The organism is Rhodovulum tesquicola (assembly GCF_024128855.1).
GTDB lineage: Bacteria > Pseudomonadota > Alphaproteobacteria > Rhodobacterales > Rhodobacteraceae > Rhodovulum > Rhodovulum tesquicola.
The window spans coordinates 111642-166236 of record NZ_JAMYDV010000003.1 but is presented as its reverse complement, the minus strand read 5'-3'; the positions used below and the strand labels follow the sequence as shown (position 1 = coordinate 166236).

Annotated in this window: 54 protein-coding genes, 2 tRNA genes and 1 pseudogene (2 of these 57 only partly in view); 21 read left to right on the top strand and 36 right to left on the bottom strand. The window is 68.5% G+C overall.

Annotated features, from left to right (window positions below; genetic code table 11):
• Together fdxA and NHN26_RS04905 are read left to right on the top strand one after the other, a co-directional pair.
• A protein-coding gene (gene fdxA / locus NHN26_RS04910) for a ferredoxin FdxA (protein ID WP_153749133.1) crosses the window boundary here: on the top strand, window positions 1-24 show its 3' end. 315 nt of this gene lie to the left of the window's left edge; only the last 24 of its 339 coding nucleotides appear in the window; its start codon lies beyond the left edge, outside the window; it ends in the stop codon at window positions 22-24.
• Between the two features lie 273 nt (window positions 25-297).
• Window positions 298-807 carry a CarD family transcriptional regulator gene (locus tag NHN26_RS04905; protein ID WP_132544446.1) on the top strand — a complete coding sequence of 170 codons (510 nt, stop codon included), beginning with the start codon at window positions 298-300 and terminating at the stop codon, window positions 805-807.
• An 84-nt stretch (window positions 808-891) separates the two neighbouring features.
• On the opposite strand, the gene NHN26_RS04900 is transcribed toward NHN26_RS04905, so the two are convergent.
• Window positions 892-3594, bottom strand: a complete 2703-nt coding sequence (locus tag NHN26_RS04900; protein ID WP_253088388.1) for a hypothetical protein — start codon at window positions 3592-3594, stop codon at window positions 892-894.
• A 169-nt stretch (window positions 3595-3763) separates the two neighbouring features.
• Here NHN26_RS04900 and NHN26_RS04895 point away from each other — a divergent pair, with 169 nt between their 5' ends.
• Window positions 3764-4450 (top strand): SIMPL domain-containing protein, encoded by a 687-nt coding sequence (locus NHN26_RS04895; protein ID WP_253088387.1) that lies wholly within the window; start codon window positions 3764-3766, stop codon window positions 4448-4450.
• Between the two features lie 45 nt (window positions 4451-4495).
• Here the strand turns inward: NHN26_RS04895 and NHN26_RS04890 are convergent, their stop codons facing one another.
• From NHN26_RS04890 to NHN26_RS04875, 4 genes are all read right to left on the bottom strand, one after another.
• Window positions 4496-5782 carry an O-acetylhomoserine aminocarboxypropyltransferase/cysteine synthase family protein gene (locus NHN26_RS04890; RefSeq protein ID WP_253088386.1) on the bottom strand — a complete coding sequence of 429 codons (1287 nt, stop codon included), beginning with the start codon at window positions 5780-5782 and terminating at the stop codon, window positions 4496-4498.
• A gap of 162 nt (window positions 5783-5944) precedes the next feature.
• The gene (locus tag NHN26_RS04885) at window positions 5945-6952 is read right to left on the bottom strand and encodes a GT-B fold glycosyltransferase domain-containing protein (RefSeq protein WP_253088385.1); all 1008 of its coding nucleotides are present in this window, start codon (window positions 6950-6952) and stop codon (window positions 5945-5947) included.
• 74 nt (window positions 6953-7026) lie between these two features.
• Entirely contained in the window at window positions 7027-7209 is a 183-nt protein-coding gene (locus NHN26_RS04880; RefSeq protein WP_253088384.1) for a hypothetical protein, read from the bottom strand.
• A 146-nt stretch (window positions 7210-7355) separates the two neighbouring features.
• Window positions 7356-7439: transfer RNA gene (locus NHN26_RS04875), tRNA-Tyr, on the bottom strand.
• A gap of 112 nt (window positions 7440-7551) precedes the next feature.
• Between NHN26_RS04875 and rlmB the strand changes: the two genes are divergently transcribed.
• The 3 genes and pseudogenes from rlmB to NHN26_RS04860 all read left to right on the top strand — a co-directional run bounded on the left by rlmB (window position 7552) and on the right by NHN26_RS04860 (window position 9980).
• Window positions 7552-8334 (top strand): 23S rRNA (guanosine(2251)-2'-O)-methyltransferase RlmB, encoded by a 783-nt coding sequence (rlmB, locus tag NHN26_RS04870; RefSeq protein WP_253088455.1) that lies wholly within the window; start codon window positions 7552-7554, stop codon window positions 8332-8334.
• Window positions 8335-8536: 202 nt separating this feature from the next.
• Window positions 8537-9012: pseudogene (locus NHN26_RS04865) on the top strand (CoA-binding protein).
• Between the two features lie 11 nt (window positions 9013-9023).
• The gene (locus tag NHN26_RS04860; protein ID WP_253088383.1) at window positions 9024-9980 is read left to right on the top strand and encodes a magnesium transporter; all 957 of its coding nucleotides are present in this window, start codon (window positions 9024-9026) and stop codon (window positions 9978-9980) included.
• On the opposite strand, the gene NHN26_RS04855 is transcribed toward NHN26_RS04860, so the two are convergent.
• The 4 genes from NHN26_RS04855 to NHN26_RS04840 form a co-directional block, all read right to left on the bottom strand.
• The gene (locus tag NHN26_RS04855; protein WP_253088382.1) at window positions 9977-10288 is read right to left on the bottom strand and encodes a phosphoribosyl-ATP diphosphatase; all 312 of its coding nucleotides are present in this window, start codon (window positions 10286-10288) and stop codon (window positions 9977-9979) included. The two genes, NHN26_RS04860 and NHN26_RS04855, sit on opposite strands and share 4 nt — an antisense overlap.
• Complete coding sequence (gene hisF, locus NHN26_RS04850; RefSeq protein ID WP_253088381.1) at window positions 10285-11046, bottom strand: imidazole glycerol phosphate synthase subunit HisF; 762 nt, start codon at window positions 11044-11046, stop codon at window positions 10285-10287. The genes NHN26_RS04855 and hisF overlap by 4 nt, the downstream gene beginning before the upstream one ends.
• Window positions 11047-11227: 181 nt before the next feature.
• Window positions 11228-11947: a 1-(5-phosphoribosyl)-5-[(5-phosphoribosylamino)methylideneamino]imidazole-4-carboxamide isomerase gene (gene hisA / locus NHN26_RS04845; protein ID WP_253088380.1), complete on the bottom strand. Its 720-nt coding sequence runs from the start codon at window positions 11945-11947 to the stop codon at window positions 11228-11230.
• An 81-nt stretch (window positions 11948-12028) separates the two neighbouring features.
• Window positions 12029-12331 carry a DUF6476 family protein gene (locus tag NHN26_RS04840; protein WP_253088379.1) on the bottom strand — a complete coding sequence of 101 codons (303 nt, stop codon included), beginning with the start codon at window positions 12329-12331 and terminating at the stop codon, window positions 12029-12031.
• Here NHN26_RS04840 and NHN26_RS04835 point away from each other — a divergent pair.
• From NHN26_RS04835 to NHN26_RS04825, 3 genes are all read left to right on the top strand, one after another.
• A complete protein-coding gene (locus NHN26_RS04835; RefSeq protein ID WP_253088378.1) occupies window positions 12330-13370 on the top strand; it encodes an RluA family pseudouridine synthase in 1041 nt (346 codons plus the stop codon). The two genes, NHN26_RS04840 and NHN26_RS04835, sit on opposite strands and share 2 nt — an antisense overlap.
• Window positions 13371-13547: 177 nt before the next feature.
• Complete coding sequence (gene rpoH / locus NHN26_RS04830) at window positions 13548-14447, top strand: RNA polymerase sigma factor RpoH (protein WP_253088377.1); 900 nt, start codon at window positions 13548-13550, stop codon at window positions 14445-14447.
• Between the two features lie 109 nt (window positions 14448-14556).
• Complete coding sequence (locus NHN26_RS04825; protein ID WP_253088376.1) at window positions 14557-15591, top strand: ankyrin repeat domain-containing protein; 1035 nt, start codon at window positions 14557-14559, stop codon at window positions 15589-15591.
• 6 nt (window positions 15592-15597) lie between these two features.
• Here the strand turns inward: NHN26_RS04825 and NHN26_RS04820 are convergent, their stop codons facing one another.
• The 7 genes from NHN26_RS04820 to NHN26_RS04790 are packed head-to-tail and all read right to left on the bottom strand — an operon-like array spanning window position 15598 to window position 22040.
• Window positions 15598-16527 carry an AEC family transporter gene (locus NHN26_RS04820; protein WP_253088375.1) on the bottom strand — a complete coding sequence of 310 codons (930 nt, stop codon included), beginning with the start codon at window positions 16525-16527 and terminating at the stop codon, window positions 15598-15600.
• Entirely contained in the window at window positions 16527-17327 is an 801-nt protein-coding gene (locus NHN26_RS04815; protein WP_253088374.1) for an MBL fold metallo-hydrolase, read from the bottom strand. The genes NHN26_RS04820 and NHN26_RS04815 overlap by 1 nt, the downstream gene beginning before the upstream one ends.
• Window positions 17324-18133: a TatD family hydrolase gene (locus NHN26_RS04810; protein ID WP_253088373.1), complete on the bottom strand. Its 810-nt coding sequence runs from the start codon at window positions 18131-18133 to the stop codon at window positions 17324-17326. Before NHN26_RS04810 ends, NHN26_RS04815 begins: the two co-directional genes overlap by 4 nt.
• A gap of 6 nt (window positions 18134-18139) precedes the next feature.
• Window positions 18140-19273 carry a DNA polymerase III subunit delta' gene (locus NHN26_RS04805; protein WP_253088372.1) on the bottom strand — a complete coding sequence of 378 codons (1134 nt, stop codon included), beginning with the start codon at window positions 19271-19273 and terminating at the stop codon, window positions 18140-18142.
• Window positions 19270-19896, bottom strand: a complete 627-nt coding sequence (gene tmk / locus NHN26_RS04800; RefSeq protein ID WP_253088371.1) for a dTMP kinase — start codon at window positions 19894-19896, stop codon at window positions 19270-19272. Before tmk ends, NHN26_RS04805 begins: the two co-directional genes overlap by 4 nt.
• Before the next feature lies 1 nt (window position 19897).
• On the bottom strand, window positions 19898-21070 hold the full coding sequence (locus NHN26_RS04795) for a D-alanyl-D-alanine carboxypeptidase family protein (RefSeq protein ID WP_435594174.1): 1173 nt from the start codon (window positions 21068-21070) through the stop codon (window positions 19898-19900).
• Window positions 21071-21083: 13 nt separating this feature from the next.
• The gene (locus NHN26_RS04790; protein ID WP_253088370.1) at window positions 21084-22040 is read right to left on the bottom strand and encodes an SPOR domain-containing protein; all 957 of its coding nucleotides are present in this window, start codon (window positions 22038-22040) and stop codon (window positions 21084-21086) included.
• Between the two features lie 328 nt (window positions 22041-22368).
• Between NHN26_RS04790 and NHN26_RS04785 the strand changes: the two genes are divergently transcribed.
• Window positions 22369-22456, top strand: a tRNA-Ser gene (locus NHN26_RS04785).
• A gap of 322 nt (window positions 22457-22778) precedes the next feature.
• On the opposite strand, the gene NHN26_RS04780 is transcribed toward NHN26_RS04785, so the two are convergent.
• Complete coding sequence (locus tag NHN26_RS04780) at window positions 22779-23471, bottom strand: metal-dependent hydrolase (protein ID WP_253088369.1); 693 nt, start codon at window positions 23469-23471, stop codon at window positions 22779-22781.
• A 74-nt stretch (window positions 23472-23545) separates the two neighbouring features.
• Between NHN26_RS04780 and NHN26_RS04775 the strand changes: the two genes are divergently transcribed.
• Entirely contained in the window at window positions 23546-24190 is a 645-nt protein-coding gene (locus NHN26_RS04775) for a ceramidase domain-containing protein (protein ID WP_253088368.1), read from the top strand.
• Between the two features lie 99 nt (window positions 24191-24289).
• Here the strand turns inward: NHN26_RS04775 and ilvN are convergent, their stop codons facing one another.
• Both ilvN and NHN26_RS04765 read right to left on the bottom strand, forming a co-directional pair.
• Window positions 24290-24853 (bottom strand): acetolactate synthase small subunit, encoded by a 564-nt coding sequence (gene ilvN / locus NHN26_RS04770; RefSeq protein ID WP_253088367.1) that lies wholly within the window; start codon window positions 24851-24853, stop codon window positions 24290-24292.
• Window positions 24854-24935: 82 nt separating this feature from the next.
• The gene (locus tag NHN26_RS04765; protein WP_253088366.1) at window positions 24936-26681 is read right to left on the bottom strand and encodes an acetolactate synthase 3 large subunit; all 1746 of its coding nucleotides are present in this window, start codon (window positions 26679-26681) and stop codon (window positions 24936-24938) included.
• Between the two features lie 487 nt (window positions 26682-27168).
• Here NHN26_RS04765 and NHN26_RS04760 point away from each other — a divergent pair, with 487 nt between their 5' ends.
• The 3 genes from NHN26_RS04760 to NHN26_RS04750 all read left to right on the top strand — a co-directional run bounded on the left by NHN26_RS04760 (window position 27169) and on the right by NHN26_RS04750 (window position 31671).
• The gene (locus NHN26_RS04760) at window positions 27169-28257 is read left to right on the top strand and encodes a TRAP transporter substrate-binding protein (protein ID WP_253088365.1); all 1089 of its coding nucleotides are present in this window, start codon (window positions 27169-27171) and stop codon (window positions 28255-28257) included.
• Between the two features lie 109 nt (window positions 28258-28366).
• Window positions 28367-29296 (top strand): TRAP transporter small permease subunit, encoded by a 930-nt coding sequence (locus tag NHN26_RS04755; protein WP_253088364.1) that lies wholly within the window; start codon window positions 28367-28369, stop codon window positions 29294-29296.
• A gap of 17 nt (window positions 29297-29313) precedes the next feature.
• Window positions 29314-31671: a TRAP transporter large permease gene (locus NHN26_RS04750; protein ID WP_253088363.1), complete on the top strand. Its 2358-nt coding sequence runs from the start codon at window positions 29314-29316 to the stop codon at window positions 31669-31671.
• Window positions 31672-31774: 103 nt separating this feature from the next.
• Here the strand turns inward: NHN26_RS04750 and NHN26_RS04745 are convergent, their stop codons facing one another.
• From NHN26_RS04745 to NHN26_RS04725, 5 genes are all read right to left on the bottom strand, one after another.
• The gene (locus NHN26_RS04745; RefSeq protein ID WP_253088362.1) at window positions 31775-33277 is read right to left on the bottom strand and encodes a peroxidase family protein; all 1503 of its coding nucleotides are present in this window, start codon (window positions 33275-33277) and stop codon (window positions 31775-31777) included.
• A 184-nt stretch (window positions 33278-33461) separates the two neighbouring features.
• On the bottom strand, window positions 33462-34298 hold the full coding sequence (locus NHN26_RS04740; RefSeq protein ID WP_253088361.1) for an arginyltransferase: 837 nt from the start codon (window positions 34296-34298) through the stop codon (window positions 33462-33464).
• A gap of 83 nt (window positions 34299-34381) precedes the next feature.
• Entirely contained in the window at window positions 34382-34840 is a 459-nt protein-coding gene (locus NHN26_RS04735; RefSeq protein WP_253088360.1) for an RDD family protein, read from the bottom strand.
• 73 nt (window positions 34841-34913) lie between these two features.
• Entirely contained in the window at window positions 34914-35324 is a 411-nt protein-coding gene (locus tag NHN26_RS04730) for a DUF2852 domain-containing protein (protein ID WP_132693854.1), read from the bottom strand.
• A 106-nt stretch (window positions 35325-35430) separates the two neighbouring features.
• Window positions 35431-35898 carry a YbaK/EbsC family protein gene (locus NHN26_RS04725; protein ID WP_253088359.1) on the bottom strand — a complete coding sequence of 156 codons (468 nt, stop codon included), beginning with the start codon at window positions 35896-35898 and terminating at the stop codon, window positions 35431-35433.
• A 93-nt stretch (window positions 35899-35991) separates the two neighbouring features.
• On the opposite strand from NHN26_RS04725, the gene glnE reads away from it, so the two are divergent.
• Both glnE and NHN26_RS04715 read left to right on the top strand, forming a co-directional pair.
• Entirely contained in the window at window positions 35992-38802 is a 2811-nt protein-coding gene (gene glnE, locus NHN26_RS04720) for a bifunctional [glutamate--ammonia ligase]-adenylyl-L-tyrosine phosphorylase/[glutamate--ammonia-ligase] adenylyltransferase (RefSeq protein ID WP_253088358.1), read from the top strand.
• The gene (locus NHN26_RS04715; protein WP_253088357.1) at window positions 38792-39058 is read left to right on the top strand and encodes a hypothetical protein; all 267 of its coding nucleotides are present in this window, start codon (window positions 38792-38794) and stop codon (window positions 39056-39058) included. The genes glnE and NHN26_RS04715 overlap by 11 nt, the downstream gene beginning before the upstream one ends.
• A gap of 21 nt (window positions 39059-39079) precedes the next feature.
• On the opposite strand, the gene eda is transcribed toward NHN26_RS04715, so the two are convergent.
• Window positions 39080-39721 carry a bifunctional 4-hydroxy-2-oxoglutarate aldolase/2-dehydro-3-deoxy-phosphogluconate aldolase gene (gene eda, locus NHN26_RS04710; protein WP_253088356.1) on the bottom strand — a complete coding sequence of 214 codons (642 nt, stop codon included), beginning with the start codon at window positions 39719-39721 and terminating at the stop codon, window positions 39080-39082.
• Window positions 39722-39778: 57 nt separating this feature from the next.
• Complete coding sequence (gene edd / locus NHN26_RS04705) at window positions 39779-41584, bottom strand: phosphogluconate dehydratase (RefSeq protein WP_253088355.1); 1806 nt, start codon at window positions 41582-41584, stop codon at window positions 39779-39781.
• 134 nt (window positions 41585-41718) lie between these two features.
• Here edd and NHN26_RS04700 point away from each other — a divergent pair, with 134 nt between their 5' ends.
• Window positions 41719-42915 carry an RSP_2647 family RNA methyltransferase gene (locus NHN26_RS04700; protein WP_253088354.1) on the top strand — a complete coding sequence of 399 codons (1197 nt, stop codon included), beginning with the start codon at window positions 41719-41721 and terminating at the stop codon, window positions 42913-42915.
• Window positions 42912-43451, top strand: a complete 540-nt coding sequence (locus NHN26_RS04695; RefSeq protein ID WP_253088353.1) for an RSP_2648 family PIN domain-containing protein — start codon at window positions 42912-42914, stop codon at window positions 43449-43451. Before NHN26_RS04700 ends, NHN26_RS04695 begins: the two co-directional genes overlap by 4 nt.
• Window positions 43452-43466: 15 nt before the next feature.
• Here NHN26_RS04695 and NHN26_RS04690 read toward each other — a convergent pair whose 3' ends face one another.
• Complete coding sequence (locus NHN26_RS04690) at window positions 43467-44162, bottom strand: M48 family metalloprotease (protein ID WP_253088352.1); 696 nt, start codon at window positions 44160-44162, stop codon at window positions 43467-43469.
• 131 nt (window positions 44163-44293) lie between these two features.
• Between NHN26_RS04690 and NHN26_RS04685 the strand changes: the two genes are divergently transcribed.
• Window positions 44294-45100 (top strand): lysozyme family protein, encoded by an 807-nt coding sequence (locus tag NHN26_RS04685; protein WP_253088351.1) that lies wholly within the window; start codon window positions 44294-44296, stop codon window positions 45098-45100.
• Between the two features lie 8 nt (window positions 45101-45108).
• On the opposite strand, the gene NHN26_RS04680 is transcribed toward NHN26_RS04685, so the two are convergent.
• The 4 genes from NHN26_RS04680 to NHN26_RS04665 form a co-directional block, all read right to left on the bottom strand.
• A complete protein-coding gene (locus NHN26_RS04680; protein ID WP_253088350.1) occupies window positions 45109-46293 on the bottom strand; it encodes a vWA domain-containing protein in 1185 nt (394 codons plus the stop codon).
• Between the two features lie 42 nt (window positions 46294-46335).
• Complete coding sequence (locus NHN26_RS04675) at window positions 46336-47703, bottom strand: DUF2927 domain-containing protein (RefSeq protein WP_253088349.1); 1368 nt, start codon at window positions 47701-47703, stop codon at window positions 46336-46338.
• Window positions 47700-48152, bottom strand: coding sequence for a GNAT family N-acetyltransferase (locus NHN26_RS04670; protein WP_253088348.1), 453 nt, complete (start codon window positions 48150-48152; stop codon window positions 47700-47702). The genes NHN26_RS04675 and NHN26_RS04670 overlap by 4 nt, the downstream gene beginning before the upstream one ends.
• 119 nt (window positions 48153-48271) lie before the next feature.
• Entirely contained in the window at window positions 48272-49108 is an 837-nt protein-coding gene (locus NHN26_RS04665; RefSeq protein WP_253088347.1) for an AAA family ATPase, read from the bottom strand.
• Window positions 49109-49296: 188 nt separating this feature from the next.
• Between NHN26_RS04665 and dksA the strand changes: the two genes are divergently transcribed.
• Complete coding sequence (dksA, locus tag NHN26_RS04660; RefSeq protein ID WP_132693840.1) at window positions 49297-49719, top strand: RNA polymerase-binding protein DksA; 423 nt, start codon at window positions 49297-49299, stop codon at window positions 49717-49719.
• Between the two features lie 21 nt (window positions 49720-49740).
• The gene (locus tag NHN26_RS04655) at window positions 49741-50937 is read left to right on the top strand and encodes an FAD-dependent monooxygenase (RefSeq protein WP_253088346.1); all 1197 of its coding nucleotides are present in this window, start codon (window positions 49741-49743) and stop codon (window positions 50935-50937) included.
• 141 nt (window positions 50938-51078) lie between these two features.
• Here NHN26_RS04655 and xth read toward each other — a convergent pair whose 3' ends face one another.
• The 5 genes from xth to NHN26_RS04630 form a co-directional block, all read right to left on the bottom strand.
• Entirely contained in the window at window positions 51079-51858 is a 780-nt protein-coding gene (xth, locus tag NHN26_RS04650) for an exodeoxyribonuclease III (RefSeq protein WP_253088345.1), read from the bottom strand.
• Entirely contained in the window at window positions 51858-52622 is a 765-nt protein-coding gene (locus NHN26_RS04645; protein ID WP_253088344.1) for a hypothetical protein, read from the bottom strand. Before NHN26_RS04645 ends, xth begins: the two co-directional genes overlap by 1 nt.
• 71 nt (window positions 52623-52693) lie before the next feature.
• A complete protein-coding gene (locus NHN26_RS04640; protein WP_253088343.1) occupies window positions 52694-53338 on the bottom strand; it encodes a cytochrome b/b6 domain-containing protein in 645 nt (214 codons plus the stop codon).
• Between the two features lie 3 nt (window positions 53339-53341).
• Window positions 53342-53800 (bottom strand): c-type cytochrome, encoded by a 459-nt coding sequence (locus NHN26_RS04635; protein WP_253088342.1) that lies wholly within the window; start codon window positions 53798-53800, stop codon window positions 53342-53344.
• 207 nt (window positions 53801-54007) lie between these two features.
• Window positions 54008-54595, bottom strand: partial view of a gamma-glutamyl-gamma-aminobutyrate hydrolase family protein gene (locus NHN26_RS04630; RefSeq protein ID WP_253088341.1) — the 3' portion only. 132 nt of this gene lie beyond the right edge of the window; 588 of the gene's 720 nt are visible here — the last part of the coding sequence; its start codon lies off the right edge, out of view; it ends in the stop codon at window positions 54008-54010.

Genomic DNA, 54595 nt, shown 5'->3' with positions numbered 1-54595 from the left:
GAAGCGCCCGGCGAGGGGGGCTGAGGCCCTGCCGGCCTGCCCTTCGCGCCCGTTTTCGGGCGTTTAATAATATTGCTGCCCAAAGCCTTGGGGGTGCGGCTGCGTCGAGGTGCTTTCCTCGCAGCGTTTTTCGTGTTACCTTCTCTTCATAAATGGCCGACCGAATCCTGATCTCCCCGCGCACACAGAGACGTCTGCGGGGTGGTTTTTAGCGTCAGAGCATCAAAACTGTCGGAAATGACGCGTTTCCGGCTTGGTGGCTGGCGCTGTGCAGGGGTCCATGCGAGGAAGAACTGAATGTCGAAGACCAAGAAAGCCGAGTTCCGCCCCAACGACTACGTCGTCTATCCCGCCCATGGCGTTGGCAAGATCGTGTCGATCGAGGAGCAGGAGATCGCGGGCATTCCGCTCGAGCTGTTTGTAATCTCCTTCGAAAAGGACAAGATGACGCTTCGCGTGCCGACCAACAAGGCCACCGAGATCGGGATGCGCTCGCTCTCGACGCCTGACATCGTGTCCAAGGCGATGGCGACGCTGAAGGGCAAGGCCAAGGTCAAGCGGGCGATGTGGTCGCGCCGCGCCCAGGAATACGAACAGAAGATCAATTCGGGCGACCTGATCTCGATCGCCGAAGTCGTGCGCGATCTGCATCGCACCGACGACCAGCGCGAGCAGTCCTATTCCGAGCGTCAGCTTTACGAGGCGGCGCTGGAACGGCTGACCCGCGAGGTCGCGGCGGTGTCCGGTGTGGACGAAGCCGGTGCGCAGAAGCAGGTGGACGAGGTTCTGGTCTCGCGCGCTGCCTGATCGGCTCGGATACCGACCCCTCGAGGCCGTGGCCCCCGCGCCACGGCCTTTTTCGTGGTCACATCCGAGATGCCGCGAGAGGGATCAGCGGCCCGGCAGATCCAGAACCACGTTCCGGCCGTTCTTGACATAGCGCAGGTCGCTTTCGCCGATGGCCGCGACCTGCCCGCCATCCAGCCGATCGCCGACCTTGACCTTTTCGTAGCGCCCGTTCGCGAGCCGCACCAGCGCGCGGCGTTCACCGGACGATCCGTAGACCCCGATCAGGTTGATCTGACGCAGGTTGATCGCCTTGGGCAGCGTGGCCTGACGCGCCACACTCGCCGTGGTCGGGATACGCGGTGCCGCGACTGCTGCGGCAGCCGGAACGGCGGGCGCCAGGGCAGCCAGACCACTGGCCAGGTCCGAGGGCCGCGAGGCCGGGCGCGGTGATCGGGCAATGGCAAGCGCGGATGCCAAGGCGTCCTGCTCGGCTTCGATCGCGTCGGCAAGGGCGGCTTCGATATCCGCAGAGCGATCGACCGGTGGCGGCGGCGCGGCGGCGGCCAGCGCGGCCGGTCGCGCGACGGGGCGCAATCCGGGAGTGGCCGCGGCTTGCGCGCTTGCGGGCGGCGCAGCGACGGGGTCGGGCACCAGGTTAGCCGGGCGCAGACGCGGGCGGATGGCGGCCAACCGCGCCGCCAGGGCCGGATCGGCGTCCGTGGCGGCGACGTCCGTGGGGTTGGCCGACGCGCCCGATCCCGCATCCGTGGTCGTGTCGCCAGAGGGTTGTTGGGCCGCGCCCGTCTCGTCGCCTTGGGTGGGCTCGGGTTCGGGCGATATCCCGGCTCCAGTGTCGGGTTCGGCCGGTGCGAGCAGATCCGGCTGCGGATCGGCCCCCTCGGTCGGGGCGGCTGTCGGCTGGGACTGCGGCCGTGGCGGCGGCACGAGGCGGGGGCGCCCCTCGGTCACCGTGACCAGGATCTCGGGACGCGCAGGCGGGATCAGGTCCGGTGGCCCTTCCGTCACGATCACGTCCAGTTCGGTGTCCACCGCGGGGGCCGGTCCGGGCGCTGCAGCGGGCGCACCACTGGCGGCTTCCGGCGCCTCGGACGGGTCCGGGACGGGGGCGGCGGGGGCTGTCTCGGCCGCGCTCTCGGCAACCGCGCCGGGGGCCTCGGGATCCGTCACCGGCTCGGCGGTCCGGCCGCGCGGCACCAGAGGCGGCTGGCCTGAAAAGACCAGAACACCGTCCGGGGTCAGCGCACCCTCCGGCGTTGCCGCCACAAGGCCACGCTCATCCAGAACGAAGACCTCGTCCTGTCCCGGCGGGTCGGCCTGCAAGGGCAGTGGCAGATCATTGCCCTGGCTGACGCGCGGATCGGGCAGGACGGACGCGCCGGGCGGACGAATCGCGGGATCGAGCGCCGCGACGAAAAGATCCTCGATCCGGTCGGGCGGCGGCGCCGTCATCGGCTCGGGCGCAAGCTGCCACAGCCCGGTGGTCGCGTAACTTTCCGCCGCTTCGGTTTCGCTGAGCGTGGGCGGCGCGATGTTCTCGGCTTCTGCAGGAGCCCCGGCCGGGTCGTCAGGAAGGGCGGCGAGGTCCGCGTCACTCTGTGTGTCCGGCACGGTTCCGGTGTCGGCAACCGTTATCGGGGCATCGGCGCGGTCGGCGGCTTCGGGCAGCAGCGACCAGAGGGCGATCCCCGCCATGGCGACGACCAGCCCGCCGGTCAGGGCCAGCCCAAGCCGCAATTTGCCGTGGCCCTCGACGGTTCTTGATGCGCCGGATCCCAGCGGCGGGAACGATGCGATCCGGGCGGCGGGCCGGACGACCGGGTCCGGATCGGCCGAGGGCACTCGAACCGGTGGCATCCGTGCCGTCGGGGGCGTCGGATGCGCGACCGTTGTGGACTTGGGTGTGGCCTTGTCCGATGTCGCTGCATCTGCCGCGCGGCCCGGCGCGTCGGTCAGGGACAGGCTCAGCCGCGATGCGCTGCCGGAGGGGGCTTCTTCGGTCGGGGCATCGGTGACAGAGGGTGGGGGTGACTGATCCTCGGCGCGGCGACGGGTGGAGAACGGCACAGCCGGATCCGCCGGTCTGGCAGCGGGGAGCGCATCCTTCGTCGGGGCAGGTCTGGCTTCGGATGCGGGCGGAGCGACGGGAGGCTCGGCTTTCGGCTTGCGTTTCGGCGCCGGGCTGGGCGTCGCTTTCGCCGCGGCGGGGCGTTCGCTGCCCCGTGTGGGGCCGGACCGGCCGCCCTGGCGTTCCGATGCTGGTGCCTCAGGCTCGGGTCTCTCGTTCTTGGACAGAAGCGTCGCGGCCAGCGCGGTCGGGCCGAAGAAGGCCTCGCCCGCGAACCTGTCCTCCGAGGGGCACGCCACAAGGCAGACCGGATTGAACCTGTGCTGCGCCGCGAAGGCTTCGGCCTCGACCAGCGTTTCGCGCGCAACCACGGCCAGCCTTGCGGTGCCCGCCCCGGTTTCCTGCCAGTCGAATACCAGGTCGTCCAGCGCATAGGGCGTCAACCCGTCGAGCCCGCGTCGCAGGCTTGCGCGTTTTTCGGCGGGGCTGTCGCCGGTGACGGGAAGGGTGGTGTAAAGCACCTGACTGTCCGGAATCACCAGCTTGGTCAGCAGCCGTCCGCCTGCCAGCCCCTCGGCGGTGCCGCGCATGAGCTTCAGTGTCTCGCCCAGGCCCGGATCGTCGAGCGACACGTCGCCAAGCTTCTTCCAGCCGCCCTTGCCGCGGTGCTGAAGCCCGATGCCGTCTTCGGAGAGCGTGAGCGCGAAGGCTGGTTCCATCACCGCTTTCTAAACCGGTCGCCCGCCGGTTCCAAACCAGTATCGCGGAACCATAGCAGGAAAATGCCGAGCCATAGAAGAGCCTCGCTACAAATTCAGGGAAGGTGCCTTGCCGCGCGCGCTGCAGCGCGCGATGCTCAGCCCGGAGTAAAGCTAGGGAACCACCGCCATGAGACGACCGTTTGCCCTTCTCGCACTTCTCGGCATGCTGGCTTTTCCCGTCGCCGCCGAGACGCCCGCCCGGTTGACCGTTACCGGTCAGGGTGTGGCGGAGGCCGCGCCCGACATGGCGACGATCACCCTTGGCGTCACCCACGAGGCTGAAACCGCCGAGGCGGCAATGGACCGGGTTTCGGCCGATCTTGCGGGGGTACTCGACAGCCTGCGCGCCGCGGGAATCGAGCCGCGCGACCTGCAGACGGCCGGGCTCTCGCTGTCGCCGGTTTGGACCGGGCACGAGCAGGGCCAGCGGGCGCAGATCACCGGCTATTCCGCCTCGAACACGCTGAGCGTGCGGGTGCGCGAACTGGACGGGCTGGGCGGGACGCTCGACCGGGTGATTTCCGAGGGTGCGAACCGGTTCCAGGGGCTGAGCTTCGGGATGCAGAACCCCGAACCGCTGCGCGACGAGGCCCGCCGCCGCGCCGTGGCCGAGGCGCTGCGCAAGGCCGCGCTGTTGGCCGATGCTGCCGGGCTGACATTGGGTCCGGTGCTGTCTCTTGAAGAAGAAGGCGCCGACATGCCGCATCCGGTCAGGTTCGAGGCCGCCCGGATGGGGGGCGACGCGGTCCCCGTCGCGCCGGGTGAACTGGCCATCGAGGCGCGGGTCCGGATGGTCTTTGCCTTGGGCGAGTAATCCCGAGAAGGGCAGGGCGCGCCACCGCGCCCCGCCCGGACTGCCTCAGACCATGGCCAGCGCCTGTTCCAGGTCGGCGATGATGTCGGCGGCGTCCTCGATCCCGATCGAAACGCGCAGCGTATCGGGTGCGGCACCGGCGGCGACCTGCTGCGCCTCGCTCAACTGCCGGTGCGTGGTCGAGGCCGGGTGGATGATCAGCGAGCGCGTGTCGCCGAGATTCGCCACATGGCTGAACAGGTTGACCGCGCCGACCAGCCGGACACAGGCCTCATAGCCGTCCTTCAGCGCGAAGGTGAACAGCCCCCCGGCACCCTTGGGACAGATCCGCGCAACCCTCTCGTGCCAGGGCGAGGAGGGCAGCCCGGCATAAGTCACACGGGCCACCTTGGGATGGGATTCCAGCCAGCTTGCGACCTTGACCGCGTTCTCGACATGGCGCTGCATGCGCAGCGACAGCGTTTCGATCCCCATCAGCGTGTAATGCGCCGCTTGCGGGTTCATCGTCATGCCGAGATCGCGCAAGCCCACGGCGATGCCGTGGAAGGTGAAGGCCAGCGGTCCGAAAGTCTCGTGGAATTTCAGCCCGTGATAGGCGGGTTCGGGGTGGGCGAGCGAGGGGAACTTGTCCGAGGCCGACCAGTCGAAGCGCCCCGAATCGACGATGGCGCCCCCCGTGACGGTGCCGTTGCCTGTCAGATACTTGGTGGTCGAATGAACGACCAGCGTCGCGCCATGCTCGATCGGGCGGCACAGATAGGGCGTGGCCGAGGTGTTGTCGACGATCAGCGGCAGGCCGGCGGCGTCAGCCACGCCCGCGATGGCGTCCAGATCGGTGATGTAGCCGCCCGGGTTGGCGATCGCCTCGCAGAATATCGCGCGGGTGTCCTCGTCGATGGCGGCCCGCACCGCGTCCAGATCGTCGAAATCGACGAACTTGGCCGACCAGCCGAAGCGTTTGATCGTCTGGCTGAACTGCGTGACCGTGCCGCCGTAAAGCCGGGTCGAGGCGACCAGGTTGCGCTCCGGCCCCATCAGCGGGAACAGCGCCATGATCTGCGCGGCATGCCCCGAGGAACAGCAGATGCCGCCCACCCCGCCCTCAAGCGTGGCGATGCGTTCGGCCAGGACCGATACGGTGGGATTGGTCAGCCGCGAGTAGATATAGCCCACTTCCTGAAGGTTGAACAACGCCGCGGCATGGTCGGCATCGCGGAACACATAGGCCGTGGTCTGGTAGATCGGCGTCTGCCGCGCGCCGGTGGCCGGGTCGGGCCGCGCGCCCGCATGCACCTGCAACGTGTCGAAACCGTATTGCGGAGCCTCGCTCATCGGAACTCTCCCTGTTGTCCGTTTGCCGCCAGCATTAGGCCATCGCCCGCAACCCGGCAACATGGGGGCGGGCAAAAGGACAGCCTCCCGCGGCTGCCGTCGGGGCCGGAACGCTGGCCCTGCGGCGCTGGTCCGGCCGGTCCGATCATCCGCCTGTCCCGCTCAGCGCATCCAGAGATTGTGCCGTTTAAGAATGCTGCGGATCGCCTGTTCGCGCCGGGGCAGGGCCGCGCGGTCGAACAGCGCCCGCGCCCTGGCCCCCTTGCCCTGATAGACGAAACGCTTGATCGGCTCATGCGCCTTGATAACCTTCTTGACTTTGTTCGGGGCGCAGATCCGTTCCAGCAGGGCGATCACGCGGTCGCTTTCGCGGGCGTATAGCAGCGGCAGCGTGCGCCAGTGACAGGTCGTGTCGCCGTCAAGCCCCGCAAGCTCCGGCCCCGGCCGCCCGCCGCCAAGCCCATGGATCACCAGCGGCAGCGCTACCTGGTCGAGCCAGGGATCGAGCGGCTGGCAGACCAGTTCCGGCGGCGGGTCGTCGCGGATCGCGGTCGCGATGTCGAGGAAACGGCGGCCGAATGTGACCGGGCAGCGATGGAAGAACCAGCCCGCGTTGAAATAGAGATAGCGCTGCCAGTAGTCGTCGGGCTGGCTCGGGTCGAGCGAGCTGTCGAAATCCAGCCCGAACCGGTCATAGAGCGATTTCCAGATCGCGGACTGGCCCGGCCCGTAGGGCTCGATCACCGGCCATGTTCCCTCGCGCCGCATCGAGGCCGAGGGTCGGTCGAAATCGAACGGCACCCGCGACAGCGGGCCGGTAATCAGCGTGTCGGTGTCGAAGAAGACGAAGGGTCGTTCCGCCTCCAGCGCCATCAGCGCCTCGATCTTGTTGCCGTAAGGATAGGCGGCCCCGAAGGCGCGGCTTTCGAATCCCAGGATCTCGGCTCCGAACTCTGACAGCAAGTCGCGCGCGCCGGGATCGTCCATGCGCGGATCGGCGGGCCAGAGCGGCCCCGGCTGCGGCTCGGCCACGATCAGGCGGCCCGCAAAATCCGGGTCCGATGCGCGCAGTGAGGCGGCGAACAGCACCGCCTCGTATTGCAGCCGTCCGGCCTGACCGACGATCACGACGTCGAACCTGCCGCCCGTTCTCGTCCCCGTCCCAGCCATCGGCCATGGTCCTGCCCGGTCGTTCAGGCCAGTATATGCAGCCCGTCCGGGCCGGAAAAGCCGGTTCGGCCCGCTCAGCGCCGACACATCTTGCGCGACCTCAAGCGTCCCGAAGGCGCGCGCCAGTCGAGCCGGGCCTTGATCCGCGCGCGGTCACGCTCCTCGATCAGCGCCTGCCCCCGCGCGATCAGCCCCCGCGCCGCCAGCCCGGGCAGGGCCACGCCACGCGACAGGATCATCTGAATCACTCCGGTCATCCGCCTGTCCCCTTCGTACCGATTCCGCGACGAAACTGGGGCAGAAATCTGGCGAAAATGTGGCGACAAGAATGTGGCGGCGTCCGCAAGAACGGCCGCAGTTGTGCCAGCGCGCCGGGCCTTCAGGATGTGTCGGGAGGGGGAAGTGGTGGGCGACCCTGGAATCGAACCAGGCATGGGTCTCCCCGGCGGATTTACAGTCCGCTGCCGCACCTTGCAGCGCGTCGCCCTGAGTGAACGGGTGGATACGCCGGGGCCTGGGGCTCGTCAACAGGAAAATCCCTTGCGGAGGGCGGACCAAGGCCCCAAGGTCCGCGCCAGTTTGCAAAGGGTCTGGACGTGGTGAAGAAACCCACCTGGGTGATCGAGAAAGAACGTGCCCGGCGCGCGGCGGCGGCCTCGACGGTGTGGCTGTTCGGGCTGCATGCGGTGCGCGATGCGCTGGAAAACCCGCGCCGCGACAAGCTGCGGCTGATGGTGACCAGGAACGCTGCCGACCGGCTGGCAGAGGCCATCGCCGCCAGCGGGATCGCCCCCGAGATCTGCGATCCGCGCCGCTTCGAGGCGCCGCTCGATCCCGGTTCGGTGCATCAGGGCGCAGCGCTCGAGGTGCGGCCGCTTGACTGGGGGCGGCTTGTCGATCTGTGCGTCGCTGGGCCGCGGGGGCGGGTCGTGCTGCTCGACCGTGTGACGGATCCGCATAACGTGGGCGCGATCCTGCGCTCGGCCGAAGTGTTCGGCGCGGCCGCCGTGATCGCGCCGCACCGCCATTCCGCGCCCGAGACAGGCGCGCTGGCCAAGACCGCCTCGGGCGCGCTGGAACGCCAGCCCTATCTGCGGGTGCCGAATCTGGCCCGCGCGATGGACGAGCTGAAGGAAATCGGTTACCGGCTGATCGGGCTCGATGGCGCGGCCGAGGCGACGCTGGCGCAGGCGCTGGCGGATCAGGCGGATGGGCCGGTGGGGCTGGTGCTTGGGGCCGAGGGACCGGGGCTTCGGCAACTGACGCGCGAAAGCTGCGATGCGCTGGCCCGGATCCCGGCGGCGGGGGAGTTCGGCTCGCTCAACGTCTCGAACGCGGCGGCCGTGGCGCTTTATGCTGCAACCGCCGATCCCGCCGGATAGGCCATGCCGCGACATCGCGCCCCCTCGACACGGCCCGATCACAGTTCGCTGAGCGCACTGGAAGCCGGGCTTCGCGCTTCCTATTTGTCCAACCAGAGGGCAAGGCCCCGGAACGGTCTTGTTCTGCTTCACTGTCCCTCGTTCCGCGACTCGCGCCCGGGAGCAACTCGCCCGGGCGCCTTTTTGTGTTAGGCTCCGGGCCATGACAGTGTATTCCGACGACTTCCTGAAAGAGACGCTGACCCGCTCGCGGGTGATCGCGGTGGTGGGCGTCTCGCCCGATCCGGTGCGGCCAAGCCATTATGTCGCGCGCTATCTCGGGCTGCGCGGCAAGCGGGTGATCCCGGTCAACCCCGCCCATGCCGGCAAGACGCTGTTCGGCGAGACGGTCCTGCCGACCTGGCCGCGATTCCCGCCGGAATCCCGGTCGACATGGTGGATATCTTCCGCCGCTCCGAACATGTCCCCCCGATCGTCGATGAGGCGCTGGCGCATCTGCCCGCATTGGCGACGGTCTGGATGCAGATCGGCGTCCAGAACCCCGAAGCCGCCGCCCGGGCCGAGGCGGCGGGCAAGCGGGTGATCCAGAACCGCTGCCCGAAGATCGAGTACCAGCGCCTCTTCGGCGAGCTCCGCATGGGCGGGTTCGCGACGGGGATCATCTCGTCCAGGCTCTGACCCGAGGCCCCATGCCCGACATCCGCCGCCACATCACCCGCGACGTTCCCGTGGCACATGTGGCCCAGACCCCCGACCAGGTGATCGCCGGGCTCCGCGGCACCAACCACCACGGGGTGGGCACGGTCTTCGTGATCGACGGCGGGGACAGGCTCCTCGGCCAGGTGCGGCTGGCCGAGATCTTCGCCGCCGCGGGCTCGCCGCTGTCGCTCGATCGGTTCGTGCAGGCCCCGCCGGTGACGATCGGCCCCGACACCGACCAGGAGGACGCCGCCTCCACGGCGATCCGCGAACAGCTGATCTCGCTGCCCGTGGTGGACGGCGAGGGGCGATTCCTGGGCGCGATGCCGCCCCATGCGATCATGCAGGTCCTGCGCGAGGAACATGTGCAGGACCTGCACCACCTTGCGGGCATCTGGCGGCACACCGAGGACGCCCAGCGCGCGCTGACCGAGCCGCCCGTGGTGCGGATGCGCCACCGCCTGCCGTGGCTGATGATCGGGCTGGCGGGCAGCATGGTGGCCACCCAGGTCGTCGCGGGGTTCGAGGCCACGCTGGAACGGCATGTGGCGCTGGCCTTCTTCATCCCGCTGATCGTCTATCTGGCGGACGCGGTCGGCACCCAGACCGAGGCCATCGCGGTCAGGGGGTTGTCGCTGACCACGGGCGGGCTCAGGCGGGTGCTGCTGGGCGAGTTGGGCACGGGGCTCCTGATCGGGCTTTGCCTCGCGGCGGCGGCGGCGGGGTTCGAACTCCTGATGTTCGGCCAGCCGGGGCTTGCCACCGTGCTGGGCGTGTCGATCCTCGCGGCCTGCGCGATCGCGACCACCATCGGGCTGATGCTGCCCTGGGCGTTCGCCCGGATCGGCTGGGATCCGGCCCTGTCCAGCGGGCCGATCGCCACCGTGATCCAGGACGTGCTCAGCCTGCTGATCTATTTCCTGATCGCGTCGGCGGTGCTGGGCTAGCCGCGCGCCGCCTTCTCGTCGAGGCCGCTTGTCCCCTCGCGGCGTTCGAGTTCGGCCAGAACGTCCGACAGCGTCACGTCGCGGGCGGCCAGCATCACCAGCAGATGGTAGAGCACGTCCGCCGCCTCGGCCGTCAGCCTCGCGCGGTCGCCGCGGACCGCCTCGATCACCGCCTCGACCGCCTCTTCGCCGAACTTCTCGGCGCATTTCTCGGGACCCCTGGCCAGCAGTCGCGCCGTCCACGAGGTCTCGGGGTCGGCCCCCTTGCGCGCCGCGATCGTGGCCGCCAGACGGTCGAGCGCGCTCATGCCGGCCTCACGGGGATACCGGCCGCGGCCATGTGCGCCTTGGCCTCGCCGATCGTGTAGGTGCCGAAATGGAAGATCGAGGCGGCCAGAACCGCGCTTGCCCCCCCTTCCGTCACCCCTTCGACCAGATGATCCAGCGTGCCGACGCCCCCCGAGGCGATCACCGGCACGTCCACCGCCGCCACGATGGCGCGGGTCAGGTCCAGATCGAACCCCGCCTTGGTGCCGTCGCGGTCCATGCTGGTCAGCAGGATCTCGCCCGCGCCCTTGGCCACCACGGTCTTCGCGAACTCCACCGCGTCGATCCCCGTCGCCTTGCGCCCGCCATGAGTGAAGATCTCCCACTTTCCGGGCGCCACGCGCTTGGCGTCGATGGCGACCACGATGCACTGGCTGCCGAACTGCTCGGCCGCCTCGCGCACGATGTCGGGGTTGGCGACCGCCGCCGAGTTGAAGCTGACCTTGTCGGCCCCCGCCAGCAGCAGCGCGCGCACATCCTCGACCGTCCGGACGCCCCCGCCCACCGTCAGCGGCATGAAGCATTGTTCCGCCGTGCGCCGGACCACGTCGAACATGGTGCCGCGGTTCTCATGAGTGGCGTGGATGTCGAGGAAGCACAATTCGTCTGCACCGGCCGCGTCATAGGCCTTGGCCGCCTCGACCGGATCGCCGGCATCGACGAGGTTCACGAAATTCACGCCCTTGACCACGCGGCCATCGGCCACGTCGAGGCAGGGGATGATGCGGGTCTTGAGCATGGGCGGCTCCTTTGGTGCCCTCATAGCCCGGGCGCGCACGAGTTGAAAGCGTCGGAGGCGGGGCGCTGCCCCGCACCCCGGGATATTTGAGGCCAGAAGAAGATGCAAAGGGGCTTCTTCTGGCCGGAAATATCCCGGGGGGAGTCCGAAGGACGGGGGGCAGCGCCCCGCCTTCGCGGCTTCAGCTGCGCAGCGCGACCAGCGCCGCGGCGAGGTCGAGCGCCCCGTCATAGAGCGCGCGCCCGGAGATCGCGCCGGAAATCACGCCGGTATCGCGCAAGCCGATCAGGTCGGCCAGCGACGACACGCCGCCCGAGGCGATCACCGGGATCGTCACGGCCCGGGCCAGGTCTTCCGTCGCGGCGATATTGGGTCCCGCCATCGCTCCGTCGCGGTCGATATCGGTGTAGATGATCGCCGCCACGCCGGCGTCCTCGAAGGACCGGGCGAGATCCGTGGCCGTCACGTCGGTGTCTTCGGCCCAGCCCCTGGTTGCCACCTTGCCTTTACGCGCGTCGATGCCCACCGCCACGCGACCCGGAAAGGCACGCGCAGCCTCGTGCACCAGCGCCGGGTTCTCCACCGCCACGGTGCCGAGGATCACCCGGGCGATGCCGCGCGACAGCCAGCCCTCGATCGTGGCCATGTCGCGGATGCCGCCGCCAAGCTGTGCGGGCAGGTTGACCGCCGCAAGGATCGCCTCGACCGCCGCGCCGTTCACGGGCTGTCCCGCGAAGGCACCGTTCAGATCGACAAGATGCAGCCATTCGCAGCCCGCCTTCTGGAAGGCCAGGGCCTGCGCCGCAGGGTCGTCGCCGAAGACCGTGGCCTTGTCCATCTCGCCGCGCAGCAGGCGCACGCATTGGCCGTCCTTCAGGTCGATGGCGGGGTAGAGGATCACGGGCAGGCTCCGGCGGTTGTTTCGGCTGGCGCGCCGGTTATGCCCGAAAGCGGGTGGAATGCAACGCGTCCCGTGCGGTCGCTACTTCTCGATCCGGACGGTCTGGCGCAGCGCACCGGTTTCGGCGTCGAAGATCAGGATGCGGTCGTCCGCGGTGACAACCGCGACCCAGTCGCGCCCGCGGGTGAAGGCCGTGGCAGTCGCGCCATCGGGCAGGCGGACCTCCTCGGGCAACGGCAATGCGCCGCCCCCAGGCATCCGGATGACAAACAGCGCGACGATGACTAGAAAGCCTGCAATCATGGTGACCATCAGCACGGTGACCAGCACGCGCAGAAGTTTCAGGTTCGGGGGCAGGGCCTCCGGGTCCGGGGAATCGTTCATGTCCACGCCCATCTCCACGCCGCGGCGGCTGACGGTCGTCATCGGACCGAACCCGCCTGACCGCCTTGATAAGGCGCTGGCCCGCGATGTGCCAGAGGCCGAGGGGTTGACGCGCTCGCGGCTGGCCAAGCTGATCGCGGCGGGTGGCGTGGCGCGCGGCGGGGCCGTGCTGAGCGAAGCGCGCGCGCGGGTGGCCGAGGGCGACGAGATCGAGATCGCCTTTGCCGAACCGACCGAGGTCGCGACCTCGGCCCAAACGATTCCCCTTAATGTCGTCCATGAGGATGACGACCTGATCGTGATCGACAAGCCCGCGGGCATGGTCGTTCATCCCGCGCCGGGCTCGCCCTCGGGAACGCTGGTCAACGCGTTGCTGGCCCATTGCGGTGAAAGCCTGTCTGGGATCGGTGGCGAAAAGCGACCGGGCATCGTGCATCGCATCGACAAGGAGACGAGCGGGCTGTTGGTGATCGCAAAGACCGACAAGGCTCATGCCACGCTTTCTGCGCAATTCGCCGCCCACAGCGTCGAACGGCATTACCGCGCGCTGGTCTTCGGGGTCCCGGATCAGGGCGATCCGCGCCTGCGGGGCATTGACGGTATCAGCTTCGAGCCGGGCGGGGTCATGCGGATCGCCACCCGGATCGGGCGCCACCCTTCGGACCGTCAGCGCCAGGCCGTTCTGAACTCGGGTGGTCGCCATGCGGTCACGCGGGTCCGTGTGGTCGAGACATTTGGCGCGCCACCGGCGGCGGCCCTGGTCGAATGCTGGCTGGAGACCGGCCGCACCCACCAGATCCGCGTGCATCTGGCCCATGCCGGCCATGGGCTGATCGGCGATCCGGTCTATGGCGGGCGGCGGCGGCTGTCCGAGCGCGCGGTGGGCGCGGCGGCCACGGCTGCGGCGGCCGCCTTCCCGCGCCAGGCGCTGCATGCCGCGACGCTGGGCTTCGTTCACCCGGGAACCGGCGAGATGATGCGTTTCGCCTCGCCCCTGCCGGAGGACATGCAGTTCCTCGCCGCGGCGCTGCGTGTTTGAAACAAACTCGCAAACCTGCGTGATCCGCTGACATCTTTACCCGAAATTTACCGGTTTCCGTCCGATTCCGGTCCATTCTGCGCGAAAGGGATAAGGGCAAGTGAATCGGGTTAACTTGAACCGCCCGGTTCAATTCCTAGATTCAAGGCAAAGCACGAGGGAGCAACAGGGATAGACATGAGCACATATGCCAACCTTCCCGCCCCGTCTCCGGAGCAGGGGCTGAACCGCTATCTTCAGGAAATCCGCAAGTTTCCGCTGCTGGAGCCCGAAGAGGAATACATGCTGGCCAAGCGATGGGTCGACCATCAGGATTCCGAGGCGGCGCATCGGATGGTCACCTCGCATCTTCGGCTGGCAGCCAAGATCGCCATGGGCTATCGCGGCTACGGCCTGCCCCAGGCCGAGGTGATCTCCGAGGCCAATGTGGGCCTGATGCAGGCGGTCAAGCGGTTCGATCCCGAAAAGGGCTTTCGCCTCGCGACCTACGCGATGTGGTGGATCCGTGCCGCGATCCAGGAATATATCCTGCGGTCGTGGTCCCTGGTGAAATTGGGCACGACGAGCGCCCAGAAGAAGCTGTTCTTCAACCTGCGCAAGGCCAAGGCCCGGATTGGCGCGCTGGAAGAGGGTGATCTGCGACCCGAGAACGTCGCGCGCATCGCCCATGACCTGAACGTGACCGAGGACGAGGTCATTGCCATGAACCGGCGCCTCTCCGGGGGCGATGCCTCGCTGAACGCGATGGTGGGCGGCGCGGAAGGCGACAGTTCGACCGAATGGCAGGACTGGCTCGAGGACGAGGATGCAGACCAGGCCGGGGCCTATGCGGAGCGGGACGAAATGGAAAGTCGCCGCGCGCTCCTGGTGGAGGCGATGGCCGTGCTCAACGACCGCGAGAAGGACATCCTGTTGCAGCGTCGGTTGCAGGACCAGCCGGTCACGCTGGAGGAATTGTCCAGCGTCTACGATGTCAGCCGCGAACGTATCCGCCAGATCGAGGTGCGTGCCTTCGAGAAACTGCAGAAGCGCATGCAGGATCTCGCCCGCGAAAAAGGCATGCTGACACCGGCCTGATCGAGCAAGTTGCCTAAAATTCGTCTCAGTTCTACGGAAAAACGGCCAGATTCGACAACTAGAGCGAGTGTCAGCGGGGCGCTTGTGCTTGGGTTGTTTGGTGACTGGTATGAGTATGGAACTGGCCGAGCTTTTGTCGGCACTGGGAGAAACGGCCCGCAAGGGGGCGTTTGACGAATTCGCAACCCATGCCGAGAAGGCCGAGGCGATGGTCGCTGCCCTGCCGCCGGAGATGGCGGGCGATGCCGCCGCATTCCGCCGCCAGATCGCCGCCTTGCGCGGTGAACTGGTCCACAGCGCTGGGTTTCAGGCCGAGAATGACCGCCTGAGCGCGGCGCTCTCCGCAGCCGAGGCGCAGGGCGACACGGTCCTCGCCCGCAGCCTGTCCGAGTCGCTTTACCGGCGCGGCAGGGCCATCATGGCGATGCTGCGATTCCGCGACGAAGCGGTCGAGCCGGAAGGCGAGCCGACGCGCCTCCTCTTCGCGGCGATTGCGGCGGGGGATGTTGATCGCTTGCGGGACTGCCTTGCAGGGGCCGATCTCGACGCACGCCACGGGGCGCTGGAGGAAACCGCGCTCTTTCACGCCTTGTCGGTCGAGGGCCGGTCGGTCGCGGTCGTGGAATTCCTGCTCGACCAGGGGGCCGATCCCGATGCGGGCATGACCGATGGCTACCGGCCGCTGCATGCGGTGGCGGCGTATCCCTGGGGCTGGGAAACCCCCGAAACCAAGGCGGTGCTGGCCGATCTCCTGGTGAAGGCGGGCGGCGATATCGAGGCGCGAACCGAAAGCTGGGGCTGGACACCGCTGCACCGGGCCGTTCTCGAAGGCTCGGCCGACGATCTCGAGGCGCTGCTGCGGGCTGGCGCCGATCCCAACACGCCGTTCGATGAGCGGTCGCAGCCTTGGTTCACCCCCGGTCGGCTGCCCCTGCAGATCGCGGGGCATGACACGGCCAAGGTGCGGGTCTTGCTCGAATATGGCGCCGATCCTTCCAAGACGGATGCGCAGGGCGAGGATACGGCCGCATATCTGCGCGCGCTGATCGCCGAACACCTGGCCCGCCGTGCCGAGGAGGACGCGCATCGCGAGGGGCTGGAGCGCTCGCTGGCGCTGGTCCGGGGCTGGCCTGCCCGGTCCTGAAACCGGTCAGGGCAGAACGGCCAGCCATAACCACGCCGTGAGGATCGAGGCGGCCGTCCCCATCAGCACCGAGGACGCCGCCACCCGCCGGGCCGCGCCATACATGTTGGCGAAGATATAGGCGTTGACGCCCGGGGCCATCGCGGCGGTCACGACGGCCGAGCGGAACTGCCCGGTCTCCAGCTCAAGCTGCGTGCCCAGAGCCCAGACCACGGCGGGGTGGATCACCAGCGAGATCGCGCAAGCATACGCGATCACGCGCAGATCGCCCTCGGGCCGGTAGCGGTAAAGAACGCCCCCAAGCCCGAACAGCGCCGCCGGAAGCGCGGCGCGGATCATCAGATCCAGCGCGTCTGTCAGCACGCCGGGCAGCGCCATCCCGGTCAGGTTCACCGCCAGCCCCAGCGCGATCCCGATCACCAGCGCGTTGCGGAACATCGCCTTGAGTATCGCGCCCGAGGTGCCCAGTACACCCGTCCCGCGATTGCGCACGATCTCCATCGCGGTCAGCCCCAGCCCGTAGCAAAAGGGCGAATGCATCGCGATGATCGCATAGTTCGGTGCCAGCGCCTCCGCGCCATAGGCCCGTTCGGTGATCGGCAGGCCCAGCAGAAGCGAGTTGGAAAACAGCCCGACAAAGCCGATGGCGACGCTGTCTTCCCAACTGCGGCGAAACAGGAACCGCGCGCCGAAGAGCCCCAGGAAGAACCCGGTGGTGGCCCCGGCATAGAAGCTGGTCAAAAGCCGCCAGTCGAATTCCTGCCCCAGATCCAGCGTCGAGACCGCGCGGAACAGAAGGCAGGGAATGGCGAAGTTCTGGGTGAACTTCATCAGCCCGTCGACGCCCGCATCGGAAAACAGCCCGCGCCAGACCGCGACATAGCCGAAGCCCAGCACCAGAAAGACCGGCAGGATGACGTCCAGAAGCGCCTGCATCAGGCCGGCAGGCTCAGCACCATCCCGTCATGGGCGGGGGTGACATGGGCGGGCGTCTCGGCCGCCACCGTCTCGTAATCGAGGTCAATATGCATGTTGGTCAGCACCGCGCGCGCGGGCGCCAGGCGCTCGATCCAGCCCAGCGTGCGCTCGAGATGGAAATGCGTGGGATGCGGCGTGCGCCGCAGCGCGTCGATCACGAGGATGTCCAGCCCCTGAAGCAGCGGCAGGCTTTCGGCATAGATCTCGGCCACATCGGGAAGATAGGCCAGCCCCCCGATGCGGAACCCCAGCGCGTCGATGGCACCATGGTTCACCCGGAACGGCACCAGCGTCACCCGCCCGCCCGCGCCGTCCACATGCACCGGACCGTCGATCGTGTGCATGGTCAGGATCGGCGGATAGGGCGAGCCCTCGGGCTGGCTGAAGGCATAGCCGAAGCGGGAATAGAGCGCGTCCTGCGTCGCGCCATCGGCCCAGACCGCCAGCCGCTGGCGGGTGTTGAACACGATCTGGCGCAAATCGTCGATGCCATGGACATGATCGGCATGGGAGTGGGTGTAAACCACCGCGTCCAGCGTGCCGATCCCGGCGTGGAGCAATTGCTCGCGCAGGTCGGGCGAGGTGTCGATCAGCACGCGGGTCGTGCCCTCGGCCCCTTCGCGCTCGACCAGCATCGAGCAGCGCAGGCGGCGGTTGCGCGGGTTGTCAGGGTCGCAGGCGCCCCATTGCCCGCCCAGCCGCGGCACGCCGCCCGACGAGCCGCAGCCCAGGATGGTGAACCTGAGCGCGCCGCTCACGCGGCCTCCTGCCAGCGTGCGGCCTTCCAGAACAGCCGGTCGAAATTCGCCTGCGTCCGGGTGGCGAAATCGGCATAGTCGAGGCCGAAAAGCTCGGCGCCGACCCGGGCGGTATGGACGGTATAGGCCGGTTCGTTGCGCTTGCCGCGATGGGGCGGGGGGGCCAGATAGGGCGCGTCGGTTTCCAGAAGGATCCGGTCCAGCGGCGCGGCGGCAAAGATCTCGCGCAACTCCTGCGATCTGGGGAAGGCCGCGATGCCCGACATCGACAGGTAGAACCCCAGATCGAGCGCGGCACGCGCCAGCCCCGCGCCAGAGCTGAAGCAATGCATCACGCAGCCATAGGGGCGCGCGCGGTATTCCTCGGTCAGGATGCGCGCCATGTCCGCGTCGGCGTCTCGCGCGTGAACGATCAGCGGCAACCCGGTTTCCTGCGCCGCTGCAATATGGATGCGCAGGCTTTCCTGCTGCACCGCCGCGCTGTCGGCGGTGTAGTGATAATCGAGCCCCGTCTCGCCGATGCCGACGAATTTCGGATGCCGGGCCAGTGCGATCAAGTCGTCCAGCGTGGCCATCGGTTCCTCGGCCGCGCTCATCGGATGGGTGCCCGCGGCATAGAAGACGGGGGCATAGGCGTCGGCGATGCCGCGCACCTGCGGCTCGTTTCGCAGCCGGGTGCAGATCGTGACCATCCGCGTCACCCCGGCGGCTACCGCGCGGTTGACCACAAGATCAAGCTCGTGCCCAAAATCGGGAAAGTCCAGGTGACAATGGCTGTCGGTGATCCGGGGGGTGGGTTGGGTCATCTCGCCTCAGGCGGCCAGCCGGCCGGCGGTCTCGTCCATTCTGAGAACCGTATCGAGGATGAGCGAGGCAGGGTCAAGGTTGACGGCCCGCCCCTGTCGCGCGCGGGCGGTCAGGATCTGCGCGGCCTCGGACCAGCTGCGGGCGGCATCGGGGCCGGGGGCAAGGCGTGCCAGCATCGCCGCCTCGCCCGGCGCGGCCTCGGGGGGCGGGGTGCCGGTGGCGCCGGTGCGGGCCAGCCGGGCCAGCATCAGCTCGATCAGCCGCAGCGTCAGGTCGAACCGCGCCTCGGCCGCGCGGCCCGCGGCAGATTCGGCCAGACGGATCGCGCGGGGCCGGTCCAGCCGCGGATGGTCGGAAAAGATCGTCACAAGCTCGGCATAAAGTGCGAGCCCCTCAAGCTGGGCCAGCCGGATCGCCTCGCCGACCGATCCGCCCGACAACTCGGCCAAGGCCGCGGGATCGCCCGGCACCTCCTGTCCGGCGGCGGCCAGCGCCTCGGCCATCGCGGCGGGGGAAAGGGGCGAAAGCCGCAGTTCGCGGCAGCGCGAGCGGATCGTGGGCAAGAGCCGGGCGGGCTGGTGGCTGACCAGAAGCAGCGTCGCGTTGGCGGGCGGTTCTTCGAGCAGCTTCAACAGCGCATTGGCGGCGCTGGCGTTCATCTCGTCGGCCGCATCCACGATCACCACGCGCCGCCCGCCCTCGGCCGCCGACATCCCGAAGAAGCCGCGCAACCGGCGCACCTCGTCCACGGTGATGACGGTTTTTAGCCGTTTCTTGTCGTCGTCCCATCCGCGGCGGATCAGCATCAGCCCGGGGTCTGACAGCGCCGAAATCCGGCGGGCGACCGGGTGATCGGGCGCGATGTCCAGCCGGTCGGGGGCAGGGGGCGCATCGCCGAACAGCCCGCCCCCCGTATCGACCATGGGCTGGGCCAGCAGAAACCGCGCGATCGTCCAGGCCAGCGTCGCCTTGCCCACCCCGCGCGGCCCGGTCAGCAGCCAGCCATGATGCATCCGCCCGCCCGCGAAGGCATCAAGGAACGCCGCCTCGGCCGCGCCTTGCCCGATCACGCGGGCGGTTTCGCGCGGATGGGGGGCGCCTTCGACGCGGTCGGGTTCGGGGATGGCCTCGTCGCTCATGCCAGCGCCGCCTGCGTCAGCGCCGCGATCTCGGCGGCGATGGCATCGGCCTCGCGCGTTGCGTTCACGACCCGGCAGCGGCCGGCGAATTCCTGCGCGAGGTCCAGAAAACCCGCCCGCATCCGCGCCTGCATCGCCTCGCCGAAATCCTCGAACCGCTCCTCGGTTCCGTTACGCCCCCGGGCGCGCGCCAGCCCCGTCCCCGGGTCCATGTCCAGAACGAAGGTCAGGTCCGGTTCGCGCCCGATCATCAGCGCGTGCAGCTTGTCCACGACGCGGCGCAGATCGCCCCGCGTGATGCCCTGATAGACACGGGTGGAATCGGCGTAGCGGTCGCAGATCACCACCTTGCCCGCCGCCAGCGCCGGTTGAATCGTCTTCTCCAGATGGTCGCGCCGCGCGGCGGTGAACAGCAGGATCTCGGTCTCGGCCGACCAGCGGTCGGGATCGCCTTCCAGCACCAGCCGCCGGATCTCCTCGGCGCCGGGGCTGCCACCCGGCTCGCGGGTCAGCACGACCTCGCGGCCGCGCGCGCGCAAATCCTCGGCAAGGCGCCGCGCCTGGGTGGACTTGCCCGAACCGTCGATGCCCTCGAAGGTGATGAACCGCGCGGCCCCGCCCATGTCAGAGGCCCGTGGCCTCCCGTCCCAGCCCGATCAGAACCTCGCTGGCGCTGCGCAGCCGCGGCACGAAACCGCCGCGCCCGACCGCGCGCTCTGCCACCAGCGGCACCCGCAGGGGATCCATCTCGGGCCGCGTTATGACCAGTTCGCCCAGTTCTTGCCCCGCCTCGATCGGGGCGAGGATTGGCGTGCGGTAGTGCACCTCGGCCTCGAGCGCGCCCTGCGCCAGCGCGGGCAGGAGGATCGCGATATCGTCGGGGGCGACCAGTCCGACCTGCTCGATCTCGCCCATCCAGACCTTGGTTGCAGCCACGCGCTCGCCCTTGCGCAGAACTTCGCGCTGGACGAACTGGCGGAACGCCCAGTTCACGATCCGCTCGCCTTCCTCGGCCCGCTGTGCCTCGGTTTCGAGCCCGGTGATCACGAAGACCACCCGCCGACCGTCCTGAACCGCCGAGCCGACAAGACCATAGCCGGCCTCGCGCGTATGGCCGGTCTTCAGCCCATCGGCCCCGATCCCGAGTTTCAGAAGCGGATTGCGGTTGAACCGGTTCTGCGGCGCGCGACCGTCAAAGGGGTACTCCGCCTCGGCGAAATAGCCGTAGTATTCGGGGAATTCCTCGATCAGCCGCTCGGCTATGATGCCCAGATCGCGCATGCTCATCCGCTGGTTCGGATGCGGCCAGCCGGTGGAGTTGGCGAAGGTCGAACCGGTCATGCCCAGCGCGCGGGCCCGTTCGGTCATCAGTCGGGCAAACGCCTCCTCGGTGCCCGCCAGCCCTTCGGCCACCACGACGCAGGCATCATTGCCCGACTGCACGATGATGCCGCGGATCAGTTCCTCGACCGTAGGCCTGTCGCGGTCGTTCAGGAACATGGTCGAGCCACCGATCGCCATGGCGCGGGACGACACCGAAAACTGCGTCTCGAGCGTCACGCGCCCGTCGCGCAATGCCTCGAACAGCATGTTCAGCGTCATCAGTTTCGCCATCGAGGCGGGCGGCATCGACTCGTCGGCATTCTTGGACAGAAGCACGGTATCGGTGGCCGGATCGAAGACATAGGCCGCGGTCGCGCGGGTCTCGAAGGCCGCGCGGGCTGGCCCGGCCAGGGCAAGCGCGGCAATCGCCGCAAGCATGGTCAGGGTCTTGGCTCGCAGGAAGGTCTGTTCCATGGTCCGCAGCGCCTCACTTTGACACGTAATAGGCATCGGTGTAGCCGAGCCCCTTGACCTTCTCAAGCAGCGCGGCCTGATCCTCGCGGCTGACCGAAGGTCCGATGACGATGCGCCAGAGGGTCTTGTCCCCCCGCCGCTGTTCCCGGATCGAGGGCACGATCCCGGCCTTGCCCAGCGTCTGGGCGGCGTCGCGCGCATTCTGCTCGACAGTGAAGATGCCGACCTGGATGAAGGGCCGATCCAGCGTCGAGGCGCGCGGGGCGGCGGGCGCCGCCGCGGTCTGGGCTGCCTGGGCCTCGCCCGGAAGGGCGACCGTGCCGGGCGGCGGGGCGGCGATGTCGGCTTGTGTCATCGCAGGCATGCGGGGGGACGCCGCGGGGGCGGCGACCGGGACGCCGGTTGCGGGCGGCGGCTCGGCCCGTGCCGGACGACGTGCGGGCGGGGTCGAACCGGCGGCGGCCGGGCCAGCGCTCGCGGCGGCGCCCGGTGCCGGGGTCGCGTCGCTTGCCGCCGGTTCCGCCGCCTTCTCGCGGCGCAACGCAACCACGCGCAGCTCGGTCGGCTTGCCGGCCAGAAGCGCCAGGGCGGAGGCCGCGTCCGCCGAGACCTGCAACTTGGGCCCCGGCATCTCGCGCTCGCGACGGAACAGCGCGCCCTGTACGGATTTTCCGTTCTCGGTGTTCCGGATGAGAACCCGCTGCGGACTGGGTACATCGGGATGGGCGACCCAGACACCGCCCAGCGAGGGACGACCGTCCCAAAGTCCACTCTCGGTGGTCGAGAAGATGTCCGGCGCCTCGACATCGCCCTGGGCGATCGCGACATCGCCTCCGGTGCCGTTGGCGGTCACTTCGTCCGGAGCAGGTTCCTGAAGCGTCGCGAATGGCCCGCTGCCGTCCTGGCAGCCCGCCAAGAGGGCCGCCATGCCCAGCGCAACGGCCAGCCGTCCGATCCGGTTTCCCGCCATCCCTTGCCCCCTCTTCGCGCGGGTGTCCCGCGTCGCATGTTTCTATGCCGGATCCAGCAACTCTGGTGACGCGTCGGCACTCCTCGCGGTCCGGCCTGCCTGCCTGGTCCATGATAGCCGCAGCCCGGCACCAAGGAAAGGCTCGGACCCGGCCCCGGGCGAGATTCAGCCCTTCAACTCTGCCGGAGCGGGATAGGGCCGGTCATGCGGCACTGGACCCTGTCCATGGACTGTGCTTAGAACGGCAACCGGTCGTCCGGATGTCCGGCCCGGACGGCCCGGAATCGCCGTGCCCGGGTTGAAGGCTCCTGTCTTCTGAACCTGAGACGGAAGGGTGGCAGAGTGGTCGATTGCAGCGGTCTTGAAAACCGCCGATGTGCAAGCATCCGTGGGTTCGAATCCCACCCCTTCCGCCAATTATTGCAATAGGTGGGCGCCGATCCCTTCCGCCCCGGACACCCTCCTGAAGACGGGCGGTGCGGGCGTGTTGCGATCCGGTCGCGCCGCGCAACCTGCAGCATCTGCGCAGACCGCCGACGCAAGCGCGCCGCACCCCCCGGGACGGGCCGCACCATGCCACGCGGAGCGTCGACGCTGCCTTCTGGCCGCGGCGGACGGTTCGCCTGAATCGCTGTAAGGGCGCTCCTCGCAGCTCCGGGCAGCCCCATGCCGACGTCGATCCGGGCTCACGCGGTCGCGGATCGGGTGGATCCTTGCAGGAAATGCAGGGCGGTCCCCTCAGACCTCGATCGGCACCAGCACGTCGGGCTCCACCACCTTGACGTCGGGCAGGCCCTGGCGCAGCGCCTCGGCATCCTGTTCGAGGATCGGGAAGGTGCGGTAGTGGCAGGGGATCACCAGCCGGAAGTCGAAATAGGTGCGGGCGGCATAGGCGGCGCGTTTCATGTCCATGGTGAAATGCCCGCCCGCGCAGAGGATGCCGATATCGGGGGCGTGCAGGTCGTTGAACACCTCCATGTCGGCCATCACGTCGGTATCGCCCGAGACATAGATCGTGTGCCCCTCGCCCGCGATCATGAAGCCCGACTCCGTGCCGGTATAGACCGGCCCCTGCGGCCCCGAGACCGACGAGGAATGGGTGGCGTTGACCATGGTCACGCGGACCTCGCCCAGCGCCACGGTGCCGCCCTTGTTGAAGCCGATTGTGGCGATGCCCTCCTTTTCCTCCCACCAGCTCATCAGGTCGTAGATGCCGACGCAGGGGATCGACATCTCGCGCGCGATGGCGACGGCATCGGCGATGTGGTCGAAATGACCATGGGTGACAAGGATACGGGTGGCGCCCGCGATGGCCTCGGCGCGGCGGTCCTCGGGGAACACGGGGTTGCCGACCAGCCAGGGATCGACCAGCAGGACCTGGTCTGCGATCTCGATGCGGAAGCCGGAATGGCCGAGCCAGGTGATTTTCATGTCTGCCTCCCTGTGATCTGGCGGCCCTGCGGCCTAGGTCTGGGGCAAGACTAGCAGAGCGGGAGGCGATTTCCATGGACTGGATGGCCCAGGTGGACGCCTATTGCGAGCGCACGGACTTGGGCTACTGGTCCGAGCCGGTGAACGCGGTGACGAACGCGGCCTTCCTGGTCGCGGCGGCGGTGATGTGGCGCCGGACCGGTGGGCTGGCGCTGGGCCGGGCGCTCTGCGTGGTGCTGGCGGTGATCGGGGTGGGAAGCTTCCTGTTCCACACCCATGCGACACTCTGGGCGGCGATGGCGGATGTGCTGCCGATCCTGGGCTTCATCCTGCTTTACCTTTTTGCCGCGCATCGGGATTTCTGGGGGCTGGGGCCCTGGCCCGCGCTGGGGCTGACGGCGCTTTTCCTGCCCTATGCGGCGGGGACGGGCTGGCTGTTCGGGCAGCTTGGCTTTCTGGGCTCGTCGGCGGGCTATGCGCCGGTCGCGCTGCTGATCCTGAGCCATGCCGGGCTTCTGGCGCGGCGGGCGCCTGCGACGGCGCGGGGGCTGGCGCTTGGCGGCGGGCTGCTGGTCGTCTCGCTGACCTTCCGCACGCTGGACGAACCGCTTTGTGCGGTGCTTCCGCTCGGGACGCATTTCCTGTGGCACGTCCTGAATGCCGTCATGCTGGGCTGGATGATCGAGGTCTATCGCCGCCATATGGGCGCAACGCACTGAACCGCAGCGGATTTGCGCACGCGGCCTCGCTTCGAAGTGGCAGATCATGGTCCCGGCCAAGACCGCAGCATGCGCGCCGCGGCCGGGAACCGTCCGATGTCAGGCCCCGCGCGAGAGCGCCGCGATACCGGTGCGCGCCATCTCCACCAGCCCCAGCGGGCGCATCAGTTCGGCGAAGGCGTCCACCTTCTGCGGCGTGCCGGTGATCTCGAAGACAAAGCTTTCCAGCGTCGAATCCACCACATTCGCCCGGAAGATGTCCGCCAGCCGCAGCGCCTCGACCCGCTTCTCGCCCGCGCCCGCCACCTTGAACAGCGCCAGTTCCCGCTCGACCGAGGGGCCCTCGACGGTCAGGTCATGCACCTCGTGCACCGGCACGATCCGGCCAAGCTGCGCCTTGATCTGCTCGATCACGGCGGGCGTGCCGACGGTGACGATGGTGATGCGGCTGGTATGGCCGGTATGGTCGACCTCGGCCACGGTCAGGCTGTCGATATTGTAGCCCCGCCCCGAGAACAGCCCGATGACGCGCGCCAGCACGCCGGGCTCGTTGTCGACGATCACCGCCAGCGTGTGCCGCTCGATCACGTCCGAATTGGGGTCGCGCAGGTCGTAGGCGGAATGCTTCGACGTGCCCTTCTGGATGTTGAGTGCTGCTGCCATGTCTCTTCTTCTGGCTCCAAATATCCTCGGGGGGAGTCCCCGCAGCGCGGGGACGGGGGGCGGAAAGCCCCCCATGCCGCCGTCACACCAGCGCGGCGCCTTCCCTGAACGCCTCGGCATCGGCGGCAAGCAGCATGTCGTTATGCGCCCGCCCCGAGGGGATCATCGGGAAGCAGTCCTCGTGCTTTTCCACCAGGCAATCGAAGATCGCCGGCCCGTCATAGGTCAGCATTTCGGCGATGGCGTCGTCCAGATCGGCCGGGTCGGAACAGCGGATGCCCTTGCAGCCGAACGCCTCGGCCAGCTTGACGAAATCGGGCAGCGCCTCGGACCAGCTGTGCGAATAGCGGTTGCCATGCAGCAGCGACTGCCATTGCCGCACCATGCCGAGACGTTCGTTGTTCAGGATGAACTGCTTGACCGGCGTGCGATACTGGATCGCGGTGCCCATCTCCTGCATGTTCATCAGCCACGAGCCTTCGCCCGCCACGTTGATCACCAGCGCCTCGGGATGCGCGATCTGCACGCCGATGGAGGCGGGCAGCCCATAGCCCATGGTGCCCAGGCCCCCCGAGGTCATCCAGCGGTTCGGCGCCTCGAAGCCCAGGAATTGCGCGGCCCACATCTGATGCTGGCCGACCTCGGTGCAGATATAGCGGTCGGCGCGGTGCTTGGTCAGCGCCTCCAGCCGTTCGAGGGCGTATTGCGGCTTGATGACCGTGTCCGAGTTCCGGTAGCGCAGGCACTCGACCTTCTTCCACTCGGCGATCTGCGCCCACCAGCGCGCCAGGCCCTCCCTGTTGACTTTGCGGCCGCGCGATTTCCAGATCCGCAGCATGTCCTCCAGCACATGGGCGACATCGCCGATGATCGGCATGTCCACGCGGATCGTCTTGTTGATCGAGGAGGGGTCGATGTCGATATGCGCCTTGCGCGAGCCGGGGCTGAAATCGGCCACCCGCCCGGTGATCCGGTCATCGAACCGCGCGCCGATATTGATCATCAGGTCGCAATCATGCATCGCGAGATTGGCCTCGTAGAGCCCGTGCATCCCCAGCATGCCCAGCCAGTTCTTGCCGGATGCGGGATAGGCGCCCAGACCCATCAGCGTCGAGGTGATCGGAAAGCCCGTGGCCTCGACCAGTTCGCGCAGCAATTGCGTCGCCGCATCGCCCGAATTGATCACGCCGCCGCCGGTGTAGAACAGCGGCCGTTCCGCCGTTTCCATCGCCTCGACAAGCCGCGTGATCATCTCGCGGTCGCCCTTGACCTGCGGATTGTAATGCGCATTGCCCGCCTCGCGCGGGGCGACATAGGTGCCGGTGGCGAATTGCACGTCCTTGGGGATGTCGACCAGAACCGGGCCGGGCCGGCCGCTGGTGGCGACGTGAAACGCCTGGTGGATCGTCTGGGCCAGGCGGTCGGTCTCCTTCACCAGCCAGTTATGCTTGGTGCAGGGCCGCGTGATGCCCACCGTGTCGGCCTCCTGGAAGGCATCGTTGCCGACCATGAAGGTGGGCACCTGACCGGTCAGAACGACCAGCGGGATCGAATCCATCAGCGCGTCGGTGATGCCGGTGACCGCGTTGGTCGCGCCCGGCCCCGAGGTGACCAGCACGACGCCGGGCTTGCCGGTCGAACGGGCATAGCCCTCGGCCATGTGGACCGCGCCCTGTTCGTGGCGGACCAGGATGTGCTGGATGTCGTTCTGCATGAACAACTCGTCATAGATCGGAAGCACGGCGCCGCCCGGGTAGCCGAAGATCACCTCGACGCCCTGATCCTTGAGCGCCTGCACCACCATCTTCGCGCCGGTCATCTGTGTCATCTGTCTCTCCGTACCTTCCGCCGTCCGTCCGTGCATCCGCAGCGCATAAAAAAACCCCCGGTCAAGGCGGGGGCGCATGTGGTTACCCTGGGTCGGTCCCTACCGGCCCATGCGCCTGTCCTTCACCGCCACATCTACGACCGCCATCGGGGTTCCCCTGCTTGCGTGCGCGGGACATTAGGTGCGCGCCGGATGGGGGTCAACCCGCAAAGGCCAGAATTTTCGTGCCCTGTGGCAAGAAATCCTTTCCGTTTGTTGCTTGCGGCAGGGCGTTTGCGCATGGATCGGAAAACGGGGGGCGGTTGCAGCCGAAATTGTTTGCAGGCGCTGGCGGGGCGAGCGTGGACCGGGCCGCGTCCATTCGACCCCGTGAAAAAGTCCGCCCGGGCGTTCGCGGCTATTTATCTGGGGCAAGGCTGTCGATAGATTTCGTCCACGCAAACGATCCGCCCGCTCAAGCGGCGGGCGCCAACCGGGAGGATTATTGATGGATCGCCGTTCTTTTCTGAGGACCTCCGCGCTGGGCGGCACGGCCGCGGCCGCCGCCGGGACGCTGGCCGCGCCCGCCTATGCGCAGGGCCGGCGGACGCTGACGCTGGTCACCACCTGGGGCCGCGGCCTTGCGGGGGTGCATGACGCCGCGCAATACTGTGCCGATGCGATCACCGCGATCACCGATGGCCAGCTGAGCGTGGACCTCAAGGCCGCGGGCGAACTGGTCGGTGCCTTCGAGGTGTTCGACGCCGTCTCGGCCGGTCAGGCCGACATGTATCACGGTGTCGATTACTACTTCCTCGGCCAGCACCCGGCGCTGTCCTTCTTCAGCCAGGTGCCGTTCGGGATGACCTTCCAGGAATACAACAACTGGCTCCACCATGGCGGCGGCCGCGAACTGGCGGACGAACTGTACAGCATCTTCGGGCTCAAGGCGTTCTCGGCGGGCAATACCGGCCCGCAGGCCGGTGGCTGGTTCCGCAAGGAGATCAACGGTCCCGAGGATTTCCAGGGCCTGAAATTCCGCATGCCTGGCCAGGGCGGCCAGGTGCTGGGCAAGCTGGGCGCGAGCGTGCAGAACCTGCCGGGTTCCGAAGTGTATCAGGCGCTGGCCTCGGGGGCGATCGACGGGACCGAATGGATCGGGCCCTGGGCCGACGAGAAGGCCGGTTTCCAGGAGATCACCAAGACCTATTACACCGCCGGCTTCCACGAGCCCGGCCCGAACCTGAACCTGACAGTCAATCTCGAAATGTTCGAGGATCTGGCCCCGGCGCACCGGGCCGCGATCGAACAGGCGGCGGGCGCGTGCAACATCTGGTCGATGTCCCAGTTCATGGCGAACAACGCCGCCGCGCTGACCCGGTTGCAGGCCGCGGGCGTGCAGATCCTCGAATTCCCCGACAGCGTCTGGGATGCCTTCGGCGCCGCCTCGCTCGAGGTGATCGCCGAGCCGATGGGCGATCCGCTCTACAAGAAATGCCATGACAGCTACATGGCCTCGCTGACCAGTTCGGCAGCCTGGAATGGCCGGTCCGAGGCCGAGTTCGCGGCCCAGCGCAACCGCGTGATGGGGCTCTGATCCGAAATCCGGCTGGCGCCCCCGTTCGCAGCGGGGGCGCCGCGCCAGCCCTTTCGCATCCGCCCCGACCGGGGGCCGATCCGCGACGGCTGGACAACAGGGGGCGCAGATGGACGGGTCCGGATCGGCCGGCGTGCTGGGCGCGCTTGGGGGCGGGGTGCTGTGGTTCGTCAAGAACCTCGCCCTTGCCTTCTACAATCTCGGCCATGCGATCGCCCATCCGGGGCTGTGGCTCGACTGGTCGAACCCGCAGGCGATCATGCGCGTGGTCTATTACGGCGCCTCGACCGAGCTTTTCTTCGTCGTGCTTGCCGCGTTCCTCGTATTGACCGGTCTGGGGCTGTGGCGGCGGGCGATCATGTGGGGGTCGGTGCGCGCGCTGGAGGGTTTCGCCAACACCATCGGCCGGTTCTTTGCCTGGGCGGGGCTTCTGATGGTGCTGCAACAGATCATGATCGTGTTCCTGCAACGCATCTTTCGCGTCTCCGAGATCAGCCTTGGCCCGCTGGGCTATGCGTTCTCCAAGGATCTCAGCTGGTGGTCCGAGGAGCTGAAGCTTTACAACGCGATGATCGTCTGCCTGTGCATCAGCTATACCTTCGTGCAGTCCGGCCATGTCCGGGTCGATCTGGTCTATGCCCATGTCAGCCACCGCACCAAGCGGCTGATCGACATGGCGGGCGCGCTGGTCTTCATGATGCCGATGGCGGTGCTGGTCTGGCTTTACTCGTGGTATTTCCTCTGGCGCCATCTCATCACGCCCAAGCCCTCGGCTTCGGAATCGCTCGACCGGCTGTTGATGAAGGCGCAGGCGCTGCGCTGGAATGTCGAGACCATCGGCTTCTCGCCCAACGGCTTCAACGGCTATTTCCTGTTCAAGGTGCTCCTGGTGGCCTTTGCGGGGCTGGTGTTCCTTCAGGCCATCGCGGTCTTCTACCGGGCGCTGCTCGAATATCTCGAAGGCGAGGAGAGCGCGGGCAAATACCTTGACAGGGACAGTCTGGGCCCGGGCGAAGACGCCCGTGAAGCCACGCATTAAGGGGGCAGGGCGGGCGCATGTTGTTCGGACTTGACGGTATCGAGATCGGCCTGATCATCGTCTTTCTCTGCCTGTTCGCGGGGATCCTGTCGGGCTTTCCGGTGGCCTTTGCCATCGGCGGCGCGGCGGTCATCTCGTTCGGGATCGTGGCCGCGCTGGACAGCGCGGGGCTGTTGATCCACCAGGCGGTCGATACCGGCAGCGCGGCCTATGCGGCGCTGACCGCGCAGGGGATCCATCCCAACGACATCTCGGTCTTCCGATATCCCGATCTGCCACGCTACGAGACGGCGCTGTTCCCGCAGGGCTGGGAAGTGGCGATGGATCGCAATGTCAGCTTCATCGTCAACCGCATCAACGAGCGCGTTCTGGCCGGCCAGTCGATCGAGACGCTGCTGGCGGTGCTGATGTTCGTGATGATGGGCATCACGCTGGAACGCTCGAAGATCGCCAATGACCTGCTGACCACGATGGCGCTGGTCTTCGGGCCGCTGCCGGGCGGGCTGGCGGTCGCGGTGGTGGTGGTGGGTGCCTTCCTGGCCGCCTCCACGGGCATCGTGGGGGCGACGGTGGTGACGATGGGGCTGCTGTCGCTGCCGACGATGCTGCGCAACCGCTATTCGCCGGAACTTGCCACCGGGGTCATCGCGGCCAGCGGGACGCTGGGCCAGATCATCCCGCCCTCGATCGTGATCGTGCTGCTGGGCACGCTGGCGGGCGATCTTTATGCGACCTCGCAGGAAAGCCGGGCGCAGGTGGCGGGTTGCACCGATGCGCTGACCTATCTGGGCAAGGCGGCGGTGGTTTCGGTCGGCACGCTGTTCCAGGCGGCGATCCTGCCGGGCATCCTGCTGGCGGTGCTGTATGCCGCCTATGCCTTCGGTTTCGCGCTGCTCTACCCCTCCAAGGCGCCGCCGGTGTCCTTCGCAGCGGCCTCGGGCCCGGCCAAGTCGCGCGGCGATAAATTTCGGTGGTTCCTGGCCGCGCCGCTTGCGCTGATCGGCGGCGCCTTCCTGATGGGCGCGGTGGGGATCGTTGGCAGCCAGGATGTCACGGTCAGCGGCTTTTCCGAACAGACCGAGGGCGCGGTGCTGCGCACCAATGTCTCGGACCAGTGCAAGGCGTCGATGATCGCGCTGCATGGGCAGGAAAAATGGGATCGCGCGGTCGAACAGCAACGCGCCATCGAGGCGGCGGGCGGCGAGGTGCAGGCCCATCAGCTGAGCCCCGAGGAACGCGCCGCCGCGCGCGAGGCGCGGATCGCCGCCGCCGCACCTCTGTCCTCGTCGCTGATGGTGGTCGTGGTGCTTCTGGGGCTGCTGCTGACCACGGCGCGCGGGGTGGTGCCCGGGGCCGATCCCCGCCCGCTGCTGATCGGGGCGGGGGGGCTGGTGCTGGCGCTGGCGGTCGATGCGGTGCTGATCTCGCCCGTCACCTCGCCGGGGGCGATGTTCCTGTTGCTGGCGCTGCCCTTCGGCATCGCGCTTTACGGGCTGCGCCACGCGGTCGGCCTGCTGGCGCGGTCGGACCTGTTGCGCGTGGTCTTCCCGCCGCTGGTGCTGATCGTGGCGGTGCTAGGCTCGATCCTGGGCGGCATCACCAATCCGACACCTGCCGCCGCGCTGGGGGCGGGCGGGGCGCTGATGCTGGCCGCCTATCGCAAGCTGCGCGAGGAGAACCTTTCGGGCCGCCTGATCCTCTGGGCGTCCTTCGCCATCGTCATCATGATCCTTGTGGGCGTGAATTTCGACCTGCGGATGGGGCGCGCAGCCGTGCCCTTCGAGGATTGGGTGGCCTTCCTCGTCGCGCAGGGCGCCTATCACTTCGCGATGTTCGGCATCCTTTACGCCTGCTGGGTGCTGTTCCGCTCGGGCGTGCTGCCGCCTGTCGTGCGCGAGACGGCCAAGGTCACATCGATGGTCTTCGCCATCCTGATCGGCTCGCAGCTCTTGAACCTGGTGGTCATCTCGTTCGGGGGCGAGCACTATATCCAGCAATTCCTGCGCAGCTTCGATGACGAGTTCAAGGTCTTCCTGATCGTCATGCTGGTGCTGTTCGTGCTGGGCTTCGTGCTGGATTTCCTTGAGATCATCTACATCGTGGTGCCCATCGTCGGCCCGGTGATCTATGGCGGCAGCTTCGATCCGGCCTGGGTCACCATTATGATCGCCGTGAACCTTCAGACCTCGTTCCTGACGCCGCCCTTCGGCTTCGCGCTGTTCTACCTGCGCGGGGTGGCGCCCAGGGAGGTCACGACGATGCATATCTATCGCGGCGTCATTCCCTTCGTCATCATCCAGGTGGTGGGGCTGGGGATCCTCTGGGCCTTCCCCGGGATCGTGACCCTCGTGCCCAACCTGCTGCCCGCAGGCTGATCCGCGCCGTCGGGCAGCACCCGCCCACCCCCGAAGGCGGGCGCTGCCCTCCGACCGGGAACGGCATGCCCTTGCGCCCGAGGCCGATCCGGGCGCGGGCCGCTCAGCCGTCCCCGATGGGGTTGATGTCGTCCACCAGCCGCAGCAGGTCGGCCATGGTGAAATCGCCCGGTTGCGCCGAGGGCAGGGTGGGTTTCCAGCCCGGTCCGCGCTGCCACAGGTAGGATTGGTGGTCGCCATGCACGAGGCCCACCAGCACTTCGGCGACGATCGTGGCGCCCACCGGACCCAGCCGCGTGCCGCCGCTCTTCACCTGGGCCTCCTTGAGGATGTAGTACCAAAGCGGCGTCTGCGTGTGCAGCCCGTGCTGGGCCGCCAGCGCGCCATCGGGACCGGTCGCGATCTCGTCGGCGGTGATCCGGTTCGCGATCCCCATGGCCTCGGCCGCCATCTGCCCCGAAGGCAGCCCCATCTGCACCCCGCGCCGGAGATTGCGGAAGGCCAGGTTGCCGCCACCGCCGGGCAACCGGTGCAATTCCTCGGCCAGCATCGGATCGAGCTTGCGCGAGGCCTGCGGGATGCGGCCTGCCTCGATCTCGTAGAACCGGCGCCAGTCGATGATCCAGTTCGACGGCAGATGCGAGACCGGCAGCGGCGCGGCGGGCGGGGGTTCGGGGGCCAGTTCGCCGAGGATCCGGCCCGACAGCCCGGTAAAGCCGAACAGCAGGTCGAATGTCGCGTTCGGGAAGACGCGGTTGTAGTCGTAATCCTGCCGCACCATCGAATGACCCAGCCGATAGGCCGCGCCCGAGAACTCGACCGGCATGTAGGGCATCTTCTTGAACCGGTAGAACTTGCGCCCGTCATGCAGGATGCGCTCGGCCGCGCCGGGTCCGGCCAGCCGGTCCAGGTAATCATGCAGCACGATCCACTGGTAATGCCAGGTCACGATCTGCCGGGCCTCCTGGAACAGGGCGCGACCCTCGACACCCTGCGCCGCCAGCAGGTCCACGACCTTGTTGTGGAACTTGAGGAAGGCCAGATGCGTCTGGGCGACGATCAGGTTCTCGTCATTGCGGTGATCGCCGATCAGTGCCTGCCCCTCGGGGCTGCGCGGCAGGTCGTTGCGGAACTCGCCCGTGACATTGCCGAAGCCGACGGTGATGTTGCGCCCGATCAGCAGCTTCGGCGTCGGCTGCCCGGTGGCAGGGTCGCGGGCATAAAGATGCGGGTTGCCGTCCGGCCCCCGCCCGTAGACGCTGTCGAGATCCAGCGCGGGGCTGCGGAAATTGCGCACCGCGGTCGGGTCGCGCATCTTGTCGCCCAGCGAGGTCAGGTCCAGTGTGATGTCATGGTCGACGAACTGGCCCAGATAGGTGAACCCGGTCGGGATCGCCTTGTTGTCGTCGGTCTGGCCGCCATCATCCATCATCGCCTCGGCCAGCGCCATCAGCTTGTCGTCATCGACATGCAGCCCGGGCAGGCCGGGGAACATGCGCCCGAAACTGCCCGGATCGTCATGCCCCGACAGGTGGTCAAGCTGGGCGCGGGTCGGATGGCGGCCGGCCCGGCCGTGGTGCGGATTCAGGTTAACAGCTACGGTCACAGCAATATCCTCCCCTGAAATCAGGTGCTTGCGGTCGAACGAACCGATCTGAAACTCGTTTGGAACAATTCCACTTGTAGCACGGAATTGCGCGGCGCGGGGGTCCGTCTTTCCTTACCTTGGGCAGGTTTGCAGGTCGGGTATTCCGGAGGTCGCACCGCGTCCGGGACGCCGTTGGCCGGACTCAGCCCCCGATCGGCTGGGTATCGGGCAGGGTGATGCGCGCGACCTGCTCGGCGATGGGCGCCACCGAAAGCGGGTGGGTCTCGCCCGTGTGCGAGTCCGGGTCGCCGATATCCTGCCAATGGCCGTTCTTGAAGATCTCGAGCGCGTCGAAATTCGACTTGTAGCCCATCTTGGGACTGCCCGGCACCCAGTAGCCGAGATACACATAGGGCAGCCCGGCCTCGCGGGCGATCTCGATATGGTCGAGGATGATATAGGAGCCCAGCGAACTGCGCGCGCGGTCGGGGTCGTAGAAGGAATAGACCATCGACAACCCGTCATCCAGGATGTCGGTCAGGCTGACCGCGATCAGCGGACGGCGCCTCTCGCCATGGGTGGGTTCGGCACTGTATTCCACCACGCGCGAGCGGATCGGCGTCTCCTCGATCATCGCGGCGAACTCGAAAATGTCCATGTCGGCCATGCCGCCATTGGCGTGGCGGCTGTCCAGGTAGCGGCGGAACAGGGCGTATTGCTCTTCGGTGGCCCAGGGCGCGCTGGACTGACGGCGAAGGTCGGAATTGCGCGCCCTTGCCTTGCGCTGGCTGCGATTGGGCTGGAAATCGGCAACCCGGATGCGCGCCGACAGACAGGCCGAGCAATCGGCGCAGGCCGGGCGATAGAGCACGTTCTGCGACCGCCGGAAGCCCTGTTTCGACAGCGCGTCGTTCAGAAGTTCGGCATTGTCGCCCTGCAACGCCGTGAACAGCTTCCGCTCCATCCGGCGCGCCAGATAGGGGCAGGGCTGGGGGGCCGTCACATAGAATTGCGGCGCAAGCGGAAGGGTGTGGCGCATGAAGCTCGGGGTCGGACAAAATTCGGTCGTGGTTTCGTCACAAAGCTAACACCCGATTATGTGTGCTGCCAAGAGGAAGGGGCTCAGAACCTTGCAGGACGGTTAATGGCGGCCGTTCCCAGCAGCATGTCATGCAGCCCCTGCGCCCGCGCGCCGGTCAGCATCAGCACGACCGACACCACCTGCGGCAGCACGAAGGCCATGCCGAGCGAGTAGACCAGCGTGTGCAGCGCCGCGGTCTGGCTGTCCAGCCGCTCGCCCCGGCCATTGCGGATCTCGATCGCCATCAGGCGCATCCCCCAGGTTGCCGATCCGCGCGCCAGCGTCACCACGCGGTAGACAAAACCCACCAACGCCACGAACAGCGGCAGCACGAAGACCGCCGCGAAGGCGGTGAAGGGCAGGGCCAGAAGCGCGATCAGCAGGATCAGAACCGTGTCCACCACCCAGGCGACAAGGCGCTTGGCGGGCACGTTCCTGTAGAACTCGGCATGCAGCACGGGGTCGGGCAGGCCCCAGAGGGGATCGGGCTGGTCGGTCATGTCGAACATTTGGGCGGACTTTTCCGGCGGGGCAAGGGGCGCGCGCCCTTGGCTGGGCGCGCGGGTCGTGCAATCAGGCACCCACGGGCATTTCGGGCGCCGGGGGCGTCTCGCGGGCGCGGCGGGCCCGGTCTTCCATGAACTGGTCGAACTCGGCCTTGTCCTTGGCCTCGCGCAGCCGGTGCAGGAACTCCTCGAAGGCGCGCTGTTCCTCTTCCAGGCGGTGCAGCGTATCGGCCTTGTAGGCGTCGAAGGCGGCATTGCCCGACGACCGGAACGCATCGCGCGCCTGCCGGAACTGGCGGTGACGGGAATGGCACTTTCCGTTGAACATGCGTTTGCTCCAGATCATGTAGGCAAGAAGGGCAAGGCCCGCAGGCCAGAACAGGATGAACCCGATCACCATGGCGGCGATCCAGGCCCCCTTTCCGCGCTCGTCGAGCCAGCTTTCGGCCCGTCCGGGCCAGGTGGCGAATGTGGTCATGGGCGGTCTCCTCGGTCGCGATGTGAATAACCTTCACATGACCGCAGATCGGTATCCGACCGGGCCCGGTCAAGGGGGCATGTGAATCTTTTTCACATGACCGCGGTCAGAGCGTGAAATCGGCCAGCCTTGCCCCGGTCAGCCCGGGCAGCACATGCGGGTCAAGCGCAAAGACATGGCGCGGCGTGCCGGCGGCGGCCCAGACCGTGCCGAACTCCAGCAGCCGGGGGTCCAGGAAGGCGCGGATCGGGGTCAGATGGCCCACCGGCGCGACGCCGCCGATGGCAAAGCCGGTCTGGGCGCGGATCAGTTCGGCATCGGCCTTGCCCAGCGGCTCGCCCGCCAGCGCGGATGCCTTGGCATCGCAGACCCGGTTGCCGCCCGCGGTCAGGAACAGGATCGCCTCGCCCAACCGCTCGCCGCGAAAGATGATCGACTTGGCGATCTGGTCCAGCGCGCAGCCCACCGCGTCGGCGGCCTCCTGCGCGGTGCGGGTCTGGCCCAACTCGCGGATATCGGCGGTCAGCCCCGCCGCCTCCAGCGCCGCGCGCACCCGTTTCAGGCTCTTGCTCATCCGCTGCCCTCCGTCCACGCGGACGGACTAGCGCCGCGCAGGGCAGGGCGCAACCCCGTTGACCCCCGCGCCCGCGCCCGGCATCAAGACGCCATGAGCCTCGCCGCCCGCCTGACCCGTTCGCCCGTCCCGCACGAGCCCGACCGCGCCGCCGAGGCGGCCGACCGCTTTGCGTCGCAGCCCCCCGAGACCCGCGAATTGCTGGCCGGAACCGCCGGGTGCAGCCCCTATCTGTGGGGGCTGATGGTGCAGGAAACCGGCTGGCTCGAGGCGGCGCTGGCCGCCGACCCGGATGCCGTCCTTGCCGGGCTTCTGGACGAAATCCGCGCGCTGCCGCTCGACGGGCTGAAATCGGGGCTCAGGCAGGCCAAGCGGCGCGCGGCGCTGTGGATCGCGCTGGCCGATCTGGGGGGCGCCTGGCCACTGGAGCGCGTGACCGGGGCGCTGACCGATTTCGCCGATACCTGCGTGGACGTGGCGCTGAGGCGGCTGGTCGCGGCCGAGATCGCGCGCGGCAAGCTGCCCGGCCTGAGCGAGGCGGATGCGGATACCGCAGGCGGAATGGTGGCGCTGGCCATGGGCAAGCAGGGCGCGCACGAGCTGAACTATTCCTCGGATATCGACCTGATCATGCTGTTCGACCAGGACCGCTTTGACGAGGCCGATTTCCACGAGGTGCGCAGCGGTTTCGTCAAGATCACCCGCCGGATGACCGCGCTGCTGTCCGAACTGACCGGCGAGGGCTATGTCTTCCGCACCGACCTGCGCCTGCGCCCCGATGCCAGCGTGACGCCGGTCTGCATCTCGATGGAGGCGGCCGAACGCTATTACGAAAGCCTCGGCCGGACATGGGAGCGCGCCGCCCATATCAAGGCCCGGCCCTGCGCGGGCGATATCGCGGCGGGCTGGGCCTATCTCGACCGGCTGCGTCCCTTCGTCTGGCGCAGGCATCTGGATTTCGCGGCGATCCAGGATGCGCATGACATGCGGCTGAAGATCCGCAACCACAAGGGGCTGCATGGCGCGCTGGCCCTTGAAGGCCATGACATGAAGCTGGGCCAGGGCGGCATCCGCGAGATCGAGTTCTTCACCCAGACACGGCAACTGATCGCGGGCGGGCGCGATGCCGACCTGCGCGTGCGCGGCACCATCGAGGGGCTGGCGCGGCTCGCCGAAAAGGGCTGGATCCCGCAGGACGTGGCCGAGACGCTGACCGAGGATTACCGCGCGCATCGCGAGGTCGAACACCGGCTGCAGATGGTCAACGACGCCCAGACCCACAAGCTGCCGGGAAACGCCGACCAGATCGCCCGGATCGCGCATTTCTGCGGCTGGGCCGATGTCGATGCGTGGCGCGCCGCATTGAAGGAACGGCTCGAACGGGTGGATGGGCTGACCGAGGATTTCTTCCAGCCCGGCAAGGGCGGACGGGCCGACGGGGTGCCCGACCTTCCCGACAGCGCGGGCGAGATCGTCGAGCGCTGGCCGCAATATCCCTGCCTGCGCTCGGCCCGGGCGCGCGAGATCTTCAACCGGCTGAAACCCGACCTTCTGGGCCGTCTGACCAGGGCCGCCCGGCCGGGCGAGGCGTTCTCGGCCTTCGACGGCTTCCTTGCAGGGCTGCCAGCCGGGGTGCAGCTTTTCTCGCTGTTCGAGGCGAACCCGCAACTGATCGACCTGATCATCGACATCACCTCCGTCTCGCCCGAACTGGCGCAATACCTGTCCCGCAACGCGGGCGTTCTGGATGCGGTGATCGGCGGCGATTTCTTCCAGCCCTGGCCCGGGCGCGCGGCGCTGACAACGGCGCTGGTGCGCAGGCTTGCCGCGCTGGACGATTACGAACGTCAGCTCGATGCGGCGCGGGCCTGGGTCAAGGAATGGCATTTCCGCGTGGGCGTGCATTTCCTGCGCGGGCTGATCGACGCGGCCGAGGCGGGACGCGAATATGCCGATCTGGCCCAGGCGGTTCTGGCAGCCCTCTGGCCGCATGTGGTGGCGGGGTTCGCGGCCAAGCACGGGGCGCCGCCCGGCAAGGGCGCGGTGGTGCTGGGCATGGGCTCGCTCGGGGCGGGCGCGCTGACCGCGAAATCCGATCTGGACCTCATCGTGATCTACGATGCCGACGGGGTCGAGGCGTCCCAGGGCCGCCGCCCGCTTGCCGCGCGCGCCTATTACGCGCGGCTGACCCAGGCGCTCGTCACCGCGCTGACCGCGCCGATGGCCGAGGGCAAGCTTTACGAGGTCGACATGCGCCTGCGCCCCTCGGGCAATCAGGGGCCGGTGGCGACCTCGCTCCAGAGCTTCCGCAACTACCAGCGCGAGGAGGCCTGGACCTGGGAACATCTGGCGCTGACGCGGGCGCGGCCCGTGGCAGGCGATCCGGCATTGGCCGACGAGGTCGAGGCGTTCCGGCGCGAGCTGCTGGCCGACAAGGCGGATCCGGGCCGGGTGCTCGCCGGTGTGGTCGACATGCGCCGCAGGCTGGCCGAGGCCAGACCCGCAACATCTGCCTGGGACGGCAAGCAGGGGCCGGGGCGGGGGCAGGATATCGAACTGATCGCCTCGGCCGCGGCATTGATCGCGGCCAGCCCGGCGACCTCGGTGGCCGAGCAACTGGAGGCCGGCGTCGCGTCCGGATGGCTGGGGGCGGACGAGGCGCAGGCGCTCTGCGATACCTACACGCTGTCGCGAAAGGTGCAGGGCGCGGCCCGGCTCATCTCCGAGGCGCCGCTCGATCCGGCTCGGCTGGGCGAAGGCGGGCTGACCTTCCTTTTGCGCGGCACCGGGGCAGAGGATGCGGCCGCGCTCGAGGCGCTGCTTGACCGGGGGCGTGCCAAGGCGGCGGAGGTGATCGAGGCGGTGATCGCACGCGGCCCGGTGGAAGCGCGCGATGCGGATTGAAGCGGCCGACCCCAAGGGGCTGATCCGCGAGGCCTACCGGATCGAGGGAATCGGGCCCGAGGAATGCCGCTCGATCTTCCTCGACTGGGCGCTGTCGTTGCCCGCGGAGGTCGTCGCAGGGCAGGCATTGAAGCGGCTCATCGCGGAATATGGCGCGGCGGCGCCCGATCATCCGATGACGGCTGTGCTGCGCGCCGGGCTCGACGACGGCCCTGTTGCGCGGCGGCGGGGCGGGGCCCGGGGTCGGCGCAGCTGATCGAAAGCCCGACCGCTGCGGCTAGCGCCCCAGCCCGGTGGCCGCGCGGGCCAGCGCCGTGATCCCCGCCCAGTCGCCCGCCGCCACCAATGCCCCGGGCGCCACCCAGGACCCGCCCACGCAAAGCGTGTTCGGCAAGGCGAGGTAGTCGGCCGCGTTTGCCGGACCGATCCCGCCCGTGGGGCAGAAGCGGATGCGGGGCAGGGGACCGCCCAGCGCCCTCAGCGCCGCGACGCCGCCCGCGGCCTCGGCGGGAAAGAATTTCTGCACGCTGAAGCCCCGTTCCAGCAGCGCCATCGCCTCGGTCGCCGTGGCCGCCCCCGGCAACAGCGGCAGCGCGCCCGCCCGCGCCGCGTCCAGCAGCATCGGCGTTGCCCCGGGCGACACGCCGAACCGCGCGCCGGCGCCTTGCGCGGCCTCGACATCTTCGGGCGTGATCAGTGTGCCCGCGCCGACGATCGCGCCCTCGACGCGGGTCATCGCGCGGATCGCCTCCAGCGCGGCGGGCGTGCGCAGGGTGACCTCCAGGACCGGCAGCCCGCCCGCGACCAGCGCCTCGGCCAGCGGGCGGGCATGGGCGGCATCCTCGATCACGAGGACGGGGATCACCGGGGCCTGGCGGCAGAGCGTTTCAAGGATCTCGCTGGCGGCGTGGGGCGTCATGGCGGGCCTTTTCGCGGGATTGCAGGGCGGGTCATGGGTATTTGTGCCAAGAAGAAGTCACAGGATCGGGCTTGCCCCCTCGGTCGCGGGGCCCGCATGGGCGCGGAAGGCCGCGAAAAGCTCGCGCCCCATCCCCGTCGCATTGGCCGAAAGATCCGGGGTTGCGGGCGGGCGATCAAGCGCGCCTTGTGTCGTGACATCGAGCGTGCCCGCCACGGCATCCAGCCGGATCACGTCGCCATCCCGAAGCCGCGCAAGCGGGCCGCCCCCGGCCGCCTCGGGCGTGAGGTGGATCGCGGCGGGCACCTTGCCGCTGGCCCCCGACATCCGCCCGTCGGTGACCAGCGCCACCTTTAGCCCGCGATCCTGAAGCACGGCGAGTGTCGGGGTCAGGGAATGGAGTTCCGGCATGCCATTGGCGCGCGGCCCCTGGAAGCGGACGACGACCACGGTATCCTGCGTGAACTCGCCGCGCTTGAAGGCGGCCTTGACGTCCTCCTGGCTTTCGAAGATCCGCGCGGGGGCCTCGACGATGTGGCGCTCGGGCGCGACGGCCGAGGTCTTGACGATGCCGCGGCCAAGGTTGCCCGACAGCGCCTTGAGCCCGCCGCTGGGCTGGAAGGGATCGGCGGCGGGGCGCAGGATCGCGTCGTTCAGGCTGGCGCCCGCGCCCGCAACCCAATGAAGCGCGCCGTCGATCAGCCGCGGTTCCTGCGTATAGCGGTCAAGCCCCGGTCCCGCGACGGTCAGGGTATCGGGGTGCAGAAGCCCGGCGCCCAGCAATTCGCCGATCAGGTAGCCAAGCCCGCCGGCCGCGTGGAAATGGTTCACATCCGCCAGCCCGTTGGGATAGACCCGCGCCATCAGCGGCGTCACCTCGGACAGCCGGGCGAAATCGTCAAGATCCAGCACGATCCCCGCCGCCCGCGCCATCGCGGGCAGGTGCAGCACCAGGTTGGTCGAGCCGCCCGTTGCCATCAGCCCCACGATCCCGTTGGCAAAGGCACGTTCGTCCAGCACATGGCCCGCAGGCGTATAGGCGTTGCCCAGCGCGGTGATCTCCAGCGCACGTTTCGCCCCCGCCACCGTCAGTGCATCGCGCAAGGGCGTGTTGGGGTTGACGAAACTGGCGCCGGGCAGGTGCAGGCCCATCACCTCCATCAGCATCTGGTTGGAATTCGCGGTGCCGTAGAAGGTGCAGGTGCCCGGCCCGTGATAGGACGCCATCTCGGCCGCCATCAATTCCTCGCGCCCGATCTCTCCCGTGGCAAAGCGCTGGCGTACGCGGGCCTTTTCGTCGTTGGGCAGGCCGGAGGTCATCGGCCCCGCGGGCAGGAACACCGCCGGGATATGGCCGAAACTGGCGGCGGCGATCACCAGCCCCGGCACGATCTTGTCGCAGACGCCAAGGAACACCGCCGCGTCATAGCAGTCATGCGACAGCGCCACCGCCGCGGCCATAGCGATCACGTCGCGCGAGAACAGCGACAGTTCCATTCCCGCCTGGCCCTGCGTGATCCCGTCGCACATGGCAGGCACGCCGCCCGCGACCTGTGCCGTCGCGCCCGCCTCGGCTGCGGCGGCGCGGATCAGGTCGGGGAAGCGTTCAAGCGGCTGATGCGCGGACAGCATGTCGTTATAGGCCGTGACGATGCCCAGATTTGGCGCGCGTCCCTCGGCCAGCCGGTCCTTGGCCGCGCCCATCGCGGCATAGGCATGGGCCTGGTTGCCGCAGGTCAGATGCGCGCGCGCCGGGCCCTGCTCGGCGGCGCGGGCAATCCGCTCCAGATAGGCGGCGCGGGTCGGGCGCGACCGCGCGGCGATCGCCTCGGTCACCGCGGCAAGCACGGGGTTCAGCGCCATGGGCCGTCTCCTCGTCCGGGTCGGGGGCTGAGACCGGGTATAGGCGGTTAGCGCTAACAAGGAAAGCCCGCCAGAGGCCAAGCGGGCGACAATCCCCTCTTTTCGCGGCCTCATGGCAGGCGTAAGGAAAGCGCATGACCGATCCCCGCCCCACCGTCCGCTTGCGCCCCAAGGTCGAGGCCCGCGCGCTTCGCCATGGATTCCCCTGGGTCTATGCCGATGAACTGGTCACCGACCGGCGCACCAAGGCGCTGGCGCCCGGAGCGCTCGCCCTGCTGGAGGATGCCGAACGCCAGCCGCTGGGCCTGGTCACGGTGAACCCTGTCTCGAAGATCATCGCGCGCATGATGGACCCCGACCCCGAGGCGGTGATCGGGCCGGACTGGCTGGCGGCGCGGTTGTCGCGCGCGCTGGCGCTGCGCGAACGGCTGTATGACGCGCCCTTCTACCGGCTGGTCCATGCCGAGGCCGACGGGCTGCCCGGCGTGGTGATCGACCGCTTCGGCGCGACGGCGGTGATCCAGCCCAACGCCGCCTGGGCCGAAACCCATCTGGACGCGCTGGCCGAGGCGCTGGTTTCGGTCACGGGTGTCGCGACCGTGGTCAAGAACGGCACCGGCCGCGCCCGCGGGCTGGAAGGGCTGGCCGAGGAAAACTTGGTGCTGCGCGGCGCGCTGGAGGGGCCGGTTCCGGTGCCGATGAACGGGGCGGTCTACATGGCCGATCTGCTGGGCGGGCAGAAGACGGGGCTGTTCTACGACCAGCGGCCCAACCATGCCTTCGTGCAGGGGCTGGCGCGGGGCGCGCGCGTGCTGGACGTGTTTTCCCATGTCGGCGGCTTTGCGCTGGCGGCGCTGGCCGGTGGCGCGGCGCATGCGCTGGCGGTGGATGGCTCTGCCCCGGCGCTGGCCCTGGCCGAACAGGGCGCGGCGGCGATGGGTGCGGCCGAGCGGTTCCAGACCCGCCGGGGCGATGCCTTTGACGCGATGGCCGCGCTGGCGGCCGAAGGTGCCCGGTTCGATATGGTGATCTGCGACCCGCCCGCATTCGCGCCCTCGAAACAGGCGCTCGAGGCCGGGTTGCGCGCCTATGAACGGGTGGCGCGTCTGGCGGCGGGGCTGGTGGCGCCGGGCGGGTTCCTTTGCCTGTGTTCCTGTTCCCATGCGGCGGACCTGACGCGGTTCCGCACGGCGTCTGCCCGCGGCATCGGCAAGGCGGGGCGGCACTCGCAGATCGTCTTCACGGGCTTTGCCGGGCCGGACCATCCGGTGCTGCCGCAACTGGCCGAGTCGGGCTATCTCAAGGCGCTGGTGTTCCGGCTGGCCCCATGAAGGCGCTGCTGGACGCCTGCGTGCTCTATCCCACGGTGCTGCGGGAAATCCTGCTGGGTGTCGCGGCCGAGGGGCTGTTCACCCCGCTCTGGTCGGCGCGCATCCTGGAGGAATGGGCACGCGCCGCGCGCAAGCTGGGACCGGCGGGCGAGATTCAGGCCCGCGCCGAGATCGCGCTGGTGCGCGCCGCCTGGCCGGGGGCAGAGGTGGCGCCGAAACCGGGGCTCGAAGCTCGGCTCTGGCTACCCGATCCGGATGATATTCACGTTCTGGCCGCCGCCATTGCCGGCGGGGCCGACCTGATCGTGACCTTCAACGCGCAGGACTTCCCGCGCCAGACCCTCGCCGACGAAGGGTTGCGGCGCGTGGACCCCGACCAGATGCTGCGCGAGCTGTGGCAGGCGCAGCCCGCCGCGGTCGAAGCGGTCGTGGCGCGGGTGCATGCAGAGGCCGAACGGCTGTCGGGCGAGGTGCTGCCCCTGCGCGCCCTGATGAAGCGCGCGCGCCTGCCGCGGCTGGGCAAGGCGCTGGCCTAGGGCGGGCGCCGGGCGTCACTGGCCGGTGACGGCTGTCCAGCGCGCCTCAAGGGCCTCGATGGCCTTGACGCGCTCCTCGGTCTTCGGATGGCTCATCAGCCAGGCGGGCATGACCCCGCCGCGTCCCGCGGTCAGTTCGTCGAGCTTGTGAAACAGCGATTTCTGCGGCCCGGTCCCGATCCCCGCCTTGGTCAGCAGCGCCGCGGCATAGGCATCGGCCTCGTATTCGTCCTGACGGCTCAGCCGTGCCGCCAGCAGCGAGGCCAGCGCGTTCGCGATCATCACCCCGATGCCGGGCAGGAACCGGCCCAGCACCATCGCCAGCGCCGTGCGCAGCGCGTTCTGCCCCGAGAAGTCGATCATCCGACGCCGCGTATGCCCCAGCGCCACATGGCCCAGTTCGTGCGCGATGACGCTGGCCAGTTCCTCGGCACTGACCTCGCCTGCGCGGTAGCGGTCGTAGAATCCCCGCGTCAGGAAGATCCGCCCGTCGGGGGCGGCCAGCCCGTTCACCGGCGCGATCTCGTAGATATGCACCCGGACCCGCGGCAGATCGAGCGCCTCGGCCATCCGGTCGGTCAGCCGCTTGAGCCGCGCATCGGCCAGTTCGGACGACCGCGCATCCAGCTCGCGCGCGGTGCGCCAGGCCGAAAAATGATACATCGCGAGCGCGTAGAGAACCGCCAGAAGGATCGGTGTGAACTTCAGCATGGGCCAGATATGGGGCAGTCGGGGGGCGCTGGCAATCCGGGGCGCCAACGACTTTCGCGCGACCGGCAACGAAATGTGAACCTCTTGCCCCGATCCTTGCCGCGATGTCACCCGCTCAGAACGAGAGGCGCATGCCCTTGCGCAGACAGATACTCGCACTCGCCCTGCTGGCGGTCTGCACCGGCTTGCCCGGGGCGGCGCGCGCGCAGGCCGTGTCGCTTCTGGGCGAGGGGGGGATCTTCGGCGCGGGCAGCGCACTCGTGCCGGTGCGACATGCCCCTCCCGTGATGCAGGACGCGCCCGATACGGACGAGGGGGCTGGTCCCAGCCTGTTCGCCGGGCGCGAGGGTGCAAGCCTGTTCGCCCCCGGCACCCCGCGGGCCGAGCGGGTGCGCCTGCGCGAGGGGCGGAACGGGCTTGGCCAAGGACCGGCCGGGCTGCGGCTATCGGGGACCAGCGCCTTCTTCGCCGCCAGCGTGCGCGACCTGATCGCCCGGGCCGAGGCCGGGTCCAAGGGCTATGATGCCGTCCAGCACGGCGCGCGCATCCCGCCGCCCCGTCGCCCGACCGAGATGTCCATCGCCGAGATCAATGCCTGGATCAAGGCAACCCCGCGCCAGCCCCATGCCATCGGCCGCTATCAGTTCATCCCCTCGACCCTGCGCCGCCTGGTCAATGAACTCGGCATCGACGAACGCACGCGGTTTTCGCCCGAGGTGCAGGACCGCCTGGCCGACCTGCTGCTCGAAGAGGCGGGGATGGGCGCGTTCCTGGCGGGCAGCATCGACCGACGCAGCTTCATGAACAACCTCGCCAGGATCTGGGCGGGCTTTCCCAATTCCAGCGGCAAGTCGCATTACCACGGCTATGCCGGCAACCGGGCCACCATGACCTGGGCGCAGTTCTCGGCCAAGATCGACAGCATCTTCCCGGGCTGAGGACGCGCCTAGCGGCCCAGCGCCTTCATCCCGCGTTCGATCCCGTCCAGCGTCATCGGCACCATCGCCCCTTCGAAGATCCCGCGGATCATCTCGATCGACTGGGTATAGGGCCAGTGGCGTTCCGGCACCGGGTTGATCCACAGGTTGCCCGGCCATTGCGCACGGGCCCGTTCCAGCCAGACGCGGCCGGGTTCTGCGTTCCAGTGCTCGTTCGCGCCGCCCGCAAAGGCGATCTCGTAGGGGCTCATGCTGGCATCGCCGACAAAGATGCACTTGTAGTCCGGCCCGTAGGTGCGCAGCAGCTCGGCGGTGGGGATCACCTCGGACCAGCGGCGGCGGTTGTCGCGCCAGACGCCTTCGTAAAGGCAGTTGTGGAAATAGTAATGCTCCAGGTGCTTGAACTCGGAGCGCGCGGCCGAGAACAGTTCCGCGACAACGCCCACATGGTCGTCCATCGACCCGCCGACATCGAGAAACAGGATCACCTTGACCGCATTGTGCCGCTCGGGCCGGGTGCGCACGTCGAGATAGCCGTGATCGGCGGTGGCGCGGATCGTCTCGTCAAGGTCCAGCTCGTGATGGGCGCCCGCCCGCGCCCAGCGGCGCAGCCGTTTCAGCGCGACCTTGATGTTGCGCGTGCCCAGTTCCACCGAATCGTCCAGATTGCGGAACTCGCGCCGGTCCCAGACCTTGACCGCGCGGCGGTGTCGCGAGACGTCCTGGCCGATCCGCACGCCCTCGGGATTGTAGCCCCAGGCGCCGAAGGGCGAGGTGCCCGCGGTGCCGATCCACTTGTTGCCGCCCTGGTGGCGGCCCTGCTGTTCCTTCAGCCGCTCCTTGAGCGCCTCCATCAGCTTGTCGAACCCGCCCAGCGCCTCGATCTCGGCGCGTTCCTCCTCGGACAGGTGCCTTTCGGCGAGCTTGCGCAGCCAGTCCTCGGGCAGGTCCAGCGCCTCCAGCACATCGTCGGGGCCGATCTCTTCCAGCCCAGCAAAGCTCTCGGCGAATGCGCGGTCGAAGCGGTCTAGAAGGCGCTCGTCCTTCACCATCACGGTGCGGGCGAGGTAATAGAACCCCTCGACGTCATAGGTCACCAGTCCCGCCTTCACCCCTTCGAGAAAGCCCAGATATTCCCTCAGCGAAACGGGGATCCCGGCGGCGCGCAGCGACTGGAAGAACGGCAGGAACATGGGCCACAGGATAGGGCGGCGGCGGCGCGCAGGGAAGGGGGCTCAGCTTCGCCTTGCACGGTTCAGCGCGGCGATCTCCTCGGTCCGGCTGCGCACCTCGCTGTCGCTGCCGAACCCGTAGCGGCCCCAGCCCAGCGCCTCCTGGCGCACCGTGCGCGCCTCGCCCGACCGGCCCAGCGCCTCCAGCGCCTCGGCCTTGATCAGCAGAAGCGTTGCCAGAAGGGCCGCGTTCTGCCCGCGCGTCGCCGCGGCGAGATTGGCGTTCACCATGTCCAGTGCGGCGCGCGGCTGGCCCGCCGACAGCGCGAAGGCGGCCAGATGCATGCCGACATGGGCCAGGTGAATCCGCGTCTCGGGGCGCGCGACATAGATCTCGCCCGCCTGCAGGAAGGCCGCCAGCGCCAGTTCGGGCCGCTCGCCGATCGACAGCCGCCCCAGCGCGAACAGGCTGAACGCAAGCCGCCCGTCCTGCCATCCGCGCGCGCGGGCGATGGCCACGGCGCGTTCGGCGGCCGCGCGTCGGCGCGGGGCCGAGGTGCCCGCCCCCAGCGCGGTCTCGATCGCCTCGATCCAGTCGCGCGAGGTCTGCGCGACGGGCGCGCCCGCCCGCCCCTCGCCGCGCGGGTTCATCCGCGCCAGCAGCCCCGGCAGGATCTGCGCCACCTGCGCCTGGGTCATGCCCGCGCGCAACTCCGGCGCGTAGTAAAGCCGCAGGATCAGCATGTCGAAGCCGGTCAGGGCCGTGTGGAAATTGTCGTCGTTGAAGACCGAATCGGGCAGCCGGTAAAGGTCGTTCAGCGGCCCCAGCGCCTGGGCCAGTTCCTCGTGCAGGCAGTCGCGCACCTCCTGCGGGCTGACATCGCCGGGCAGGAAGATCGCCACCCGCTCACGCGTGACCAGCGTGGTCCAGTCCACGGTCGCGCTGCGGCGGGCGCGGCGGTATTCCTCCCAATCCGACACCCTTGGCGCGACGAAACAGGCCGCTTGCGGCACGGCGCGCTGCAACCGGGCGCGCGGCAGCACCTCGATGGTGATCTCGGCAGGCTGGTCCGCAGCAACGCGCGCGATGTCGATCCCCGCCTCGCGCCTGAGCCGCCCGATCAGCGCCGCCAGATCGGGGCCCAGGCTGGGCGGCGGCGCCCCCGTCACCCGCACCCGCACCGGCCCCTCGAAACGCGACATCACCGCCAGCGGCCGGCCGCTTTCCATGCGGAAGGACAGGTCCAGGAAATCCTGCGCGATCTGGGCGTTCGAGCGCGTCGGCGGCTCGGCCGGTCGGACCGGAAAGCTCTTCATCGGCGGCAGCGCGGCCGATAGCGGCGGCACCCGGTCGGGCAGTTCCGCAACCGGCGTTGCACAGGCCGCCAGCGCAAGGCAGGCGGCCAGCAGAAGCGCCGCGCGACGCGTCACCGCGGGCCTCGCTCGTATTTGATGAAGGGGGTCAGGCGTCCGATCCGGTCATACAGCGCGCGCGCGGCCGCGTTGTCGGCCGCCGTCGTCCAGTAGACGGTCGGCACGTCGCGCGCATCCGCCACCGCATAGACCGCCCGGATCAGCGCCTGCCCGATGCCCCGGCCGCGCAATTGCGGCTCGACGAACAGATCCTGCAGATAGCAGACCCCCTCGGGCTTCCAGCAATGGCGGTGAAAGATGAAATGCGCCAGCCCTGCAGGCCGCCCGCCGATCAGCGCCAGGCGGCAGCCCATGTCGGGATCGCCCCCATGCAGGAGCCGCGCAAAGGTCGTCTCGAAGACCTCGGGCGCCACCGCCGACTCGTAGAAGTCGAGATAGCCGGACCACAGGCGCCGCCATTCGGGCATGTCCTCGGGGCGCAGCGGGCGGATGGTGACGTCGGACAAGGGGGGGCCTTTCGCAAGCGGGGCGGACAGCCGCCCGCTCCCATCTTGGGCGAGCGCGCGGCCCGGCACAAGGGCGCGCAGCCGGCGGGTTGCCGGTGCCTGCGCCGTGGCGGTCCGCCTCAGCCCCGCCGTGCCATGAAGGCCAGCCGTTCGAACAGTTGCACGTCCTGTTCGTTCTTCAGAAGCGCCCCGTGCAGCCGGGGCAAGGCGTTGCGCCCGTCGCGGCGCAGGTCCTCGGGGGTCAGATCCTCGGCCAGCAACAGCTTCAGCCAGTCCAGCACCTCCGAGGTCGAGGGCCGTTTCTTCAGCCCGTCCATCTCGCGGATCTCGTAGAACTGGGTCAGCGCGGCATGCAGCAGGTCCTGCCTGATGCCGGGGTGATGCACCTCGACGATTCTCTTCATCGTCTCGGGATCCGGAAAGCGGATGTAATGGAAGAAACAGCGCCGCAGAAAGGCGTCCGGCAGTTCCTTCTCGTTGTTCGAGGTGATGATCACCACCGGGCGATGGCGCGCGCTTACCGTCTCGCCGGTCTCGTAGACGTGGAATTCCATCCGGTCGAGTTCCTGCAACAGGTCATTGGGAAACTCTATATCCGCCTTGTCGACCTCGTCGATCAGCAGAACAACCTTTTCCGGCGCCTCGAAGGCCTGCCACAGCTTGCCGCGCTTGATGTAATTGGCGATGTCGTGAACCCGTTCGTCACCAAGCTGGCTGTCGCGCAACCGGCTGACCGCGTCGTATTCGTACAGCCCCTGCTGGGCGCGGGTCGTCGATTTTATGTGCCATTCGATGAGAGACATGCCCAGGGATTGGGCAACCTGCCGGGCCAGTTCGGTCTTCCCGGTGCCGGGCTCGCCCTTGACCAGCAGCGGCCGTTCCAGCGCGACCGCGGCATTGACCGCGACACGCAGATCCTCCGAGGCGACGTAGCTCTCCGTCGAGTTGAACGCCATGATACTCCCCCGCCAGATCCGACCGCGCTGCGCGGACCTTAGCGCCCCTTCCAAAACAGGCAAGCACCATGTATGAGGCCACAACGCTAGTGACACGGTGCGGCGATCGGGCTATAGCCAGCCCCGTGACGCGCCGGGGAGAGATCGTGATGAATGAGTTTTCGCCCGGTCCAGACAAGGGAGCAGGGATGAAAGCCGAAGTGTTCTTGCCCGACGATTACCGCCCTGCGGAAGACGAACCCTTCATGAACGAGCGCCAGCTCGAATATTTCCGCCGCAAATTGATTGCCTGGAAGAACGATCTTCTGAACGAAAGCCGCGAAACCCTTGAGGGGCTTCAGGATTCCAGCCGCAACATTCCCGATGTCGCCGATCGCGCCAGCGAGGAAACCGACCGCGCGCTGGAACTGCGGACGCGGGATCGCCAGCGCAAGTTGGTCGCCAAGATCGACGCGGCGCTGCGCCGGATCGAGAATGGCGAATACGGCTATTGCGAGGAAACGGGCGAGCCGATCTCGCTGAAACGGCTGGATGCCCGCCCCATCGCCACCCTGAGCCTCGAGGCGCAGGAACGGCATGAACGCCGCGAACGGGTGCATCGCGACGACTGAGGCGACGACGGGGGAGGGCGCATGCCCCTGACTGGGCGGAAGGTGACGATCCTCGGGGCCGGCATCGCGGGCCTCGCGGTTGCGACCGCCTTGGCCCGCCGCGGTGCCGAGGCCGTGGTCCTGGAACGCTCCGATGCGATCCGGGAGGTCGGCGCGGGCCTTCAGATCAGCCCCAATGGCGTCGCCGTGCTCGAGGCGCTGGGCCTCGGCCCGGCGCTTGCCGCCCATGGCGTGCGGGCGCGCGCGGTCCATCTGCGCGATTTCCGCGCGGGGCGCGAGGTTCTGCGGCTCGACCTGTCGACCGGCAGGGGAGCCTATCATTTCATCCACCGCGCGGACCTGATCGAGATGCTGGCCGGCGCGGCCCGCGCGGCCGGGGTGCAGATCCGGCTGCTGCACGACATCACCGGCGTCACGATCGCGGATGGCCGCGCCCAGCTGACCACCGCCCAGGGGGCGCAGGCCATGGCCGATCTGCTGATCGGCGCGGACGGTCTGCACTCGGTCGTGCGCGGCGCCCTGAACGGCATGGCCGCGCCCGACTTCACCGGACAGGTGGCCTGGCGCGCGCTGGTGCCCGCCACCGGGCCGGTCGCGCCGGTCGCCCAGGTCTTCATGGGACCGGGGCGGCATCTGGTGCATTACCCGCTGCGCGGCGGCGAACTGATCAACATCGTCGCCGTCGAGGAACGCGAAATCTGGGCCGACGAGGGCTGGAATCACGATGACGCCCCCGAGAACCTGCGCCGCGCCTTCGCCGATTTCGGCGCCGGGGTGCCCGAGCTTCTCGCCCGGGTCGATCATGTGAACCTCTGGGGACTGTTCCGCCACCCCGTGGCGGCGCGCTGGCATTCGGGCCCCGCGGCGATCCTCGGCGATGCGGCGCATCCGACGCTGCCCTTCCTCGCCCAGGGCGCGAACATGGCGCTCGAGGATGCCTGGGTGCTGGCGGCCTGCCTCGAACGCCATTCCGACACCGAAACCGCCTTCGCCGCCTACCAGGCCGAACGACGCCCGCGCACGATCAGGATCGTCGACATGGCCTCGAAGAACGCGCGCAACTACCATCTCAGCTCGCCACCCCTGCGCGCACTTGCCCATACCGCGCTGCGGCTCGGCGGAGCACTCGCCCCGGGCGGCGCGCTCAAGCGCTTCGACTGGGTCTATGCCCATGACGTCGCCGCCCGCTACCCCCTGACAGCCGCCCCGATGCCCTGAAATCCTGCCCCTGCGGCTTCTTCTTGGCCGAAATACCCCCGCCGGAGGCACGCGGCCACAAGGCCGCGCCACGCCCAACCCCGGACAAGCGGGGCGCAAGCCCCGCGCGGGCCGGGGGCGGGAGCACCCCGCCGCTTCGGCTCAGGCGTCCAGCGTCACCCAGACCGGCACATGGTCCGACGGCTTCTCGCGGCCGCGCTGCTCGGCCTCGATCCGGCATTCCGTCATCAGGTCGGCCGCCTGCGGGCTCAGCAGCAGGTGATCGATGCGGATGCCGTCATTGCGGCTCCACGCGCCCGCCTGATAGTCCCAGAAAGAATAATGCCCGGGCCCCTGCACCCGCGCCCGGAACGCCTCGGTATAGCCCAGGTTGACGATCCGCCGGAACGCCGCCCGCGTCCGGGGCAGGGCCAGCGCATCGCTTGCCCAGGCCTCGGGCCGCGCCGCGTCCTCGTCCTGCGGGATCACGTTGTAATCGCCCGCCATCACCACCGGCTCCTCGCTTTCCAGCAGGGCCTTGGCGCGGGCCTCCAGCCGCGCCATCCAGGCCAGCTTGTAATCATATTTCGGCCCCGGCGCCGGGTTGCCATTCGGCAGGTAGAGGCCGCAGATCCGAACCGCCCGCGCCCCCATCACGGTGGCCTCGATCCAGCGCGCCTGTTCATCCCCCGCATCGCCCGGCAGGCCCCGCGTCACGTCCTCCAGCGGCCGTTTCGACAGGATCGCGACGCCATTGAACCCCTTCTGGCCATGGGTTTCCACATTGTAGCCGCGCTCCTCGAAGGGCGCGCGCGGAAACGCCTCGTCAACCGACTTGATCTCCTGCAACAGCGCCACATCGGGCGCGGAGTCGTCGAGCCAGGCCAGCACCGTCTCGATCCGCGCCTTGACCCCGTTGATGTTGTAGGTCGCAATCCGCATCAGCCCTCCGCCCGCCGTCCGGTCCCGGCCGGACTATCGGCGGCTGCGGGGGGAATGTCCATGCAATCGGCGTCCTGCCCGGCCGCGGCCAGCCACAGCGCGTCAAGCGCGCGAAGCTCGGCCGGATCGAAGCGCGCGGGATCGTTCCAGCCGAGCCCCTCCGGCGCCCGGTAGCCAAGCGCCGCCTCGCGGTCCAGCGCGGCGCGGGCGTCGAACCGGACGGGCGCGCGGGGCAGGCTGGCCGGGATCGCACGCGGAAAGACCAGTCGGCTCTTGCCGGTCGAGAGGTTGACCATGGCACAGCCCGCCGCTGCGGCCAGCACCATCAGCCGCGCGGATTTCGCCTCCAGAGATTGCAGGGTGATGTCGTCGCGCAAGGGATCGGCCCGGCCGGTGCCGTAGAAATGGGTGGGGCCGTTCTGCGGGTAGACCATGTCGCAACCAAGCATCGCGATCACCCGCGGCCGATAGGTCCAGAGCGCCCAGTAGGCCGCGGTGAAGGCCATCGTGGCGCCGCAATAGACCACCCCGCCATGGGCATTCATCGCCGGCACGAATGCGGTCTCGTCGACCAGTATCTGGCACGGGCCGGGCGTGGGGGGCTGGCGGTCGGGTGGCAGGTCGTGGGGAAAGACCACCGCGTCCCAATCAGGCCGCACACGCCAGGCATTGTTGATCGCCACGATCCGCGTGAACGGTGCCCGAGGCCATGACCGGCACCGCAGGACGCCGGGGCCGGAGCCCAGCAAGAGCAGGTTCGTCATCGGCCCCCACCGTCCCTTTTGCCGTTTTTCGACAAGCTAGGGCCGGTGCGGGCCGCGACCATGGCGGATGTTCAGCGATCCTTGCGGACGGTCTTCCGGCCGGTGATCATCGGGCGGATCAGATCCTCGCCCTTCCATTTGCGATAGAACCCGATGGCGGCGACATGCAGCACAACCAGCCCCAGAACCACCCAGCCCAGCGTGGCATGCCAGGCCAGCGCCGTGCGCGAGGTCGCGGTGCTGACCTCGCGGGCAAGGGGGCCCGCATTGACGTAGTCCTCGGGATCCGCGATCAGCCCCAGCCCCGCATGGACCGCCAGAACGCCCAGCAGGACGAACACGAAGAACCCGCCCAGCGGGTTGTGCCCGCGCCAATAGCTGGGTTCGCGCCGGACCATGTGGATGACATAGTTCCCGATCGAGACGGGACCGTAGAGAAAATTGCCGAAGCGCGCATGTTCCGGGCCGACAAAACCCCAGATCAGGCGGAACGCCAGCAGGCCCAGCACGGCATAGCCGAACCAGAAATGCAGCGTCATCACGTTGGGTCCGAACTTGCCCAACCCCCAGGCGCCGACCACCGCGATCGCCAGCAGCCAGTGGAACAGCCGCAAGAGCGGATCCCAGACCCGGATGGTCTCGATCTCGACGGTTGCGTTGTCGGCCCGGGCGGTCTCGCCGCCCGGACCGGCACCATGGGTGCCCGTATCCTTCATCGCTCAGAAATCCCGGGCGCGGTAATTGTCGTGGCAATCCTTGCAGGCGCCGCCCAGCCGCTGAACGGCACCGCCCAGCTCGGCGCGGTCAAGCCCGGCGACCTCGGTCAGCGCCTCGACTGCCTGGACATAGGCCATGCCCTTTTCCTGCACCCCGGCGAAATCCTCCCAGATCTTGGGCAGGGCGCGGGTCTTGCCGGGCATGTCGGCATTCGAGGTGCCGGCCGCATAGAGATGGCCCATATTGTAGGCGGTCAGCAGCTTCAGGTTGTCGGCATGGGTCTGGGCGACCGCGCCGTCATACTCGATATCGCCCTTGGCCATCGAGGCCAGGACGCTCATGTTGGCCCCCAGCATCGAATAGAAGCCACGGCGGGCATCCACGACCTCCTGCAGGTCGGCGGCGATGCCTGCGGCCGGGACGGTCGCCAGGGCGGCGGTGATCAAAAGAACCTTGCGCATGAAACTCTCCTTCTGGTGATCGGGACTATTCCGTCTGCTGGGCTAGCATGTGACCGTCCTTGCGTCACGTCACAGTTGTATGTTGTGTGGTTCACAACACGGTGCCATGGGGCGATCTGCCGCGTTTGCGTTCATTCGGCCCGGTTTCCGTGCGGATCCGGCCCCTGCGCAGGCGCCCTGCGCATATGCACAGACAGTGCAGCCCGGTCACGGTCCGGCCATGACGTCGACCGCAGACAGCTGCGCGGCATCGGCGCGGCGCGCGCGGGCGGCCGCGACCAGCGCGGCAAAGAGCGCGCGCTGGCGGCGGGCGTAAGGCAGGTGTTCGGGATGCCACTGCACCCCAAGCGCAAAGGGATCGCGGATTCGCTCCACCGCCTGGATCATGCCGCCGCGGTCGCGCGCGGCGACCACCAGATCCGCGCCCAGCCGGTCCACGGCCTGGGAATGCAGCGCGTTGACCTTCATCGGCGCGGTCCCAGCGATCTCGGCCAGCCTTGTGCCGGGTTCGACCGCGATCCGCTTCTTCGGCAGGATCGTCCAGCGCCGGTCGGAGGCGGTATAAGTGCCATAGGCATCCTGGTGAAGGTTGCCGCCCAGTGCCACGTTGATCATCTGCGCCCCCCGGCAGATGCCCAGCACCGGGATCCCGCGGGCGATGGCGGCCTCGACCAGCGCCCGTTCCAGCGCGTCGCGCGCCGGGTCCAGCCGGGCCGAGGTCACGATCTGCCCATCGTAGAGATCGGGCGAGATGTCGTCGCCGCCGCCGATGATCAGCCCGTCCACCTCCTCCAG

Coding starts and splice junctions, on each gene's coding strand:
- NHN26_RS04905 (WP_132544446.1), top strand. CDS start 298: ATGTCGAAGACCAAGAAAGCCGAGTTCCGCCCCAACGACTACGTCGTC.
- NHN26_RS04900 (WP_253088388.1), bottom strand. CDS start 3,594: ATGGAACCAGCCTTCGCGCTCACGCTCTCCGAAGACGGCATCGGGCTT.
- NHN26_RS04895 (WP_253088387.1), top strand. CDS start 3,764: ATGAGACGACCGTTTGCCCTTCTCGCACTTCTCGGCATGCTGGCTTTT.
- NHN26_RS04890 (WP_253088386.1), bottom strand. CDS start 5,782: ATGAGCGAGGCTCCGCAATACGGTTTCGACACGTTGCAGGTGCATGCG.
- NHN26_RS04885 (WP_253088385.1), bottom strand. CDS start 6,952: ATGGCTGGGACGGGGACGAGAACGGGCGGCAGGTTCGACGTCGTGATC.
- NHN26_RS04880 (WP_253088384.1), bottom strand. CDS start 7,209: ATGACCGGAGTGATTCAGATGATCCTGTCGCGTGGCGTGGCCCTGCCC.
- NHN26_RS04860 (WP_253088383.1), top strand. CDS start 9,024: ATGCCCGACATCCGCCGCCACATCACCCGCGACGTTCCCGTGGCACAT.
- NHN26_RS04855 (WP_253088382.1), bottom strand. CDS start 10,288: ATGAGCGCGCTCGACCGTCTGGCGGCCACGATCGCGGCGCGCAAGGGG.
- hisF (WP_253088381.1), bottom strand. CDS start 11,046: ATGCTCAAGACCCGCATCATCCCCTGCCTCGACGTGGCCGATGGCCGC.
- NHN26_RS04835 (WP_253088378.1), top strand. CDS start 12,330: ATGTCCACGCCCATCTCCACGCCGCGGCGGCTGACGGTCGTCATCGGA.
- NHN26_RS04840 (WP_253088379.1), bottom strand. CDS start 12,331: ATGAACGATTCCCCGGACCCGGAGGCCCTGCCCCCGAACCTGAAACTT.
- rpoH (WP_253088377.1), top strand. CDS start 13,548: ATGAGCACATATGCCAACCTTCCCGCCCCGTCTCCGGAGCAGGGGCTG.
- NHN26_RS04825 (WP_253088376.1), top strand. CDS start 14,557: ATGAGTATGGAACTGGCCGAGCTTTTGTCGGCACTGGGAGAAACGGCC.
- NHN26_RS04820 (WP_253088375.1), bottom strand. CDS start 16,527: ATGCAGGCGCTTCTGGACGTCATCCTGCCGGTCTTTCTGGTGCTGGGC.
- NHN26_RS04810 (WP_253088373.1), bottom strand. CDS start 18,133: ATGACCCAACCCACCCCCCGGATCACCGACAGCCATTGTCACCTGGAC.
- NHN26_RS04805 (WP_253088372.1), bottom strand. CDS start 19,273: ATGAGCGACGAGGCCATCCCCGAACCCGACCGCGTCGAAGGCGCCCCC.
- tmk (WP_253088371.1), bottom strand. CDS start 19,896: ATGGGCGGGGCCGCGCGGTTCATCACCTTCGAGGGCATCGACGGTTCG.
- NHN26_RS04795 (WP_435594174.1), bottom strand. CDS start 21,070: ATGGAACAGACCTTCCTGCGAGCCAAGACCCTGACCATGCTTGCGGCG.
- NHN26_RS04790 (WP_253088370.1), bottom strand. CDS start 22,040: ATGGCGGGAAACCGGATCGGACGGCTGGCCGTTGCGCTGGGCATGGCG.
- NHN26_RS04780 (WP_253088369.1), bottom strand. CDS start 23,471: ATGAAAATCACCTGGCTCGGCCATTCCGGCTTCCGCATCGAGATCGCA.
- NHN26_RS04775 (WP_253088368.1), top strand. CDS start 23,546: ATGGACTGGATGGCCCAGGTGGACGCCTATTGCGAGCGCACGGACTTG.
- ilvN (WP_253088367.1), bottom strand. CDS start 24,853: ATGGCAGCAGCACTCAACATCCAGAAGGGCACGTCGAAGCATTCCGCC.
- NHN26_RS04765 (WP_253088366.1), bottom strand. CDS start 26,681: ATGACACAGATGACCGGCGCGAAGATGGTGGTGCAGGCGCTCAAGGAT.
- NHN26_RS04760 (WP_253088365.1), top strand. CDS start 27,169: ATGGATCGCCGTTCTTTTCTGAGGACCTCCGCGCTGGGCGGCACGGCC.
- NHN26_RS04755 (WP_253088364.1), top strand. CDS start 28,367: ATGGACGGGTCCGGATCGGCCGGCGTGCTGGGCGCGCTTGGGGGCGGG.
- NHN26_RS04750 (WP_253088363.1), top strand. CDS start 29,314: ATGTTGTTCGGACTTGACGGTATCGAGATCGGCCTGATCATCGTCTTT.
- NHN26_RS04740 (WP_253088361.1), bottom strand. CDS start 34,298: ATGCGCCACACCCTTCCGCTTGCGCCGCAATTCTATGTGACGGCCCCC.
- NHN26_RS04735 (WP_253088360.1), bottom strand. CDS start 34,840: ATGACCGACCAGCCCGATCCCCTCTGGGGCCTGCCCGACCCCGTGCTG.
- NHN26_RS04730 (WP_132693854.1), bottom strand. CDS start 35,324: ATGACCACATTCGCCACCTGGCCCGGACGGGCCGAAAGCTGGCTCGAC.
- NHN26_RS04725 (WP_253088359.1), bottom strand. CDS start 35,898: ATGAGCAAGAGCCTGAAACGGGTGCGCGCGGCGCTGGAGGCGGCGGGG.
- glnE (WP_253088358.1), top strand. CDS start 35,992: ATGAGCCTCGCCGCCCGCCTGACCCGTTCGCCCGTCCCGCACGAGCCC.
- NHN26_RS04715 (WP_253088357.1), top strand. CDS start 38,792: ATGCGGATTGAAGCGGCCGACCCCAAGGGGCTGATCCGCGAGGCCTAC.
- eda (WP_253088356.1), bottom strand. CDS start 39,721: ATGACGCCCCACGCCGCCAGCGAGATCCTTGAAACGCTCTGCCGCCAG.
- edd (WP_253088355.1), bottom strand. CDS start 41,584: ATGGCGCTGAACCCCGTGCTTGCCGCGGTGACCGAGGCGATCGCCGCG.
- NHN26_RS04700 (WP_253088354.1), top strand. CDS start 41,719: ATGACCGATCCCCGCCCCACCGTCCGCTTGCGCCCCAAGGTCGAGGCC.
- NHN26_RS04695 (WP_253088353.1), top strand. CDS start 42,912: ATGAAGGCGCTGCTGGACGCCTGCGTGCTCTATCCCACGGTGCTGCGG.
- NHN26_RS04690 (WP_253088352.1), bottom strand. CDS start 44,162: ATGCTGAAGTTCACACCGATCCTTCTGGCGGTTCTCTACGCGCTCGCG.
- NHN26_RS04685 (WP_253088351.1), top strand. CDS start 44,294: ATGCCCTTGCGCAGACAGATACTCGCACTCGCCCTGCTGGCGGTCTGC.
- NHN26_RS04680 (WP_253088350.1), bottom strand. CDS start 46,293: ATGTTCCTGCCGTTCTTCCAGTCGCTGCGCGCCGCCGGGATCCCCGTT.
- NHN26_RS04665 (WP_253088347.1), bottom strand. CDS start 49,108: ATGGCGTTCAACTCGACGGAGAGCTACGTCGCCTCGGAGGATCTGCGT.
- dksA (WP_132693840.1), top strand. CDS start 49,297: ATGAAAGCCGAAGTGTTCTTGCCCGACGATTACCGCCCTGCGGAAGAC.
- NHN26_RS04655 (WP_253088346.1), top strand. CDS start 49,741: ATGCCCCTGACTGGGCGGAAGGTGACGATCCTCGGGGCCGGCATCGCG.
- xth (WP_253088345.1), bottom strand. CDS start 51,858: ATGCGGATTGCGACCTACAACATCAACGGGGTCAAGGCGCGGATCGAG.
- NHN26_RS04645 (WP_253088344.1), bottom strand. CDS start 52,622: ATGACGAACCTGCTCTTGCTGGGCTCCGGCCCCGGCGTCCTGCGGTGC.
- NHN26_RS04640 (WP_253088343.1), bottom strand. CDS start 53,338: ATGAAGGATACGGGCACCCATGGTGCCGGTCCGGGCGGCGAGACCGCC.
- NHN26_RS04635 (WP_253088342.1), bottom strand. CDS start 53,800: ATGCGCAAGGTTCTTTTGATCACCGCCGCCCTGGCGACCGTCCCGGCC.